The organism is Cryobacterium sp. CG_9.6 (assembly GCF_029893365.1).
Lineage (GTDB): Bacteria > Actinomycetota > Actinomycetes > Actinomycetales > Microbacteriaceae > Cryobacterium.
On record NZ_JARXUZ010000002.1, the window covers coordinates 1 to 56,355 of the forward strand.

At 60.8% G+C, this 56,355-nt stretch carries 55 protein-coding genes and 3 pseudogenes (1 of these 58 only partly in view); 22 read left to right on the plus strand and 36 right to left on the minus strand.

Annotated elements, in window-relative coordinates; all coding sequences use genetic code 11:
- A partial coding sequence (locus H4V99_RS15600) for a hypothetical protein (protein WP_280680184.1) occupies positions 1 to 624 on the minus strand: 624 nt, incomplete at its 3' end.
- Positions 625 to 836: 212 nt separating this feature from the next.
- Between H4V99_RS15600 and H4V99_RS15605 the strand changes: the two genes are divergently transcribed.
- Positions 837 to 1,448, plus strand: coding sequence for a CGNR zinc finger domain-containing protein (locus H4V99_RS15605; protein WP_280680185.1), 612 nt, complete (start codon positions 837 to 839; stop codon positions 1,446 to 1,448).
- Positions 1,449 to 1,675: 227 nt separating this feature from the next.
- On the opposite strand, the gene H4V99_RS15610 is transcribed toward H4V99_RS15605, so the two are convergent.
- Entirely contained in the window at positions 1,676 to 2,110 is a 435-nt protein-coding gene (locus H4V99_RS15610) for a hypothetical protein (RefSeq protein WP_280680186.1), read from the minus strand.
- A gap of 398 nt (positions 2,111 to 2,508) precedes the next feature.
- Between H4V99_RS15610 and H4V99_RS15615 the strand changes: the two genes are divergently transcribed.
- The 3 genes from H4V99_RS15615 (at position 2,509) to H4V99_RS15625 (ending at position 4,722) form a co-directional block, all read left to right on the plus strand.
- Complete coding sequence (locus H4V99_RS15615) at positions 2,509 to 3,114, plus strand: recombinase family protein (RefSeq protein ID WP_280680187.1); 606 nt, start codon at positions 2,509 to 2,511, stop codon at positions 3,112 to 3,114.
- A gap of 314 nt (positions 3,115 to 3,428) precedes the next feature.
- Entirely contained in the window at positions 3,429 to 4,040 is a 612-nt protein-coding gene (locus H4V99_RS15620) for a hypothetical protein (protein WP_280680188.1), read from the plus strand.
- Complete coding sequence (locus H4V99_RS15625) at positions 4,033 to 4,722, plus strand: hypothetical protein (RefSeq protein ID WP_280680189.1); 690 nt, start codon at positions 4,033 to 4,035, stop codon at positions 4,720 to 4,722. Before H4V99_RS15620 ends, H4V99_RS15625 begins: the two co-directional genes overlap by 8 nt.
- A gap of 133 nt (positions 4,723 to 4,855) precedes the next feature.
- Here the strand turns inward: H4V99_RS15625 and H4V99_RS15630 are convergent, their stop codons facing one another.
- Entirely contained in the window at positions 4,856 to 6,142 is a 1,287-nt protein-coding gene (locus H4V99_RS15630) for an IS110 family transposase (RefSeq protein WP_280676610.1), read from the minus strand.
- Between the two features lie 262 nt (positions 6,143 to 6,404).
- Positions 6,405 to 7,665, minus strand: a pseudogene (locus H4V99_RS15635) (IS256 family transposase).
- A gap of 328 nt (positions 7,666 to 7,993) precedes the next feature.
- Between H4V99_RS15635 and H4V99_RS15640 the strand changes: the two are divergent.
- Positions 7,994 to 9,280, plus strand: coding sequence for an IS110 family transposase (locus H4V99_RS15640; protein WP_280676610.1), 1,287 nt, complete (start codon positions 7,994 to 7,996; stop codon positions 9,278 to 9,280).
- Positions 9,281 to 9,468: 188 nt separating this feature from the next.
- On the plus strand, positions 9,469 to 9,771 hold the full coding sequence (locus tag H4V99_RS15645; RefSeq protein WP_280680190.1) for a DUF6457 domain-containing protein: 303 nt from the start codon (positions 9,469 to 9,471) through the stop codon (positions 9,769 to 9,771).
- Between the two features lie 25 nt (positions 9,772 to 9,796).
- Here the strand turns inward: H4V99_RS15645 and H4V99_RS15650 are convergent.
- Positions 9,797 to 10,384 (minus strand): annotated as a pseudogene (locus H4V99_RS15650) (molybdopterin dinucleotide binding domain-containing protein); the annotation flags it as partial.
- An 88-nt stretch (positions 10,385 to 10,472) separates the two neighbouring features.
- Entirely contained in the window at positions 10,473 to 10,799 is a 327-nt protein-coding gene (locus tag H4V99_RS15655) for a hypothetical protein (protein ID WP_280680191.1), read from the minus strand.
- Positions 10,800 to 10,972: 173 nt separating this feature from the next.
- On the opposite strand from H4V99_RS15655, the gene H4V99_RS15660 reads away from it, so the two are divergent.
- Together H4V99_RS15660 and H4V99_RS15665 are read left to right on the plus strand one after the other, a co-directional pair.
- Positions 10,973 to 11,971, plus strand: a complete 999-nt coding sequence (locus tag H4V99_RS15660; RefSeq protein ID WP_280680194.1) for a 2-oxoglutarate and iron-dependent oxygenase domain-containing protein — start codon at positions 10,973 to 10,975, stop codon at positions 11,969 to 11,971.
- A 286-nt stretch (positions 11,972 to 12,257) separates the two neighbouring features.
- Positions 12,258 to 12,560 (plus strand): DUF6457 domain-containing protein, encoded by a 303-nt coding sequence (locus H4V99_RS15665; protein ID WP_280680196.1) that lies wholly within the window; start codon positions 12,258 to 12,260, stop codon positions 12,558 to 12,560.
- A 25-nt stretch (positions 12,561 to 12,585) separates the two neighbouring features.
- Here H4V99_RS15665 and H4V99_RS15670 read toward each other — a convergent pair whose 3' ends face one another.
- On the minus strand, positions 12,586 to 14,952 hold the full coding sequence (locus H4V99_RS15670) for an FdhF/YdeP family oxidoreductase (protein ID WP_280680197.1): 2,367 nt from the start codon (positions 14,950 to 14,952) through the stop codon (positions 12,586 to 12,588).
- 758 nt (positions 14,953 to 15,710) lie between these two features.
- Between H4V99_RS15670 and H4V99_RS15675 the strand changes: the two genes are divergently transcribed.
- Entirely contained in the window at positions 15,711 to 17,777 is a 2,067-nt protein-coding gene (locus H4V99_RS15675; RefSeq protein ID WP_280680198.1) for a GGDEF domain-containing protein, read from the plus strand.
- A gap of 6 nt (positions 17,778 to 17,783) precedes the next feature.
- On the opposite strand, the gene H4V99_RS15680 is transcribed toward H4V99_RS15675, so the two are convergent.
- The gene (locus H4V99_RS15680; RefSeq protein ID WP_280680199.1) at positions 17,784 to 17,915 is read right to left on the minus strand and encodes a hypothetical protein; all 132 of its coding nucleotides are present in this window, start codon (positions 17,913 to 17,915) and stop codon (positions 17,784 to 17,786) included.
- Between the two features lie 232 nt (positions 17,916 to 18,147).
- Entirely contained in the window at positions 18,148 to 20,199 is a 2,052-nt protein-coding gene (locus H4V99_RS15685; RefSeq protein ID WP_280680200.1) for an EAL domain-containing protein, read from the minus strand.
- A 1,226-nt stretch (positions 20,200 to 21,425) separates the two neighbouring features.
- On the opposite strand from H4V99_RS15685, the gene H4V99_RS15690 reads away from it, so the two are divergent.
- From H4V99_RS15690 to H4V99_RS15710, 5 genes are all read left to right on the plus strand, one after another.
- Positions 21,426 to 21,935, plus strand: a complete 510-nt coding sequence (locus H4V99_RS15690) for a hypothetical protein (RefSeq protein ID WP_280680201.1) — start codon at positions 21,426 to 21,428, stop codon at positions 21,933 to 21,935.
- A 74-nt stretch (positions 21,936 to 22,009) separates the two neighbouring features.
- Positions 22,010 to 22,258, plus strand: a complete 249-nt coding sequence (locus H4V99_RS15695) for a hypothetical protein (RefSeq protein ID WP_280680202.1) — start codon at positions 22,010 to 22,012, stop codon at positions 22,256 to 22,258.
- Positions 22,259 to 22,589: 331 nt separating this feature from the next.
- The gene (locus H4V99_RS15700; RefSeq protein ID WP_280680203.1) at positions 22,590 to 23,021 is read left to right on the plus strand and encodes a hypothetical protein; all 432 of its coding nucleotides are present in this window, start codon (positions 22,590 to 22,592) and stop codon (positions 23,019 to 23,021) included.
- Complete coding sequence (locus H4V99_RS15705) at positions 23,021 to 24,823, plus strand: LamG domain-containing protein (protein WP_280680204.1); 1,803 nt, start codon at positions 23,021 to 23,023, stop codon at positions 24,821 to 24,823. The genes H4V99_RS15700 and H4V99_RS15705 overlap by 1 nt, the downstream gene beginning before the upstream one ends.
- 342 nt (positions 24,824 to 25,165) lie before the next feature.
- A complete protein-coding gene (locus tag H4V99_RS15710) occupies positions 25,166 to 25,756 on the plus strand; it encodes a hypothetical protein (protein WP_280680205.1) in 591 nt (196 codons plus the stop codon).
- A gap of 368 nt (positions 25,757 to 26,124) precedes the next feature.
- Here H4V99_RS15710 and H4V99_RS15715 read toward each other — a convergent pair whose 3' ends face one another.
- From H4V99_RS15715 to H4V99_RS15740, 6 genes are all read right to left on the minus strand, one after another.
- Positions 26,125 to 27,666, minus strand: a complete 1,542-nt coding sequence (locus H4V99_RS15715; protein ID WP_280680206.1) for a GMC family oxidoreductase — start codon at positions 27,664 to 27,666, stop codon at positions 26,125 to 26,127.
- Positions 27,663 to 29,111, minus strand: a complete 1,449-nt coding sequence (locus H4V99_RS15720) for an alpha/beta hydrolase (RefSeq protein ID WP_280680207.1) — start codon at positions 29,109 to 29,111, stop codon at positions 27,663 to 27,665. Before H4V99_RS15720 ends, H4V99_RS15715 begins: the two co-directional genes overlap by 4 nt.
- The gene (locus H4V99_RS15725) at positions 29,108 to 30,007 is read right to left on the minus strand and encodes an SDR family oxidoreductase (RefSeq protein ID WP_280680208.1); all 900 of its coding nucleotides are present in this window, start codon (positions 30,005 to 30,007) and stop codon (positions 29,108 to 29,110) included. Before H4V99_RS15725 ends, H4V99_RS15720 begins: the two co-directional genes overlap by 4 nt.
- Before the next feature lie 244 nt (positions 30,008 to 30,251).
- Positions 30,252 to 30,521 (minus strand): MGMT family protein, encoded by a 270-nt coding sequence (locus H4V99_RS15730; protein ID WP_280680209.1) that lies wholly within the window; start codon positions 30,519 to 30,521, stop codon positions 30,252 to 30,254.
- A gap of 2 nt (positions 30,522 to 30,523) precedes the next feature.
- Positions 30,524 to 31,072: a DUF488 domain-containing protein gene (locus tag H4V99_RS15735; protein WP_280680210.1), complete on the minus strand. Its 549-nt coding sequence runs from the start codon at positions 31,070 to 31,072 to the stop codon at positions 30,524 to 30,526.
- 10 nt (positions 31,073 to 31,082) lie between these two features.
- A complete protein-coding gene (locus H4V99_RS15740; RefSeq protein ID WP_280680212.1) occupies positions 31,083 to 31,292 on the minus strand; it encodes a DUF2945 domain-containing protein in 210 nt (69 codons plus the stop codon).
- Between the two features lie 186 nt (positions 31,293 to 31,478).
- Between H4V99_RS15740 and H4V99_RS15745 the strand changes: the two genes are divergently transcribed.
- Positions 31,479 to 33,272, plus strand: coding sequence for a glycoside hydrolase family 15 protein (locus tag H4V99_RS15745; protein WP_280680213.1), 1,794 nt, complete (start codon positions 31,479 to 31,481; stop codon positions 33,270 to 33,272).
- A gap of 518 nt (positions 33,273 to 33,790) precedes the next feature.
- On the opposite strand, the gene H4V99_RS15750 is transcribed toward H4V99_RS15745, so the two are convergent.
- The 6 genes from H4V99_RS15750 to H4V99_RS15775 all read right to left on the minus strand — a co-directional run bounded on the left by H4V99_RS15750 (position 33,791) and on the right by H4V99_RS15775 (position 37,983).
- Positions 33,791 to 34,510 carry an isochorismatase family protein gene (locus H4V99_RS15750; protein WP_280680214.1) on the minus strand — a complete coding sequence of 240 codons (720 nt, stop codon included), beginning with the start codon at positions 34,508 to 34,510 and terminating at the stop codon, positions 33,791 to 33,793.
- A gap of 176 nt (positions 34,511 to 34,686) precedes the next feature.
- On the minus strand, positions 34,687 to 35,100 hold the full coding sequence (locus H4V99_RS15755) for a DUF4383 domain-containing protein (protein ID WP_280680215.1): 414 nt from the start codon (positions 35,098 to 35,100) through the stop codon (positions 34,687 to 34,689).
- 275 nt (positions 35,101 to 35,375) lie between these two features.
- The gene (locus tag H4V99_RS15760; protein ID WP_280680216.1) at positions 35,376 to 36,206 is read right to left on the minus strand and encodes an alpha/beta hydrolase; all 831 of its coding nucleotides are present in this window, start codon (positions 36,204 to 36,206) and stop codon (positions 35,376 to 35,378) included.
- 267 nt (positions 36,207 to 36,473) lie between these two features.
- Positions 36,474 to 37,016, minus strand: coding sequence for a carboxymuconolactone decarboxylase family protein (locus tag H4V99_RS15765; protein WP_280680218.1), 543 nt, complete (start codon positions 37,014 to 37,016; stop codon positions 36,474 to 36,476).
- Between the two features lie 271 nt (positions 37,017 to 37,287).
- Positions 37,288 to 37,590: an antibiotic biosynthesis monooxygenase gene (locus tag H4V99_RS15770; protein WP_280680220.1), complete on the minus strand. Its 303-nt coding sequence runs from the start codon at positions 37,588 to 37,590 to the stop codon at positions 37,288 to 37,290.
- Positions 37,591 to 37,626: 36 nt separating this feature from the next.
- A complete protein-coding gene (locus H4V99_RS15775) occupies positions 37,627 to 37,983 on the minus strand; it encodes a sulfur reduction protein DsrE (RefSeq protein ID WP_280680222.1) in 357 nt (118 codons plus the stop codon).
- Between the two features lie 73 nt (positions 37,984 to 38,056).
- Between H4V99_RS15775 and H4V99_RS15780 the strand changes: the two genes are divergently transcribed.
- On the plus strand, positions 38,057 to 38,611 hold the full coding sequence (locus tag H4V99_RS15780) for a TetR/AcrR family transcriptional regulator (RefSeq protein ID WP_280680223.1): 555 nt from the start codon (positions 38,057 to 38,059) through the stop codon (positions 38,609 to 38,611).
- Between the two features lie 472 nt (positions 38,612 to 39,083).
- On the opposite strand, the gene H4V99_RS15785 is transcribed toward H4V99_RS15780, so the two are convergent.
- The 7 genes from H4V99_RS15785 to H4V99_RS15815 all read right to left on the minus strand — a co-directional run bounded on the left by H4V99_RS15785 (position 39,084) and on the right by H4V99_RS15815 (position 44,488).
- On the minus strand, positions 39,084 to 39,851 hold the full coding sequence (locus tag H4V99_RS15785) for a DUF427 domain-containing protein (RefSeq protein ID WP_280680224.1): 768 nt from the start codon (positions 39,849 to 39,851) through the stop codon (positions 39,084 to 39,086).
- A 42-nt stretch (positions 39,852 to 39,893) separates the two neighbouring features.
- Positions 39,894 to 40,835 (minus strand): ABC transporter substrate-binding protein, encoded by a 942-nt coding sequence (locus tag H4V99_RS15790; RefSeq protein WP_280680225.1) that lies wholly within the window; start codon positions 40,833 to 40,835, stop codon positions 39,894 to 39,896.
- Positions 40,832 to 41,593: an ABC transporter permease gene (locus H4V99_RS15795; protein WP_280680226.1), complete on the minus strand. Its 762-nt coding sequence runs from the start codon at positions 41,591 to 41,593 to the stop codon at positions 40,832 to 40,834. Before H4V99_RS15795 ends, H4V99_RS15790 begins: the two co-directional genes overlap by 4 nt.
- Positions 41,590 to 42,279 carry an ABC transporter permease gene (locus H4V99_RS15800; protein ID WP_280680227.1) on the minus strand — a complete coding sequence of 230 codons (690 nt, stop codon included), beginning with the start codon at positions 42,277 to 42,279 and terminating at the stop codon, positions 41,590 to 41,592. Before H4V99_RS15800 ends, H4V99_RS15795 begins: the two co-directional genes overlap by 4 nt.
- Positions 42,279 to 43,193 carry an ATP-binding cassette domain-containing protein gene (locus H4V99_RS15805; RefSeq protein ID WP_280680228.1) on the minus strand — a complete coding sequence of 305 codons (915 nt, stop codon included), beginning with the start codon at positions 43,191 to 43,193 and terminating at the stop codon, positions 42,279 to 42,281. Before H4V99_RS15805 ends, H4V99_RS15800 begins: the two co-directional genes overlap by 1 nt.
- Positions 43,194 to 43,524: 331 nt before the next feature.
- Complete coding sequence (locus tag H4V99_RS15810; RefSeq protein WP_280680229.1) at positions 43,525 to 43,677, minus strand: hypothetical protein; 153 nt, start codon at positions 43,675 to 43,677, stop codon at positions 43,525 to 43,527.
- Between the two features lie 94 nt (positions 43,678 to 43,771).
- Positions 43,772 to 44,488, minus strand: coding sequence for a GAF and ANTAR domain-containing protein (locus tag H4V99_RS15815; RefSeq protein WP_280680230.1), 717 nt, complete (start codon positions 44,486 to 44,488; stop codon positions 43,772 to 43,774).
- A 304-nt stretch (positions 44,489 to 44,792) separates the two neighbouring features.
- Here H4V99_RS15815 and H4V99_RS15820 point away from each other — a divergent pair, with 304 nt between their 5' ends.
- The gene (locus tag H4V99_RS15820) at positions 44,793 to 46,163 is read left to right on the plus strand and encodes an NAD-dependent succinate-semialdehyde dehydrogenase (protein WP_280680232.1); all 1,371 of its coding nucleotides are present in this window, start codon (positions 44,793 to 44,795) and stop codon (positions 46,161 to 46,163) included.
- A 211-nt stretch (positions 46,164 to 46,374) separates the two neighbouring features.
- Here H4V99_RS15820 and H4V99_RS15825 read toward each other — a convergent pair whose 3' ends face one another.
- From H4V99_RS15825 to H4V99_RS15835, 3 genes and pseudogenes are all read right to left on the minus strand, one after another.
- Positions 46,375 to 46,536, minus strand: a complete 162-nt coding sequence (locus H4V99_RS15825) for a hypothetical protein (RefSeq protein ID WP_280680234.1) — start codon at positions 46,534 to 46,536, stop codon at positions 46,375 to 46,377.
- A gap of 124 nt (positions 46,537 to 46,660) precedes the next feature.
- Entirely contained in the window at positions 46,661 to 47,707 is a 1,047-nt protein-coding gene (locus H4V99_RS15830) for an FUSC family protein (protein WP_280680235.1), read from the minus strand.
- A 165-nt stretch (positions 47,708 to 47,872) separates the two neighbouring features.
- A pseudogene (locus H4V99_RS15835) lies at positions 47,873 to 48,770 on the minus strand (IS5 family transposase).
- 383 nt (positions 48,771 to 49,153) lie between these two features.
- Between H4V99_RS15835 and H4V99_RS15840 the strand changes: the two are divergent.
- Both H4V99_RS15840 and H4V99_RS15845 read left to right on the plus strand, forming a co-directional pair.
- Positions 49,154 to 50,440: an IS110 family transposase gene (locus tag H4V99_RS15840; RefSeq protein ID WP_280676610.1), complete on the plus strand. Its 1,287-nt coding sequence runs from the start codon at positions 49,154 to 49,156 to the stop codon at positions 50,438 to 50,440.
- A 29-nt stretch (positions 50,441 to 50,469) separates the two neighbouring features.
- On the plus strand, positions 50,470 to 51,000 hold the full coding sequence (locus H4V99_RS15845; RefSeq protein ID WP_280680236.1) for a hypothetical protein: 531 nt from the start codon (positions 50,470 to 50,472) through the stop codon (positions 50,998 to 51,000).
- A 307-nt stretch (positions 51,001 to 51,307) separates the two neighbouring features.
- Here H4V99_RS15845 and H4V99_RS15850 read toward each other — a convergent pair.
- A protein-coding gene (locus tag H4V99_RS15850) for an IS3 family transposase (protein WP_280680237.1) occupies positions 51,308 to 52,707 on the minus strand; the annotation gives its coding sequence in 2 pieces (ribosomal slippage) (positions 51,308 to 52,386 and positions 52,386 to 52,707; 1,401 coding nt in all).
- Between the two features lie 231 nt (positions 52,708 to 52,938).
- Here H4V99_RS15850 and H4V99_RS15855 point away from each other — a divergent pair.
- Both H4V99_RS15855 and H4V99_RS15860 read left to right on the plus strand, forming a co-directional pair.
- Positions 52,939 to 53,394 (plus strand): hypothetical protein, encoded by a 456-nt coding sequence (locus H4V99_RS15855; protein ID WP_280680238.1) that lies wholly within the window; start codon positions 52,939 to 52,941, stop codon positions 53,392 to 53,394.
- Positions 53,395 to 53,585: 191 nt separating this feature from the next.
- Positions 53,586 to 54,401: a zeta toxin family protein gene (locus tag H4V99_RS15860; protein ID WP_280680363.1), complete on the plus strand. Its 816-nt coding sequence runs from the start codon at positions 53,586 to 53,588 to the stop codon at positions 54,399 to 54,401.
- Positions 54,402 to 54,544: 143 nt separating this feature from the next.
- Here H4V99_RS15860 and H4V99_RS15865 read toward each other — a convergent pair whose 3' ends face one another.
- From H4V99_RS15865 to H4V99_RS15880, 4 genes are all read right to left on the minus strand, one after another.
- Positions 54,545 to 54,745 (minus strand): hypothetical protein, encoded by a 201-nt coding sequence (locus H4V99_RS15865; protein ID WP_280680239.1) that lies wholly within the window; start codon positions 54,743 to 54,745, stop codon positions 54,545 to 54,547.
- The gene (locus H4V99_RS15870) at positions 54,742 to 54,939 is read right to left on the minus strand and encodes a hypothetical protein (protein WP_280680240.1); all 198 of its coding nucleotides are present in this window, start codon (positions 54,937 to 54,939) and stop codon (positions 54,742 to 54,744) included. The genes H4V99_RS15865 and H4V99_RS15870 overlap by 4 nt, the downstream gene beginning before the upstream one ends.
- Before the next feature lie 10 nt (positions 54,940 to 54,949).
- Positions 54,950 to 55,210 carry a glutaredoxin domain-containing protein gene (locus H4V99_RS15875; protein ID WP_280680241.1) on the minus strand — a complete coding sequence of 87 codons (261 nt, stop codon included), beginning with the start codon at positions 55,208 to 55,210 and terminating at the stop codon, positions 54,950 to 54,952.
- Between the two features lie 245 nt (positions 55,211 to 55,455).
- Positions 55,456 to 55,764 (minus strand): hypothetical protein, encoded by a 309-nt coding sequence (locus H4V99_RS15880; protein ID WP_280680242.1) that lies wholly within the window; start codon positions 55,762 to 55,764, stop codon positions 55,456 to 55,458.
- A 229-nt stretch (positions 55,765 to 55,993) separates the two neighbouring features.
- On the opposite strand from H4V99_RS15880, the gene mobC reads away from it, so the two are divergent.
- Positions 55,994 to 56,355, plus strand: partial view of a plasmid mobilization relaxosome protein MobC gene (gene mobC / locus H4V99_RS15885; protein ID WP_280680243.1) — the 5' portion only. Its footprint extends 34 nt past the window's final position; the window shows 362 of its 396 coding nt (coding positions 1-362); the start codon lies at positions 55,994 to 55,996; the stop codon falls past the right edge of the window.

Below are 56,355 nucleotides of genomic sequence, written 5' to 3' on the forward strand. Positions count from 1 at the left end.
GGTTGCGGATCGATGGTTGAGGGTCAGCGTGATTCGGTTCCCTGACGTCATGGGTTGTGTCCGGTGCAGGACCCGCATGAATTGCCCGAAGATACTTGAACCCACCTCGTGGGGGATGTGCGTGAGCATGTTTGCGGGGAGGTCTTCCCCGTTGTGTACCGCGGCCGAACCCTCTTCGAAATCTCCACGGTAGATTTCCAACGCACCGCCAGTGACATTGTCCACATCTAGAGCGATCAGCTCCGTATGCGGGACCCCGTCTCCGTGCCAGCCGACCGTTCCATCATCAGGGCCCATGAATGTGATTGCCGTGGTGATGACTGATATCGGGTAGATCTCCAGCTCAGTGCCGGCAATCTCGCTGAGGGCATTGAGGCGCCCGTCGAGATGAAACAGCTCGAGAATCTCCGGGATCAGCTTGTGGGCACCGCGAATATACCGAAGGTTCAGGTGTTTTGTTTCACTCGATTCCTCCTTGATTTCACGGGCTTGAGTACAAATTGTCGCCAGCAGATCATCCGGGTATTGATGCGACAACTGCGCGGCACCGAAGTCGGAGGCCTGCCAAAACGTTTCCTTGCCAAGAAGCTCGCGACGAGTGAACTGCTGCGTGATATCAAACATGTGGTGTCTCCTTGACTGGGTCGTGCCGAGAAAATATGCGCGTCACCCCGGTGGTTCGAGATACGCACCCGATGTCCGACGATCAACACCCTCCCAGCGGTCTTTGGTTCGCGTGAACTGACTCCCTGGGCGTGGACGCCGCCCCGTTCGGCTGTGAGGCGTATGATCGTCTTACACAACTTACAGTACGACGACATAAGTAAGGTCTGCAAGTGGTAAATACAAATTACTCGGTTCAAATTTTGGATTACCGCAACGGCGCTGCCAACGCCACGCTCCTCGCGAACACCGATGCGGGCAGAGTTGCGGAGGATCGACTCCAGTCGATCGAGGACCTTCAAACACTCCTCGACCAGGCGGGAATCGCCGCGACAACGGCGCGAACCATCACGACGTCAGACGTGACACGCGCACGGGCGCTCCGCACGCAGCTGCGTCAAGTGCTCAGCGCCACAGAGCTAACGACCGCGATTGCTCAACTCAACGCTCTTCTTGTGGCTGCTCATCCTGACGCGACACTCAACTGGGTGAGCGACACTCACGAATGGGGATGGCATCTGTCCGTACCTGCGGACACCGATGCGGTTCGTCAGTTACAGCTGGTGACGACCTCGAGCCTGCTTGCAATGACCCGCACATTCGGTCTGGCCCGATTCGGGGATTGCACGGCGACCGATTGCACTGGCATGTTCGCCGATACATCACGTGGCGGACGCCGTCGGTTCTGCGACCCGACGCGATGTGGAAACCGGGCCCACGTGGCCGCCTATCGTGCCCGTAACGGCCACACCCACACCGGCAGCAGTGAACCGAAAAACCATTGAACAATTCTCCTGGGTGTCCGACAACGACCCTGGTCACGATGACTGAGGAACCTATCTACATCAGCGACGATATTCTGTGGTCGCCTTGCTCGCGCCTCGACAACGTGCGCTGGCCAACGACACCAGTTCACGCCGCCTGACGCAACGGCATCGACGCCAAACCTCGCGGCCTGTTTGGCGATCCCTCAGTGAACGGTTGTTAGATCTTCGCCGTGTCGGTCGCCTGCTCACTCACCCTGGCGAAACTGCGGCAATACAACGGCGATGTCGTAAACCTCGATCTCGAGCAGACGTACCAACTCGTCGCCCGTCGTCAGCCAGAGGCCCTTGTTCTCCTGGGTATCCCAGCCGTCGACCGGGTCGAAGTGCTGCTGCCAGAAACGGGACCACTCGTTGAGTCGTTGACCTATCTGCAGTGAGATGCCGTAGTCATCTGGCTCCATCACGTACTTGTCAGTGAAGCTCTCCCGCAAGGGGTAGTTGTGCCCCAAGTCCGCGAAGAACCGAATGCGGTGCAGTTCGCCATTACGCTCTTTCCGAGCATGTTCGATCGCGCGCTCGTCTGTGATGCTGGGCGGCACAAGTAATTCCAGCTGTGTCATTGGGTCGACGACGCGGCGGTCCTCGCTGGCGACCTGGTTCGGAGACGGCCTCTCTGTCATCTCCTCAGGCTAAGTCGACCAAATGGACAAGAGCAAACCGTCCGCAGATGTCTCCGCCGCAAGTGGGCCATCGGATCGTCGTGGTTCCGCTATATCAAGGTGTCCGTTAGCCGGAGGCCTCGCGGACTCTCCCGTGCACCGGCTGGGTTGCGCCGTGCGCGTAAGCGTGTGCCGCCCGTAGGACCCGCCCGAGATTAAGCCCGCTCAGCGGGTGTCATGTGCAACAACGGTCGTGTGTCGAATTCGTTCGTATTCGCTACAACTATCACGACCGGAAGCGTCAGTTTCGGTGTCCTGTGTTTTCGGGTGTCGTGGAGATGGGTTTTGTAGCGTAACTCAGTGTCGGTTTCTATGCCTCAGTTCCTCACGGTGCTGATGACTTCCGCTACAGTCGGCGTATGGGTCATCTTTTAGGATATGCGCGGGTGTCGACGACGGATCAGGACGCGTCGTTGCAGGTTGATGCGTTGAACGCGGCGGGGTGTTACCGAGTGTTTGTGGACACCATCTCGGGCTCGATCGATCAGCGACCTGAGCTGGGTAAGTTGCTGGACCAATTGCGTCCGGGGGACACGCTTGTGGTGTGGAGGCTTGACCGGCTGGGGCGTTCTATCCGGCACCTCATCGATCAGCTGTCCCTTCTTTCCGAGCGCAAGATCGGGTTTCGCACGTTGCAGGAAACGATCGATACGACGTCGTCGGGTGGTCGTTTGGTGTTCCACGTGTTTGCGGCGTTGGCGGAATTCGAACGCGATCTGATCCGTGAGCGGACCAACGCGGGGTTGCAGGCGGCGCGGGCGCGGGGCCGCACGGGTGGCCGCCCGCCTCTTCTCACTGATGATCAAGTCACGACTGCCCAACGCATGTATCAGCAGAAGGACATGACTGTCGCTCAGATCGGTGACGTGCTCGGTGTGAGCCGGACGACTATCTATCGCACCCTGCACCGCCAGCCCGTGAAACCCCAGGGCCGGCGCCCGCGACGGGTAGCGCCCGCCACGTAGGTCCGCATGACCGCCAGCAGTGACAGCCCATCCCAGCCGGGGCCGACACGGGCACTCATCGGGCCCCTAATCGGTGGCCCCCGAGCGCGCTACTGGCCACACCGCCCGGTAGCCCCCAAAGTCAATATCGGTGGCCCCCAGAAGCGCGAATACTCAACCGGTGCTGGTCCTGTCAAAGGAACCTTTGTTGAGATGCAGCCTAATTTGTAAGTCAGGCGCTTACGGGCGGGTGGCATGTGGGTAGGTCCTTTCTATTTCTATATAGATACGAAAGTTGTGTTCCATGTTTTTATGAAATATGCGAAGATGGTGGTATGAAGAACGTGGAGATAGTTTGGCGCACGTTGGCCGATACCGCGCTGGGGGGACAGCGAGACTGGAACAGCATTGGTGATATTGCTAATGCTGCGTCGGTGGCGCCGTCCACTACCTATCAGGCGCTGGGACGGCTTCTTGATATCGGTGCCGTCCGCGCGAATGCCCGTCGTGGCTACACTGTCGTCGCGCCGGAGAAGCTCCTTGATGCCTTCGCCGCTCACCGAAACTTGCGGGCCGACACTGTGGTCTCAACAACGCTGCCCGCCGCTCAGGCGTTTCTCGACGACGGCGAAGTCGACTACGCCCTCAGCGGCAGTACTGCCGCCGTGCACTACCTGGGTGGCCGCAATACTGTCGCTGATCTCGGCCGACGAATCATCTACACCACACGCACTGTGTCGCAGGCAGACTTTCCGGTGGGTGATGAGGTCATCTTCCTCACTGAGGATCAGGGCGCGGCACGGAAATGGCGGTCCGGTTACGCCAGTCTCGCCCAGACCTACGCTGACCTTTGGGCAAGCCCAGGATGGCAAGCCGCCGAGTTCACCCGCGCATTGAAAACGACCCTGTTCCCGGCTGCGGATTGGGAGCAGCGAACCAGTGCCTAGCCTCTACGAGGACAGAGACGGAGTTATCCGTGCGCTGGTCGACCGGCTGGGCCATGATCTCGAACCCTCGATTCTCATTGGCGGCTGGGCAACATTCGTTCGTGTCGGAGGGGAAATCAGTCTCGACATCGACCTCATCACTTCGCAAGAGAGCCGACACAAGCTTGAGCAGCTGATGACCGACATCTCAACGAGCAACAACCACCAAGGCAAGAAGCTCCGTGCGACGATCGACAACGTCCATCTCGACATCTATCTCCCGTACGAATCTCAACTCGGAGGCAAACTACGACTGAAGGTCGAGATGCTCGCGGAATACCCCGACGAGGTGTCCTTCGAAAAATGGACACTCCTGCGACTCGAAGCGCACATTGCGACAAAGATGGCGGCACTGCTCGACCGACATTTCTCGGAGAAAGGCCAGAAGGATGCCCGCGAGATCCTTGCACTACTTAAACAAGATGGCGTCGATGCCACGGTTGCCGCCGAGATTCTCGACCGAGCCTCCACAGTCGCTATCGACGATCTGCCCGCCATGATCGGTCAGGCTTTCGATCTTATTACCCAGATCATTCCGCTGTCGAAGAGCGACAAGAAACGTCTGGCCACCATCAAGAAGTCATGGGTCGGGGAACTTGAGCGGCGAGGGTTGCGCCCTCAGGAACTGCGCCCACGGCTGTGAGGGGACGAATAGGAACGGTGCGGCCGTCGAGCGCCGTCAGCTGGGGTCGCTGCCTCAGAAACCAACGATTCCGCTACATGCAAGCAGGGACGATCCTTGGTCACGTCCCGCCGGGTGGATGCTCCTATTGATGTCAAGCGGCCTTTGGGGTGGGTTTCGCTTGTCGGGATTGGTCGTCGAGCCAGGCGCTGAAGGTGGTTTCCAGGTCGGTGTCAGCGCGTTGTCCTATTTCGAGTCGACGTAAGCGCTGGTAGGGGACGTTGAGCTGTTTGGCCGCGTCAGTGAGGACGATGCCGAGTGTTTGGCGGCGTTGCCGCAGCCGTGGTCCACCGGGCAGAGGGACAGCGTGGTTTTTGGTGAGCAATGCAAATATTTCGTTGGCGACGTGGCGTTTGAGGCAGCGGACGATGTCGCGGTCGGAAAGGCCTTCAGCGGTGCGTCGGGCGATGTAGGCCATAGTCCGAGGTTCCTTGTGGCGTTTGCGGAGCAGGACAATACGGTGCAGGGCAGCGTTGGCTTGCCGGTCGCCACCGCGCGAGAGACGGAAACGTTGCCGTTTTCCCGAAGATGCCGGAATAGGTGCGACGCCGCACAGAGCAGCAAACTGGGCCTTGGTGGAGATGCGGTCTGGGTTGTCGCCGGCAGTGGCGAGCAGGTGTGCGGCAACAAACGGGCCCACGCCGCTTGCGGCCATGAGAGCCGGATTCTGCCGGCTGGCGAGTTGGCCAAGTTGGCTGTCGATAAGAGCAATATCCGCTGTCAGGACCTGATGGCGTTGCGCGAGGCGTTTCGCTGATGCCCGTAGGATCAGCTCCGGAGTGGTGCCCGGTGTGGGTCGTGTGCGCGCGAGCGCAACCGTGAGTTTGTTGCCGTCGTATCGGCGAAAATCTTGCCGGATGGCCTCGGGTGCGCTCACCAACAGGGCATGGATCTGATTGATGCTGGCCGTGCGCGCCTTGGTGGCAGAGGAGCGTTCCGCAAGTAAGACCCGCATCGACTCGACGTCGCCATCGCGTTGTTTCGGGGTTGATAACCCTCGCCCAGCGAGAACCGACATCGCCGCTTGGTGGGCGTCGAGGGGATCGGATTTGCCGCGCAACCGACGCTCGGCACGGTTGGCGCGAGTGACCTCAACCACGCGCATTCCGGCATTCGCCAAAACGCGGGCAAGTTCCGCACCGTAGGAACCGGTTCCTTCGACGCCAACGGCTTCGACGATGCCGTAGGCGTGGAGGAACTCGATGATTTTGCGATAGCCGCTCCCGACTGCGAGGAATTCCCGGTCGGCGATCGGTTGTCCGTGGTCGTCAACGATAGCGACATAGTGCGTGTCTTTGTGGGTATCAACCCCGGCGAAGATGGTTCGTAGAGGCTGGACCGCGATGGTGAATTGTGGCGGTTCACTAGTTGCAACTGTCATGACTTCGGTACTCCCGTTTCTTCGTTGAAGGGAAATCACCGTTGGGTCGGGAGGGCAGACAGCACAGAGGTGAGACTGTTGGCCAGGCTCCTATCAAGTCATGTCGCCCCGATCAAGCGGCATTAGCGGCTCTGGTGCGGCGGACAGATCCACCCAAAGACAACCTCAAAAGGAGTCAGTGTAATTTTGAGTCACCCCGCACCAGAGTCACATCCAGTATCTCTGTGTAATTCATCGTCACCGTGCGGGTCAGCTGATTTGATTATGCAGCACTGAGCTCGGGAATGGGAATCACCCCCGTGAGGGCGCTGGCGTCGGGGCTGGTGAGGGCCGCGTTGAAGGCGGCCAGCTGGCGCATGGAGTCCTCGGAGAGGTAGCGGCGGGCTCCTGCTTCCCACTCGTCGTGTTGCTCGACGAGCACCGCTCCGGCGAGGCGGAGCAGGGCCGCCGGGTTGGGGAACACACCGACGACGTCCGTTCGCCGTTTGATCTCTTTGTTCAGGCGTTCGAGTGGGTTTGTCGACCACACCTGTCGCCAGTGTTTGGGCGGAAAGCCGCAGAACGCGAGGATGTCGGCGCGGGCGTCGTGCAACATTGTGGCGACTTTCGGGTGAGAGCGGTCGAGCATGCGGGTGACCTCGTCGAACTGGGCTTGGACGTGCGTCGCGTCGGGCTGGGCGAAGATGGTGCGGATCACGGCGGCAACCATGTCTTGGCTGGCGCGCGGGACGATGGAGAGCACGTTTCGCATGAAGTGGACCCGGAAGCGCCGCCAGGCCGCGCCTTGGAACACGGTGCTGATGGCTTTCTTCAGGCCGGTGTGGGCGTCGGAGATGACGAGCTTGACGCCGTCCAGGCCGCGAGCCTTCAGCGACCGGAGGAACTCGGTCCAGAAGGGCTCGTTTTCGCTGTCGCCGACGTCGAAGCCGAGGACTTCGCGGCGGCCGTCGGCGGCGACGCCGATGGCGACGACCATCGCTTGGGAGATGACGCGGTGGTTGACGCGGGCTTTGCAAGACGTGGCGTCGAGGAAGACGTAGGGGTAGCCGGTTACGCCGAGGTCACGGTCACGGAACGCAGGCGACTTCACCGTCCAGATCCGCGCAAATCCGGGATACTTCGGACTTGGAGATGCCGGTATCGGCGCCGAGAGCCTTGACTAAGTCGTCGACCTTCCGGGTCGAGACGCTGTGGAGGTAAGCCTCCATGACGACGGCGAACAGGGCCTGGTCAACGCGCCGGCGCCGCTCGAGGAGGGCAGGGAAGAACGACCCTTGGCGGAGCTTGGGGATCTTCAGATTTAAGTCGCCGGCCGTGGTCGTCAAGACCCTCGGTCGAGTCCCGTTGCGCTGGGCGGTGCGGTCATCGGAGCGTTCGAATCGGGCGGCGCCGATGTGGGCGGTGGCCTCGGCGTCGATGAGTTCTTGGTAGAGCGTTTCGGTCACTGTTCGGATTCGATCGGTGACGTTGGTGAGCTTGAGTTCCGAGAGGAGCGCGAGCAGGGCAGACTGGTCTAGAGCCATCGTGTGGTGTGTCTTTCTGTGAGGAACTTTGAACGGTTCTCACTGACCATCGCACGGTGGTTCGTTACGTTGTTAATCCAACGCTCGAACCCCGAGAATTACACAGAGATACTGGATGTGACTCTGGTGCGGGGTGACTCAAAATTACACTGACTCCTTTTGAGGTTGTCTTTGGGTGGATCTGTCCGCCGCACCAGAGCCGCTAATGCCGCTTGATCGGGGCGACATGACTTGATAGGAGCCTGGCCAACAGTCTCACCTCTGTGCTGTCTGCCCTCCCGACCCAACGGTGATTTCCCTTCAACGAAGAAACGGGAGTACCGAAGTCATGACAGTTGCAACTAGTGAACCGCCACAATTCACCATCGCGGTCCAGCCTCTACGAACCATCTTCGCCGGGGTTGATACCCACAAAGACACGCACTATGTCGCTATCGTTGACGACCACGGACAACCGATCGCCGACCGGGAATTCCTCGCAGTCGGGAGCGGCTATCGCAAAATCATCGAGTTCCTCCACGCCTACGGCATCGTCGAAGCCGTTGGCGTCGAAGGAACCGGTTCCTACGGTGCGGAACTTGCCCGCGTTTTGGCGAATGCCGGAATGCGCGTGGTTGAGGTCACTCGCGCCAACCGTGCCGAGCGTCGGTTGCGCGGCAAATCCGATCCCCTCGACGCCCACCAAGCGGCGATGTCGGTTCTCGCTGGGCGAGGGTTATCAACCCCGAAACAACGCGATGGCGACGTCGAGTCGATGCGGGTCTTACTTGCGGAACGCTCCTCTGCCACCAAGGCGCGCACGGCCAGCATCAATCAGATCCATGCCCTGTTGGTGAGCGCACCCGAGGCCATCCGGCAAGATTTTCGCCGATACGACGGCAACAAACTCACGGTTGCGCTCGCGCGCACACGACCCACACCGGGCACCACTCCGGAGCTGATCCTACGGGCATCAGCGAAACGCCTCGCGCAACGCCATCAGGTCCTGACAGCGGATATTGCTCTTATCGACAGCCAACTTGGCCAACTCGCCAGCCGGCAGAATCCGGCTCTCATGGCCGCAAGCGGCGTGGGCCCGTTTGTTGCCGCACACCTGCTCGCCACTGCCGGCGACAACCCAGACCGCATCTCCACCAAGGCCCAGTTTGCTGCTCTGTGCGGCGTCGCACCTATTCCGGCATCTTCGGGAAAACGGCAACGTTTCCGTCTCTCGCGCGGTGGCGACCGGCAAGCCAACGCTGCCCTGCACCGTATTGTCCTGCTCCGCAAACGCCACAAGGAACCTCGGACTATGGCCTACATCGCCCGACGCACCGCTGAAGGCCTTTCCGACCGCGACATCGTCCGCTGCCTCAAACGCCACGTCGCCAACGAAATATTTGCATTGCTCACCAAAAACCACGCTGTCCCTCTGCCCGGTGGACCACGGCTGCGGCAACGCCGCCAAACACTCGGCATCGTCCTCACTGACGCGGCCAAACAGCTCAACGTCCCCTACCAGCGCTTACGTCGACTCGAAATAGGACAACGCGCTGACACCGACCTGGAAACCACCTTCAGCGCCTGGCTCGACGACCAATCCCGACAAGCGAAACCCACCCCAAAGGCCGCTTGACATCAATAGGAGCATCCACTCAGGGGGACTTGACCTTGGTGGGCACGGCCAGACTCGTCAAAACATCCACGCATACACGCCTGCGCTTTCGGATTATGGGCCTGATGCGAGCACTCGGTCGCGAAGAAACGCGATCGGTGCTATCCCTGAAAGGGTACATACCCTTACGGCCGACTCAAGGAGCTCCCATGACGGACTACGACGCCCGCGAACCCGAACTGCGTGACTGGAGCCGTCAGCTCACCCAGGCCGTGCTGATTCTTGACCTTCAGGTTGATCGCAATCTGCTGCTAGACCTCGCGGCGGAATCGAACGCTATTAGCCCCTCAGCGGGCCCCCTCACCACCTTCGTTGTCGGCTACGCGGCTGGACTCGCAGCAGCGACGGGCGAGAAAAACTCGACAGCGGCGGTGGAAGCCGCCGCTGCGGTGGCCCGCCAAATCTGCGTCAAATCGAAGGCCCGCACCGGCTGGGTTGACACGGCGCAGTAACGCTGGCGGTCCGGGTGGCCGGCGGTCAGCCCGGCAGTGCCGCCTCCGACGAGTGAGGCGCCACGCCTGCCTTCGCGTCAGGCGCACTGTCAGCATCCGCTGCCACCGGATCGAGCCGGACGAGCACCGCCTTCGACACTGGGGTATTGCTGCCCTCGGCGAGGTGGGTGAGCGGAACCAGCACGTTCGCCTCCGGATAGTAAGCCGCCGCACAGCCACGAGCGGTGGGGTAGGAAACCAACCGGAATTTTCGTAAGACCCGCGGAATGTTGTCGCCGAACACCCCGTGCACATCCACGAACTGGCCATCGACAAGGCCCAGCTCGGCGAGGTCGTCGGGATTCACAAAGACCACGTGGCGGCCGTTTTTGATGCCGCGATACCGGTCGTTGTGCCCGTAGATGGTGGTGTTGAACTGGTCGTGTGAGCGCAGTGTCTGCAAAATGAGGGTACCGGGCGGGCGTTCGACGCGTTCGAGACGGTTGACAGTGAGTATCGCCTTGCCGACGGGCGTGGGAAAGGTGCGCGAATCCCGCGGGCCGTTAGGAAGCATGAATCCGCCGTCCTGACGGATCTTCTCGTTGTAGTTTTCGCACCCGTCGACCACATGAGAATCGCCCTCGCCATGCTCAGCCTCGGCGGGCATAAACCAGTGCTCCCCGGGCGGGTTTAACCCCGGTTACGTCAGGAGAGCCACAAAATTACGACGTTCTGACCGCGCCCCACTCTGTCGCCGTGATGATCCCCGCACAGAAGAGGAAGACAATCACGATCAGCAGGGTGAGCGTCGCGAGGATACCGAGCTTGAGTCGCCTACGGCTCACGGCAAAGCGAATGACTACCATCGCCGCGTACAGCACCAACACGATAACGATTCCCGTCGTCGCGACCCCGGATGGGCTGAGCCACTGCATAGCGAAGAGCAGCGAACCGCAGATGAGCGTGAGAGCGCCGCCCGCCACAAGCCAGATGGCGCCCGTCGAGGTCGTCAGCGATCGTTGCTCGAATACTCGCTGTGACTCTGACATTATCGACATCCTCTCGTCTCGTCTTGCGCGTTATCCACGTTGCCACTCGCGAGAAGAAAACACCAGAGCCGAGAACGCATCTGCTCTCTCTGTGCCCGTTCCACACCCCTTTCATCCGGCGCTTTGTGTCGTCACAATTCGTTTATCCCGCAGCCCGGTGGCAAACTTGGATCATGCCCTCACTTCCGATTCTGGATTTTTCCCAACTCGATGCCGGCGAAGCCGAAGCCGCGACATTCCGCGCCGAACTGCTGCGCGTCACACACGAGGTCGGCTTCTTCTATCTGACCGGACACGGCGTCGACCCCCAGCTCACGAAAAACCTCCTGGACATTTCCCGCGAGTTCTTCGACCTGCCCGCCGAGCAAAAACTCAAGCTGGAGAACATCCACAGCCCGCAGTTTCGTGGCTACACCCGCGTCGGCGGGGAGTTCACCGCCAACGCCGTCGACTGGCGCGAGCAGATTGACATCGGCGTCGACCGCGACCCGGTGCCCCGCGACGACGGCACTCCCGACTATTGGCGCCTCGAGGGCCCGAACCTCTGGCCCGAATCCCTGCCCGAACTCGAGGTCGTCGCCCTGCGCTGGAACGAGGAACTCAGCCGCATCGCCCTGCGCCTGTTGCGCGCCTGGGCCCTCGCCCTCGGCAGCCCTGAGGACGTCTTCGACGCCGCCTTCGCCGAGAACCCGTTCCTGCTCACCAAGATCGTGAGCTACCCCGGCCAGCCCGAGCGCAGCCAAGGCGTCGGCGAGCATCGCGACGGCGGCGTGCTCACTCTGCTGCTCATCGAGCCGGGCAAAGACGGCCTGCAGGTCGAGCATGATGGCGAGTGGATCGACGCTCCGCCACTTGACGGCACCTTCGTTGTGAACATCGGCGAAATGCTCGAACTGGCAACGGATGGCTACCTCAAAGCCACCCTGCACCGGGTTTTCTCCCCCGAAGACGGATCCGACCGCATCTCGGTCCCATTCTTCTTCAACCCCTCACTCGACACCATAATGCCCCGGCTGAAACTCGACGAGAAACTGTCCCAGAAAGCCCGCGGACTCTCCGCGGACCCGACCAACAGCCCCATCCTCGAGTCCACTTATGGTGACAACGCCCTCCGGTACCGGCTGCGTGCCCACCCCAACGTGGCGGCCGCCCACCACGCTGACCTCCTGTAAAGGCACGTTAACGACGGACTACCGCGCACGATGGCGACCGCAGAGCCCACTCTGGCCCTCACGATCAAGGCTGTTTCGGTTGCCAGTTCACGCGAAACGCTTCGTACCACGCGGTCCCACTCATAAATAGGCGCGATGTCAGGGCATCGACTAGTTAGTACGTCGCCGCGCACACGCCTGCGCTTTCGGATCATGGGCCCGATGCGAGCACTCGGTAGCGAAGCAACACGAACGGTGCTATGCCTTATAGACATATCTATCCTTACGGCCAACTCCCGGAGCTGCTATGACGAACTATGACGACCATGAACCCGAATTGCGTGACTGGAGCCGCCAGCTCACCCAAGCCTTGCAGATTCTCGACCTCCAGGTTGATCGCAATCTACTGCTTGACCTCGCGGCGGAATCGAGTGCTGTCAGCCCGTCAGCAGGCCCCATCAGCACCTTCGTTGTCGGCTACGCGGCCGGACTCGCGGCGGCAACGGGCGAGAAAAACGCGACAGCGGCCGTGGAAACCGCAGCCGCGGTGGCCCGCCAAATCTGCGCCACGTCAACGCCCCGCACCGGCTGGGTGGATACAGCGCAGTAACGCTCGCGGGCCGGGTGGCCAGCGGTCAGCCCGGCAGTGCCGCCCCCGACCGCTCAGGCACCGCGCTTGCCTTCGTGCCTGGATCGTTGTTGGTATCCGCGGCCACTGGATCGAGCCGTACGATCACCGACTTCGACACCGGGGTATTGCTGCCCTCGGCGAGGTGGGTGAGCGGAACCAGAACGTTCGCCTCCGGATAGTAGGCCGCCGCGCACCCGCGAGCGGTGGGGTAAGAGACCAACCTGAATTTGCGCAACACACGCGGGACATTGTCACTGAACACCCCGTGCACATCTACGAACTGGCCATCGACAAGGCCCAGCTCGGCGAGGTCGTCGGGATTCACAAAGACCACGTGGCGGCCGTTTTTGATGCCGCGATACCGGTCGTTGTGCCCGTAGATGGTGGTGTTGAACTGGTCGTGTGAGCGCAGTGTCTGCAAAATGAGAGTGCCCTGCGGGCGATCGACGCGCTCGAGAACGTTGACAGTGAGTATCGCCTTGCCGACGGGCGTGGGAAAAGTGCGCGAATCCCGCGGGCCGTTAGGAAGCATGAATCCGCCTTCCTGACGGATCTTCTGGTTGTAGTTCTCGCACCCGTCGACCACGTGAGAGATGTGGTCGCGAATGAGGTCATAGTTCTGCTCGAAACCGGCCCAATTAATCTTCACTGTGTCACCGAGAACAACTCGCGCCAGCCGAGAAACTATCGCCACCTCCGAAAGGAGGTCGGGTGCCACCGGATCGACCTTCCCCCACGACGGATGCACGGCACAGACCGTGTCCTCGACCGACACGAACTGCGGCCCCGACGCCTGCATATCGATCTCGGTGCGACCCATCGTAGGCAGGATGAGTGCCTCAGCACCGGTGACCACATGAGACCGGTTCAGTTTCGTAGATACCTGCACAGTCATCTCAGCGCCCCGCATGGCAGCTTCGGCCGCGTTCGTGTCACTGATTGCCGCGACCAGGTTCCCACCGAGCGCCATGAAAACCTTGATCTCACCGTCCCGCAGCCTGTTAATGGTCTCAACGGCATCCGCCCCGTGTTCTCGGGGGGGATCAAACCCGAACTCTTGCTCGAGGGCGTTCATGAATGCCGGAGGCATTTGTTCCCAAATGCCCATGGTGCGATCACCCTGCACATTACTGTGACCGCGAATCGGGCAGGCACCCGCACCGGGTTTGCCGATGTTCCCCCGCAACAAGAGCAAATTAATAATCTCTTTGATGGTCGAGACGGCCTTCTTCTGCTGGGTCAGACCCATGGCCCAGGTCACAATCACGCGATCGGCCTTAATGTAACGTGCGGCCAATTCATCAATCTCGTGCGCCTCAAGTCCTGTCGCCTCAAGCACGGCCTGCTCATCGAGCAGGTGCAGATGCTTGGTGAGGTCTTCTAGGCCCGAGCAGTGCGTCGCCAAAAACTCGTGGTCTAGCACTGTTCCGGGATGCTTCGCCTCGGCGGCCAGCACCCGTTTGGAGACCGCCTGGAGCAGAGCCATATCGCCGCCCAGCCGGATCTGGACGTGCTGGTTTGCGATGGGGGTGCCGCGCCCGATGATTCCCTTGACTCGCTGCGGGTTCTTGTAGCGGTGCAGCCCGGCCTCCGGCAGCGGATTGACGGCGACGATCTCCGCACCGGCATCCTTCGCCTCTTCCAAGGCTGTCAGCATCCGCGGATGGTTTGTTCCCGGATTCTGGCCCATGATGATGATGAGATCGGCTTGGGCGAAGTCGTCGTAGCTGATCGTGGCTTTGCCGATGCCCAACGTCTGCCCCATGGCCCATCCGGTTGACTCATGGCACATGTTGGAACAGTCAGGCAGGTTGTTCGTGCCGAAAGCACGCACAAAAAGCTGGTATGCGAAAGCGGCCTCATTCGAGGCGCGGCCACTCGTATAGAAAGCAGCCTCGTCCGGGGACGCGAGCGCATTCAGCTTCGTAGCCAGCACCGAAAACGCATCGTTCCAGCTGATCGGTCGGTAATGGTTCTCACCGGCGCGCTTATAGACCGGCTCGGTCAGACGACCCTGCATTCCCAGCCAATATTCCGACTTCTCCAGCAAATCATCGAGGGAATACTCGGCCCAGAAGTCCGAGTCGATGGTGACCGGTGTTGCCTCCCACGTGACGGCTTTCGCACCGTTCTCGCAGAATTCGAAGGTCTTCCGGTGAGTGGGGTCTGGCCACGCGCAACTCGGGCAGTCAAAGCCGTCTTTCTGATTGAGGGCGAGCATCGTCTTACCGGTCCGGATCACACCCATCTGCTCCAGCGCCGGCTTCATGGAGTGGTACACGCCGGGCACACCCGCGGCCCAGTCTTTCGGTTTTGTCACTTCAAGGTCGGTCTCGTCCGGTTCTACCGCCGAGGGATGCTCGCGAGTCATGGGCCTACCCTTTCCACACCCCAACTTGAGATGTCTCCTCCAGACCTAACAGGCTTAGCGAGTCGTTGCAAGGCCTAAACCCGTATTGGAAGAGAAGAATCCCCACGCCGCGTAGACGTAACGCCACAGGGTGCCCTCCGAGCTCAGATGAAACCGAAAGTCCGTGATGCCCTCCGTTTCATGTTTCTTGGGCTCGAAACTGGGAACTCCGCCGCTTCGCCTTGGCGAACCCTGAGTTGCCTATATGTCGTGTACTTAACCGGCCGTGCCTACCCGTTCCGTCGTACTCAGCACTGAGATGAGGCGAATTTATTGAACAGCGCACCGTGTTAAAACAAGGACTTCCTGAACAGTACGACCGGCATGAACGCACCACGCCGGAAAATCACCATCCATGACGGGCAGTTGAAGACCCCGCCGATGTTGAGACAGTCACCTTCAACTGGCTCGACTGATGCAATGATCGACGGTTGTACAGCTCTCTCCGTAACGTGCACCCGAAAAATACAAGTACAGCTATTACGGTGATGTAAACGGCCCGTGAAAATATGAAGGTCACGTCCCGCGTAATGGTGGGAAATTGGCGCCATTCATCGTCGCGATTGGCCGGTTGATCCGGTGCGATATTTCGCGTCAAAGGAACCATTATTGAGATTCTCTGCCGCGTCGAGCGTTACGTTTCGCGCTCGTTCTTTAGTAACCTGGTATTTCGTTACCTTGTGGTGGGGGAGGCGGATAGTCAGCGACAGGGGGATGCGATGCTTGCGGAAGCGCGTGAAACGTCCAGCGCGACAGTATCTCTGGTCTTGCGGGTCGTTCTTGAGCACGGTGGCGTCCGAGCGGTCGCTGACGTACTCGCGGCGGCAGGGATTACTCAGTCGGTTGAAGAGCTGGAGAAATCCTCCACGTGGATCAGCTATGACACCCGCATCCGGCTTTTTGAGGCTGTGACGGATGTGTTTGGGCCGGGGACAATGTTTAGAATTGGCCAATCGGCGGCTGCGGATAGGTTCCATCCGGCCATTGCGCAACTTCTGAGTGCTTTCGCGTCACCCCGCGCGGTGTATTACCAGCTTCCGAGGATGGTGCCGAAATTCAGTACGACGTCGTCCCTCGCGCTCGTCGCTCTCGGCCCCACGAATGCAACGCTTCGCTTTCATCTCCACGACGGGTACGCTCCGTCCCGGCTTGATTGCGAGTATGCACAAGGCCTGTTCTCTGCCGTACCACGTATTTTCGGGCTGGAATCAGCGCATGTCGTTCATGACGAGTGCCAGTCGGATGGAAATCGCGCCTGTGTGTACCGTCTGACGTGGTCCCGGCGATTGCCCGTGTGGTCGTGGCGCAGCAGTAGGCGCGCGGCCGATCGCGGATTCGCGGCGTTGCGTGAACAGGTCCAGCAGATACAGCTGGCTGAGGCGGACCTTGTCGGCAGCGACGACATCAGCGAGGTGCTCTCCCGGATCGTGGGCCGCGCTGCTGCAGCTGTCCTCGCTCCGTCTCACCTCTTTGTCGTCAAGCCGACTCACGGCGAGGCGCCGCTCATGCACTTTTTAGGTCTCGACGCTGATCGCGCCGCGGAACTCGCGACGCGGTTGATTGAGGGCGACAGTCTCGGTAGTTCCGCTGTTGTCGTTGACGTGGCCTCGACTCGCCAGGTTCACGGGTACCTCGCCGCCCTGTATCCGCGGGGTCAGCGTCCCATGGACGCGGACCGGGCGCTGCTCAAGGCCTACGCCAGCCACGCGGCAGCAGCCCTTGACCTCTTTACGGCGCTTGAAGACAGTCGCCGGGAAGAAAGCCGCTCCACAGCGCTGCTCGCGCTGGCTCATGAACTGGCCACTAGCTGCAGCACGACCGGCGTTACGGGCATCATTGCGGCTGCCTTTCCGACTATCGTCGAGTGCGATGCTGCGGCGGTCCTGCTCTGGAACGCTAGCCTCGCGAATCTCCAAGCAGTCGCCTGCGATGGATTTGAGCCAGATGAGTGTCAGATGCTGCTTGCCACGCCAATTTCGGCTGCGACGATTCTCGAACTGATCGAACTTCTGATTGACCACGAACCTGTCCTCATCAGGGCGGGCGAGGCCAGACCTGTCCTTGTACAGTCGTTCGGCGCCATTGAGGCCTCGAATGTTGTCGTGGTCCCGTTGCTTGATGGCGATGTCTTGATGGGGATCGTAGTTGCCCTCTGGCGGGGAGAGCTCACTCCAGAGGTGCATCGGGTGGCGTTGACGCGGATCGCCGGGGTGAGCAGCCAGGGCGCAACGGCTTTGCAAAACACCAGATTGCTCGCAACTGTGCGGCATCAGTCTCTGCACGACTCCCTGACAGGTTTACCCAACCGAGTTTTGTTCGCCGAGCGGTTAGATCAGGCGCTTGGCGAGAACTGGGCCAGTGCTGGCACGGGAACAGCGGTGATGTTCTGCGACCTCGACAACTTTAAGAAGGTCAACGACGACCTCGGGCACGGCGCTGGGGACGAACTGCTCCGCCAAGTCGCCGCGCGCCTTCGTTCTCTGGTTCGCTCAGGGGACACTATCGGCCGCCTTGGCGGCGACGAATTCGTTGTGCTTGCCACCGACGTGCCAGACCAGTCGACGGCGCTTGAAATGGCTGGGCGCATCGTCGACAGCCTCAATGTGCCTTTTCATCTCGCCGGCCAGGACCTGCGTATCTCCACGAGCGTGGGCGTGGCTATCTACACGGGTGAGGGCGGGCGCGGTGAACAACTTCTTGACGCGGCCGATACGGCGATGTACGAGGCGAAGCGGACAGGTCGCAACCAGATCGTCGTCTCCGGTGAGACGGCATCCGCTTTGTAAGAGGCGTCACGTGAGACGGAACTCTTGGTCGCCCTCGACCGGAACGAAATGTGCCTGCACTTCCAGCCGGTCGTCAATATTTCCGCTGCCGGCGGCATCAGGGTCGTAGGCGCGGAGGGGCTCATCCGCTGGAATCATCTGCGCTTGGGGTTGCTGGCGCCGGCTGCATTCCTTCCATTTGCGGAAGGGATGGGCATGATCACCCAACTGGACGTGTGGGCGGTGGGGAACGGGTGTGCGGCGCTGGCCGGTTGGGACCAACCCGATCCCAGAACATGTTCTCGCTCTCCTCCATGACTAGATTCGACGCTATCAACAGCACTGTGGCTCGGTCGATGGGCGGGCATGCTCGCTGCAGTGGGCAGCGCAGTTACTGTGTCGTGTTGGCGTCCGTGAGCCAGGTGAGCAGGAGGTTGCTGGCGCGATTGTTGTTTGTGAGCACTTCGTGCTGTCGCTCGTGCCACAGGCGGGGTTGGCTTCCGGGTGCGGTGCGGTCGATGATGAACTGTGTTACCGGGCAAGTGTCTAGGTCGAAGGGGTGAGGAGATTCCCAGCGGGTGAACTGCCAATGGTAGGCAAGCGCGCCCAGACTAGTGTGTAGCTGCCCGGCCCGCTCTGGAAGGTGGAATTGTTCTGGCAGGCGAAACGTGTGCGCCCACGTGGGTAGATCGGCGGCAGGCATTGGGCGGGCGAAGTAATAGCCCTGGCCGAGTGAGGCGCCGAGAACGGATGCTGCCTCGACGAGGCCGGCATCTTCTAGGCCCTCCACGACTACAGCGGCACGCATGTCGCGCCCCATTTGGGCCAGCGTAGCGATAAGGCTTAGCGTTTCGATCGGTTTTGTTGCAACGTCCGCGAGCAGTCCCCGATCAACTTTGATTGTGTCAAACGGCAGCTGGGCGATTCGTTGGAGACTGCTGTAGCCAGAGCCGAGGTCGTCGAGGGCGAGGCCAACGCCGAGCTCAATGAGCGCATCGAACGCTACGAGCGGCGCGGCTTCGTCGAGCTCCTGTGTCTCAAGAAGCTCCAGGCAGAGCCGGTTCGGGGCCACGCCGGAGTAGCTAAGGGCTTCCGTAACCCATCGGATGAAGTCTTGATGCTGCAGGGTCGACGGGGCGAGGTTGACCGAGACGTCAACGGCGAGCCCCTCCGCGTCCCACCGGGCAACCCATCTGAGCGCATCTTTTAGGCCGGTGCGGAAAAGCTCGTCCAGGTCTTTTTCGTTGAGTCCTGCCAGAAAGTGCTCCGGCGGGACGATCGTGCCGTCGGGCAGTACCAGCCGGGCCAGTGCTTCGACCCGGCGCACGGCGCCGTTACGCAGATCGATGATCGGTTGCATATACATCGACAGTTCGCCGGCGAACAACTTGTCTTGATTCGAGCGGGGTTGAGCACTGTGCTTCTCCGCTGGCACACGAGGGATGGTGGCTGTGGCGTCTTGTGGTGCATCGGCGGACTCGGGGCCGAGGTCAGACACGAGTCGCCACCACGATTGGGCGTTGTCGTTAGCAGCCGTCACTGATTGGAGTGCGCGGTCTGCCAGTTGACGGGTCGCCGCTTCCGATCCTGAAGCGGGCAGCCGGGCGATACCCATTGTGATCCAGAGAAAAACTGACTCACCATCAACGACGAAGGGTGTCTCGACGGCCTCGTGTATGTCGGCTATTCTTCCCGCGAACTCTGGTGATGTGTCGTCCGCCAAGTTTTCGAGCACCACGGCGAAGGTTTTACCGCCAAGGAAGGCGAGGTAGTCGCCATCCTCCACTAGGACAGAAAGGCGGCGGGAGAATTCCGCGAGCACTCTATCGGCTGCGGAATACCCAAATGTGCTCGCGACTCTCCGGAGGTCGTGGAGGTCAATAAGCCCGAGCCCGGCCTGCGGGGTGATCGCGTTGCTCGCGGCGGCGTTCGATCGGCGTCGTAGGTGGGTTTCGAACCCGAACCGGTTCGGGATTCCGGTCACGGTATCGTGGGTGGCTTGGTATCTGAGCTGCTCCTGCTGGCCCACTCTCGTACTCGCGTCTTGCTGCACGCTGACGTAGTGCGTAATTATCTCGTCAGGGCCCCGGAGGGGAACGATGGTCAGCCTGTTCCAAAACGGCGAGCCGTCCTTGCGATAGTTGAGGATGTCACCGTCGTAGGCCTCTCCTGCAGCGATGGCCCGCCGGATCGCAGCTTTGTCCTCGGGCTGGGACCCTGGCCCCTGCAGGAGCCGGCAGTTGGTGCCCAGGACTTCTGCTTCGGAGTACCCCGTGATCGCCGTGAAGGCGGCGCTCGCGTGCAAGATGTTCTGCTGGGCGTCGGTGATAAGCGAGACGCGGGAGGTCGCCGCGAAAGCACGGGCGAGTAAGGCCGCACTTGCGCCCTCGGCCGGTTGGCTCTCTACCCACCCCGAAAAGGTGGCCTCTACGATCCGATTCATCCCACCCCCAAAAAAGCGCTGCCCGACCGCGTCACAAAGTGGTTAGCAACCGCGACCGAAGCGAACAACGCGCAAGGCCCGCCGAGGAGAACTATCGACTACCCGTGTGAGTATGTTAGCGGCAATGACACCCTAGGTGGTCACTATTGCCCGACGCAACGATGGGCGTGTGTCGATTTCGTATGGTTTCGAGACTGTCGCCTAGCGAGGGCTAGTTGCGAAAACCGCATACGGGCGGGGCGACGGGGATTGTCCGGTCGACGGGCAGTTCAGAGTCCTCCTGTTGTTGTTCTCCGATGCTGCCGCGTATCCACGATCGGGGCCTAAAGCGGTAGACCCGGTTGTGCACGACCAGTTATCTCGACAGCTCGCCCGGGAATTTCTGAGACCAGTTTCTACTGGAACTTGTCTCTCTCCCGCGCACAACTCCCGGTGCTGCTCCTAGTAATGCAGTGTCAAAGGGATCGAAGAATGGTGTGCGCCGCGGAGCATGTTGGCGGATATCTGAATACTCGGCTTCCGAACACGTGAGGTGGACACGACTCGTGGCACCGACGGGTCACGTCCCGCGTGTTGCTGAACGCGGTTTTTCGTACAGAATCCAGTAGACATAACTCAAAGAGTCAACCGAATTCGGGAGAGTTCTTGACGCGTCAGGCTACTGCCAAGGTTTCACTTATGATACGTGGAATCGGTATCCCCGACCGGTTGTGGCTCCCGAGCGTCACAGCGTTCCCCAACTCCTAACCAGCTCAGGGGCTTTCCCTCACCCGTAGTCAAGACCCCTGTCGTCAATGCCGAGCATCCCCTGCGCAGATGGTTTCCACAATTTTGTCAGAGTCATTTGTCAGCAGTCTTGTTCGCGCGAATTGATAGTGTGCGCCTGCATGCCTTTATGGCGAGTTGCATACCCTGCCGCCCTGCCGCGCTGCCGCGCTGCCGCGCTGCCGCGCTGCCGAGCCGAAGACGCTACCGGAACGCCCAGTAATGGGCACCAGGTGCACCACCGACTCGTCGTGAGCGCTCCAGCATCGCGTAGCGGAACATGCGAACGTGTTGTCGGCTGGCTGCAGCGGGTTCACGCTAACTTCACAGGTGTTTGGTGCCGTAGTGGTAACTCTGGTGCTGGCGCTCCGCGTAGATTCAATATTGGCTCGAAAACCATACGGACGTATGGAACCGAGATGTTTTCGCCCAATTCGCTCAGACACTAAGGGAACCCGCTCATGCCTGATCTGACTATCTCAGAAAATATTAAAGCTCGTCGCAAGAAGCGTCGCATCGCGATTGCAGCCCTGGCCACCGTAATGCTGGCGGGCGGCGGGGCAGCGTTTGCTTACTGGACTGCTGGCGGGGCGGGAACAGGAGTGGGAACGGCCGGCTCGAACGTCGCCATTAGCGTGGTTCAGACCAGTACCGCCTCGAACCTACGTCCGGGCGGCGCTGCGCAGACCTTGACTGGTAACTTCACCAACCCGAACGACAGCCCTGTCTATGTCACTTCTGTCACCGCGAGCATCTCGGGTGTGACGAAGGCGACGGGTGCGCCTGCGGGGACCTGTGACGCGACCGATTACGTACTGACGGGCCCGACGATGACCGTGAATACTCAGGTCCCGGCCGGTACCGCTCAGGGCGCTTGGACTGGCGCGACCATCGCGTTCAACAACAAACCGGCGGCGAACCAGGACGCGTGCAAAGGCGCGACAGTCAACTTCAGTTATACCTCGAACTGATTCGGTTGATGGAGGGGGCGGGTCTGCCTCCTCCATCATGTTGCTGCGATCGATCCAAGCCCTCGGGGGTTGATATGACCAAGCCGCGCAGACGGTATTTCCTTGCCGTCATCGCCTTGATTTTGGCGTCTGTAGGAGCCCTCGTCGCGGAGGCGAAAGCAAATGGTCACCAAACCAACACCGCGGTCTTGGGCGGTGACAGCGAAATCGGTGTCGGATCTGCGGCAGGCGCCTATGTCGTTAAAAAACTGTTTGGTGTGCCGTCATCTCTCAGAAAGTCCGCTTCGCTCGACCTTTCCTTTGCAACTTGTTCGGTGGCCTGATGATGGTTCACGCCACTGCGACGACAGCGACTGTAGTGAAAGCCCCGGACGCTACTGAACAGTTTCTGTGTACTGCTGCGAATTTCCCAGTCACACAGTGGGCGCACGAGCGCGGTTCGCGCGGATTCACCGTCGGGGCGGACACGACGATCACTCTGTCAGGTTTCGGGGTGCCTGAGACTTGGCAGCCCCGCGTGCGAATGCTTGAGATAACGGTGGACCAGGACGGGTGCACGGGCGCCGAGTTGCCTCTGTTCTATCGTGGCATCGTGGGGGGCACCCGATGAGGCGCGTGAATGGGGTCAGGGGCGTTCTGATCATGGGAGTTACCTTGGCGCTTGTCGTTACAGGCGGCGCGGCTTTCGCGTTCTGGCGGGTTGCCGGGACCGGAGTTGGAAATGGGTCGACGGGTGTGATGGTGGCCGTGACGCTCACTCCCGGTGCGGTCACAGCCGATCTGTACCCGGGTGCGAGCGCGGCGGTGACGGCCACCGCATTCAACCCCAATGCCGCCCCGGTTCGCCTCACGGCGCTGGCCCTCGATACCTCTCAGGGTACGAACGGTTTCTCCGTGGACGGGGCTCATCTATCGTGCCCGACATCGTCGTTCACTTTCAGTACCCAGACCAACTCTGGCAACGGGTGGGATCTGCCTGCGAGCGGGTCGCTGGAAATCTCGCTCCCCGGAGCTCTCAGCTTGGCAACGAGCGCCTCGAACGCGTGCCAAGGCGTCATCGTCACCGTCTTCGTGCAGGCCACGTGATGACCCGTACCCAGCGGATCCGCTGCCGGATGGCGGTAATCGCCGGCACGATGATCTTGGTGCTCATTAGTGCGGTTGTGTCTGTGCCGGCCTACGCATTCTGGAGTGTTTCCACAGTCTCGCCGAGTTCGGGTGCGGCCAGCGCTGCCTCGGTGAACCCGGGATCTGCGCCGACCCTGACCGTGACAAAGAACAACATCCGTGTGTCGTGGGCTGCGACGACGCTATCGAATGGTGTCGGCGTTAGCGGATACATTGTCACCAGATATAGCGCAGAAAATATAGCGCAAGTCTCCCTCACGGGGTGCTCCGGTGTCATCGCTTCGATCAGTTGCCTCGAATCGAACGTCCCGGATGGTCTGTGGACCTACACAGTCACCCCCAAGTTCGCCACTAACTGGATCGGGGCCCCGAGCGCGGGGAGTGCCTCAGTGCGCTCCGATGCCACGGCGCCGATTAATTCGGTTTCTCTCACCGATAAATCCGGTGGCGGCTCGTTCTTGACCGGGTCGACGCTGTATTTTCGCGGGGCCATCGCCGGGGCGTTTCGGTTGACAAACACCCTGACAGACGTGGGTGGCTCGGGACCTGCCTCGAGCTCGACTGCAAGTCTCGGCAGTGCAGCAGACTGGACTCATGCTCCGTCGGCGGTGTCGACACCGGCCGGGGGACCGTTCGTGTCGAACAGCTTCAGCTGGATTGCCGGCGCCGTCACCGAGCCCACCATCGCCATCAACGGGCTCGACAACGCCGGCAATTCGGCAGCGGCACCGGTCATCCAGCTCCGGCTTGATAACACGGGGCCGACCGGCGGGGCGATCAGCTACGCCGGCAGTTACACCACCGCGAGCAGTGTCTTCGCCACCGTGCAGGCCGTCGCCGATGCCGGAGCGGGCACCACTCCGGGGGGCACACGCACCCTGCAAAGAGCCACCGCACTCTTATCAGGCAACGCGTGTGGATCCTTCTCGGCGTTCGCGGACCACGTGACAAATCCTGCTGTGGCACCGGCGACGCAGGCGCTGACCGTTGTCCCCGGCACCTGCTACAAGTATCAGTATGTTGTTACCGACAATGTCGGTAATCAGACCACCACCACAAGCCCAAACGTCGTTAGGGCCCGCAACTATCAGACCATTGTCGGCGCCACCCCCGGCATCCAGAGTCACTGGCGCCTTGCCGACACTGGTACGGTCGCCGATGACATCGGTCCGGCCAATAACGACGGCACCTACTTCGGCGCCCCCACCCTGAGCCAGTCAGGCGCTATCGTAGGGGATCTGAACACCGCTGTCGTCTTCGACGGCATCAACGATTACGCCAGCGTACCCAGACAGATCTCCACCGACTTCTCGATCGAGTTCTGGTTCAAGGCGAACCCGCAGAGCAACGGTAGAAACACTCCAAAATTCTGGTACGACGGCGCCGGCCTCGTCGACGCCGATGTCTCGGGAGTCGCAGGAGACTTTGGGGTGTCACTCACGAAGCAGGGTAATGTGGCCGCCGGCACAGGAAACCCAGACGTCACCGTGCTCTCAAATAAAGTCGTCGATGATAATGCTTGGCACCACGTCGTGATGACTCGTACTCAGTCCACAGGAATCGTTCAACTCTTCGTCGACGGCACCTTCGAAGGCAGCGTCACCGGTGGGACACAGGCCTTGACTGGGCCGGTGAGTATCGACTTTGGCCGGACTCAGGCGACACGGAATTACTTCGCTGGGTCATTGGATGAAATCGCGATCTACACGAGCGTGTTATCTGCTGCCACAGTGAGAGACCACAACTTCTCGGGGCGCTGACGCACACACCGGCCTTCACCTCGTTTGGTGCGCCGATCTAAAAAGAGACAGCTCAATTGAGCGGACCCCTGCAAGTACCCGACTGACCCGTGTGACAGCGCAGCCGCATGCTCGGGTTTCGCAGCGATCCTGCGTAGCCTTCTCACCGACTCACAACCCAAGCCCTCCGAGGCCGGAACTCTGAATATTCGCTTTTGCGGCGTCCTTGGGCGCTGAGGACGGCGGTCCTGGAGTCTCTGCTAGGAGGTGGCTTGGTCTGGAAAGATGTTTGGCATGTCAGGCCTGCGTCAGAAGAGTCCTGAGTCGCTGCCTGGGCCGCCCCAGATTCGAATGAACCATGGAATGGCAGACGACCTGGTGCGGGAGCTTGCTCCCGTGCTGCCAGAGGCCAGCGTTGACATCAATGACCTCACCGATAGTGATGCTCTCAACCAGGCGCTTCACAAGGCGGTCGAACGGCGCAACATAGAATTATTTACCCTGGTTGGTACCCGGCGCGACCAAGCGATCGCCCTGCTGATGTTGGTCCTGACCGCTATCGCAAGCGGTGGCACCAAGCGTGTAGGGATTTTCCTCGACACGGCACAGCCAGAAGTGCCAGACGATTCATCTCCGGAGGTCTCCAGCTGTATCGGGCTCGCATGGGGTCTACTTGATAGTTGGCTTACCGGTCACGACTCGAAAGCTCCGGTGACGCTGGCCCGGGTCACCCACCTGCCCGCCGAGCATTGGTTCGGGCAGCGCGCTGCGGTCAACGTGCTCGCCCTTGCCCGCAAGGCTCGCGCGTTTCAGTCTCTGGGGTTTCTGATCACCAGGCAGGGACGACCTCAGTTTCTTGCCGGCGTGTCCCTTGTGTTGGCTGCTGCCGGCCTGGCGTGGTCTCGTACCGAAGGCACAGAAGCAAGCAAACTACTTCTCACCGTTATCCGCTAACTCACCGAAGATTCCGCTGCCGGGTACGCTGGCGGCTTTGCATTGTCAGCGCGGTTGCCGCCACTCGTCCATCTGCAGACAAATGAGCACCACCGTCTTTCGGTGGAAGTCACAAGCAGTCAACACGGTGGTGGAGGGGAGATCGTTCCTGTCAAAGGAACCTTTGTTGAGATGCAGGTTGTGACCCTGTGCGGTGGCCTCGCTGGGCGGAGCAGCAGCGTCAGGTTGCTCAGCCCACTACCCATCTAAGGGGCTACGGTGGGAGGTCACTCTAGGGTTCACGGCGTTCACCTTTGAGGCGGGACTGGCAGCTAGTGCGGTGTTGAGGTGCGGTCATCCCGGGCCTGCTCGCTGACAGGCGTGGTGGGTCAGGGCATCATCCGGTCTGCGGTTCGCAGCGAGAGCGCCATCTGAGCAAGGCACGGGTTCGCGCTGAGCGAACTGGGGAACGTGGAATTGTCGCAGATCCAAAGGTTGGGGATGTCGTGGCTGCGACCGTCGGCGTCGACGACACCGTTACTTGGGTCGGCGCTCATCCGGCAGGTGCCGAGGGTGTGGGCGGTGCGGGCGAGTATCCTCGTGTTGAGTGCACCCGCCGCTTCCAGAATTCGGGTCATCGTTGTAGTCGCGTGCTGGTTGATCGCCTGCTCGTTCGGGCCGTGGGTGTAGGTGACGACCGCGCGGGGGATGCCCCATTCGTCCACCTCGTCGGCCAGTATGAGTTTGTTGTTCTCGGCGGGGAGGCATTCGCTATTTATGCCGATGCCGGCCATGTAGCGCGACGCGTCGAGCGCGTCGATGACGTCGGTGCCCCAGAGCCCGGCACCGCGCACGAGGGAGGTTGCGTAGGCAAGCGGCATCACGCCGAGGCTTTGCAGGAGGTATCCGCCCGCGAAGTCGACCCCGTCGGGGCGTACGAAGTCTTCGCTGATGAGTGCCGAGGGGTATCCGCGGTAGCCACGAATCTGCTCGTCAAAGCGGCCCCACACCTGCACTGCGCCGTGGGTGAGGAAGTTGCGCCCAACCAGACCGCTTGAATTGGCGAGGCCGGTGTTCAAAAGTAGGCGCGGGGTCTCAATGCCCCCGCCGGCGAGCACGAGGGTCGCGCATCGCTGCCGACGTTCCTGACCGTTATGGCGGTACACGACGGCCGAGATTCGGCCGAGCGCGTCGCGATCGATACCGTGCACCATGGAGTCGGGCCGGATCTCCGCCCCGGCGGCAACGGCGGAGGGGAGATAGGTGTTCGCGGTGGTTGCTTTAGTGCCGTAGCGTTCGCCCTGGTGGATGGTGCCGAGGTTTTGGCTGGCGAGGCGGCGACCGTGGTGTGGCTGGTCGCGATCGCGGCTGAGGATGGCGGCTGGTGCGTCAGTGGCTTGGATGTCGAGGCGCGCGCAGCCGATCGCCATGATGTCGGCCGAGGCGTTTCGATCGACGGGCGGTTCGAGGTACTGCCGTTCCGGGTCCCACAGGTACGGAGTCGGGCCCGAGACGCCGATGGTGCGCTCGACGTCGACGATGTAGCGAATGAGCTCGGCATGGTCGACGGGCCAGTCTGCCCCGACCCCGAACTCGGTACGAAGGTGCAGGTCTCGGATGCCGGGGCGGGGTGTGAAGGCACCCCAGTGCAGCGTGCCACCGCCGAGTCCCCAGCCACTGTTGTTGGGGCCGAAGGCGGGCGGTGCGTCTCCGCCGCTGAGCCGCTCGGACATCCAGTTGATTCGGGGGGCTTCGACTTCGTCGTTGCTGAAGTCGTCAGGGTCAAGGTTTGGTCCAGCCTCGAGGGCGACGACCCGGAGGCCGCGTTCTGCCAGTCGCGCAAGGAGGGGGGCGCCGCCCGCGCCGGTTCCGACCACGACGACGTCGACAACGTCGTCCTGTGAGTACGTGCGCATGTCGTTGAGGTTCACGATGCGTTCTCCTTGCCAGCTTGGCCAGTGTTGTTAGTCGTGGCCGAATCGTCGTTATTCTCGTTGGGCTGTTTGGCTTGATCGGATATAAGGGTGCCGAGGTCCTCTGGCTCCCATGGGTCGCGCACGCCGGCGCCCAGGCTCACATACCCGGCGGGCGTAGCCCCCGGACCACTGGTTGCGAAACCGTCGTATCCGATGCGGGCGAGCGATGCGGGGTGGGCCAACCAGGTGCGCGTCAGATCATTGCGCACGTCGTCAAACCATTGGCGAAACACATCGCCGTTCCACGGGCCGGTGATGAAATCGCCGGCGATAATCTTTCGAATGAGTGCGTCCTGCAGCGCCACATTGTCGGCCCAGACGGATGCGATGGCGTCGAGGCCCAGCCGGTAGGCGGATGCGTCGCCTGGAAGCTCTGCGGGTCGCCAACCATCGCCACGGCCGGATGCGAGGTCGGCGTCGATGCGCGTAGCGAGGTCGATCTGGCGAGCCCCGGACTGCGGCACCAGCCGATCAGACAGCGCGCGAAGGGTCGCGAGCTGTCCCGGTGAGAGCACCCGCGGCGTGTAGTTCACGTCGTCCGCGATTGCGCGCCGCGCCAGCAGGGCGCGCGCCTCGGCGGCGGTGCGGTCGGAGGCTATAAGGCGACCCCACTCAGGCGCCACTGGTGGGGATGCTGAAACTATCAATTCCCAGAACCGAGCGATCTCGGCCGCGACCTCGTGGGCTTGCTCGTAGGGGAGCAGGTGCCCCGTCGCGGGGAGAGATACGAAGCGCGCCCGCGGATATACTGCGCCGAGGAGCCGCGGCTGCACCGATGCTCCCAAATCATCGTCATCTTCGCCTGCAATTACGACGACGGGTAGGTCTATCACGCCAACTGCGGCCGAAATGTTCTCACGACTGCCCTCGCTGAGCCACCGCTGCCAGGCGAGCGGTGACATCTGCCGAACTTGGGTGATAGCGTCCTGCTCCAAATCGGTGGGCAGCGATGTCGCCACGTTCTGCGCAACGAATTCGTGCGCGTCGACTTCCGAGAGCGGACCGTTGTCTGCCCACGAGAGCATGAGGGCACGCTTGTCGTCGTCCATGGGCTCGGGGGTTGGCGGGGATGGCGCGAGGAGTGCAGCGCCCGCCAAGCCGAAGACGGTCTCGTGTCCGCTCAGCACGCGTGCAGCCACGAGTGCTGCGACCTTGCCGCCCATGCTGTGGGCCGCGAGCAGCCATGGTCCGCCATCGGCTTCGACCTTGATTGTCGTGAGCGCAGCATCGGCTAGAGCGTGGACGGAGCCGTTCACAGCATTCGGGGCGTCCCCCTGCCCTGGCAGGTCGATGCCGACGACGCGGAATCGGTCGCTGAGAGCTTCTGCGAGTGGTGCGGCTGCTGCAGAGCCAAAGCCCAGACCGGGAAGAAAAAAAATGGTGCAGTCATGGTGGGTCACGGGGTGACCATGCCACCGTTGACGTTCAAGGTCTCGCCGGAGACGTAGCTCGATTCTGCGGAAGCGAGGAACACGTAGGCGGGGGCCAGCTCGGCTGGCTGCCCGGAACGTTGGTAAGGGCTTTCGTCGTCGAATGCTTTCATTTGCTCGTCTGAAACACCGTCCGACACCTGCAGGGCGGTCCAAACGGGGCCGGGTGCGACGACGTTGACTCGGATACCGCGAGGAACTAACTGCAGTGCAAGACCCTTCGAGAAGTTGTTGATCGCTGCTTTCGTCGCCGCGTAGTCCAAGCGATCCGGTGCGGGCTTGTAAGCCTCCAGCGACGCCGTGTTGATGATGCTGGCACCTGCTGGCAAATGGGCCAGAGCGGCCTTCGTGATCCAGAAGTTCGCGAACACGTTTGTGCGGAACGTCAGCTCGAACTGCTCGTCAGACAGGTCTTCGATGCGGTCAACGGCGACTTGTTTGCCGGCGTTATTGACCAGGATGTCGAGCCCACCGAGTACGCGCACGGTTTCGTCAACGATCTCGCGGCACCGGGCCGAGTCCGTGATGTCCGCGGCAATCGCGTGGCCTCTCGTACCTGCCTCCTCTATGAGGCCCAGGATGTGGTCAGCATCCTCCTGCTCGGCGGGCAGGTGCACGATGGCGACATCGGCCCCCTCACGCGCGAACGCGATCGCCACGGCGCCGCCGATACCGGAGTCACCGCCTGTGATGAGCGCCTTGCGTCCGGTGAGGCGCCCGCTGCCGCGGTAGGTTCTTTCGCCGAGGTCGGGGACCGGAGTCATCCGCGCTTGCACTCCGGGTTCAGGCTGATGCTGAACAGGCGGGTCAACGCGGCCGTACCGCTCAACAGGGTTTCCAAAACTGTACTGATCGCGAAACGTCATGCCCCCCATGATAGGCCGAAGGCTTCACCATCGACGTGACCGCGCGTCCCTCGTTGGCCCGGGTGCATATCGTCGCGGGGCGGCGCGGTGTCCCGGGGCGAGCAGTATTGTGCCGCGGGACCAGTTCATGGACGTCAGGGTTGGCCTCGTTGGTCAGCTCGAGAACCGGGCCGCATCTTTGCCCAAACTTCTCACGCACACCGACACGGACACGGACAGAAACGCGTCGAGACGGCGACCACCATCACCGAATCGTGAGCATGTCCACGCGGCCGCCGCGGAACACAACGCCTTCCGCTTCGAGCAGCGCTCGGGCTTCTCCGTCATGACAGGTTGCCGGCGTGCCGTCGGCGTAAACCACACGCCACCACGGCACATCCTCGTCAAGCAGTGCAACAGCCCGGCCCGCCTCCCGGGGGCTGATCCCCAGCTCCCGCCCAATCTCCCCATACGCCGCGACGTGACCCTTGGGAATCGCCACCACAATTGTTCGAACTTTCGCTACCAGATCCATGCTCATCCTTCTTCTGATTGGGGATAGGTGATTTGTCCGTCTCGCACGAGCGCGAACGCGGTGAGTTCCGCGCGTCGGGTCGACGAGACCGACATGATGTCGAACACCTCTACCCCGGCGACAATGAGTGCGTCTGTGATGAGCCGCCGGTGGCAACGCCACGGCACGGCCTCACTGCACATGATCGCCTGCACCGAATCATTGGCGACCCGCAGCAACTCAGCGAGTCCTGAGTGAAACTCATCGGTCATCATGTAGTCGGCGTAATCGCGGAATGCCTTGACCCGCCACGCACCGTTGGGAGTCGACACACCGGCAGGGGTATGCCGGCGACCGCCGAGATTCTTGACCCACCGGTAGGTGATATCCGCCGGTAACGCATCCGCAATCGCGTCATGGTTCCATTGCGGGAACTTCCGCGACGACGGAAACGACCGCACGTCAACTAGATCAGTCACCTCGTTCGCCTGCAGCATGGCAACCACCTCATCAAACTCGCGAGTGGAGTGGCCGATCGTGAACACCCGCTTCGGTGTAGGGCTCGTCGTCATCGCACCCGGATCATTTGATCTTCGTCAACGCATCCGCTTTATGCATTGCCACATGATCGGTTTTATCACTCTTGATTTCGTATTGCGGGTCATCTTCACTGCAATGACGCGTGTGTCCCTTAAACTGCAGATCTTTCGTGTGCTTCTGGGTGATTACGCCCTGAACGTGCCCGGCTTCGAAGTTCCATGTGACGTGGTCTCCGACTGAGAAACTCTTCATGATTGCGGCTCCATTCACCCTGCTGCTGCAGCTTCTCATCCTTTGGACTCTTGCCAGCTTATGCAGCTCCGCCGACTCGGACGGGTAAATATTTCTGAGCGGAGAATGGCCAGACCCCAGGACCGCAGCAATATAAGAGCGCTACGCTTTATTATGGCTGGTTTAAAGTGATGCGAGGTGGAGCCAATGTCGGGTGATGTTGCGGTTGATCCGATACGCCGCGAAGGTTATGTAGACCTTCGATCGTACGCTGCACTCGGTGACGGTCGCACCGTTGCCCTCGTCGGATTAGATGGTTCGATCGACTGGCTGCCCATCCCGAATCTTGACTCCACACCCGTGTTTGCACGCCTGTTGGATGACGCCAAAGGCGGTTCGATCGAGCTCGCGCCGGTGGCGGCGTTCGCGGTCACGCGCCGTTACCTGCCGCAGACCAACGTCTTGGAAACGACATACACGACTGCTTCCGGCATTGCACGTGTGACGGACGCCCTCGTCACGGGTCTCGCAGGACAATTGCCTTGGGTGGAACTCGCCCGTCGAATTGATGGCATTGAGGGCACCGTAGATTTCTGTTGGCGCATTACTGCGGGCACCTGCTTTGCGACGATTACCCCACGGGTGGAAATGACCACACATGGCAGGATCATCCGGGCCGGCGATCTCATGCTCGCCGTGGAAGGCAGCAACCACGGACCAGACAGAGGTGGCAGCATCCTCGCCGGCCATTTCACTGCAACAGTGAAATCGCATCATATGCTCGTCGTCGCCGGCACCAAGAATGAACCATTGCATCTGCCCATTCCGGATCTGACCGCGATCGGCCTCGCACGCACCGTTGACAATTGGAAGCACTGGTCTGACGACTTCAATTACGAGGGCCCCTGGGCAGACGCGGTGCAGCGCAGCGCTCTTGCGCTCAAACTACTGATCCACAGCCCGAGCGGCGCGATCGCCGCTGCCGCAACAACATCGTTGCCGGAAAACGTCAAGGGGGGGAAGAACTGGGATTACCGGTTCGCGTGGGTACGCGATGTGACGTATACGGTTCGTGCTCTGGTGCGCTTCGGCCTTCGCGAGGAAACCCACGAGGCCGTCGCCTGGCTCATCCAAGCCATCAGGATGAGTGACTCAAAACTCCACATCTTCTACCGCCTTGATGGTTCAGCGCCAGGCGCAGCAAAGACACAAGATCTGCCGGGCTGGCGTGGTACCGGACCCGTCATCGTCGGTAATGACGCGAGGACGCAACTTCAACTGGGGATCTTCGGTGACCTGGTCACTGCAATGGCGGATTACGTCGAAGCCGGCAACGTGCTCGATGCCCACACCCGCGTCATGCTTGCAGCAGTTGCCGACCATGTGTGTGAGGTATGGCACCAGCACGACTCTGGCACGTGGGAGCTGTTTGATCAACGCGACTATACGGCATCAAAAATGGGATGCTGGCAGGCACTTGACAGCGCCCTACGCCTCTGCAAACTCGGTCAGATCGCCGGCGATCCGGATCGTTGGCGAGTTGTTCGTGGCCAGATCACGGAGTGGGTGGCCGAGCATTGTTGGTCCGAAGCGAGGCAAAGCTATGTCACCTTCCCCGGAAGTGAGCAGCTCGACGCATCTGTTCTCCTGCACGCGACAAGTGGTTTTGACCGAGGCCCGCGCATGTCTGCAACCATTGACGCTATCCGGTCAGAGCTGGGCAGTGGCGCGTTGCTCTACCGTTACACCGGGATGGAAGCGGAGGAAGGAGCGTTCGTCGCATGCTCCTTCTGGATGGCATCCGCCCTCGCCTGTGTCGGCAGGCATGACGAGGCGGTCAAATTGATGGACGAACTCGTCGGTTTGGCGAACGACGTCGGGCTGTACTCCGAGATGATCGATCCGGCAGATCTCTCTTTTCTCGGCAACTTTCCGCAAGGGCTGAGCCATCTCGGGCTCATCAACGCGGCAATCACGATCGACGAGCTCGCGCCGCGGTGAACCTTCACCCGTCACAACCGAAGACATTTGGCGGCCACCCATTCATGTCCGTGTCCGTCTCCGATTAAAAGACAGAACCAGGAGGCGGATGCGCTTCACGCTGCTCTTCAGTGAGGTTTTCGCGGGCACTGGTGATGTACAGCGTCGATCGGTCGGCACCGCCGAACGCGGCAGATGTCACATTCGGGGTGGGCAAGTCGATGCTGAATATCTCGACGCCGGTGGAGCCGTAATGGATGACGCGCCCGGCACCGTAGATCGCACTCTAAAAATTACCGTCCCGCAAACACCAACTCAGTACCTACGACCCAGAACGAGGGGTATCACCTACCGGATGTGTAATCGCCGCGCTACCGCTACCAACAAGCGCTACTCGCCAGTGATTCGGCCATCGGCGGCACCGTAAAGCGACAACTGTTCGACGGAGACTTCTCTTCGTGCCTTGGGAAAGCTGAGACAACCAGGGTGAGATCAGCACCGTTGTTGTCTCAGCTTTCTATCGGCTCGCGTTTGGGTGCTCACTGTTCTCCCGCGGACTCCGCGGACTCGAGCATCTGCACGGCCTGATCGGTTGAGAGGACCATCCCTGCGATGTAGTTGAAGTTCGTCACAGCGGCCGCGTACCCGTCGCCGAGTTCAGGATGCTGTGCAGCGGCGGTGGCATCGGCCACGACGGCCACGTCAAATCCCTGTTCCAAAAGTTCACGCAAGTGACTTTCCACACACAAGTTGGCCGACATGCCAGCGAGGATGACTTTACTAATTCCGCGTTTGCGGAGCTGGAGCACAAGGTCATTCTGCTCTGGCCCGTATACCTTGTGCGGGCTGCACACGACTGTCTTTCCGTCTTCCAGGAAAGGCTTGAAGCGTTCCAGCCAGTCAGCGCCCGATCCCACAAACCCCGCAAGGTCCAGAGGACCTGGGCGATCGAACATACCAATTTCGTGCATCATCTTTTCCAAGGTTCCGCCGAATTCCCACAAGTGATCGTGCGGGAAGTAGTAGTGCGGAGAAACGAAGACCCCATATCCGGACGCTTTAGCGGCGACGAGCAATTGCTCGATGTGCTCAACGGTCTTGTTCTTCTCGACGCTCTGACCGACCAGAGCCCAGGTAACGCCGTCGGGGCTCAGGAAATCGTTCTGAGGATCGGTCAGCACGAGCGCGGTAGTGGATTTATCGAAAAGCATGGGTCTCTTCTTTCTTGTTTGACGAAAAACCTGGGGCGCTTCACTCACCGTTCGGCTGGGGACCCTTAAGTTGGTGTTTTTTCCGTTTCGCGCACCGACCCCAACTCAGCAACGGAGGAGCGTATAGCTCTGCGCCGCGCGGACAAATTTCGACCGCAGGCACCGCGAACTAAACGCGGCTCTACTGCACATAGGTGCTAGGGCGTGTCGGATCTCGTCTTGTTTTAGGAAGTCATCGACGTGCTGCTTCCGGAGCGATCCGCAACGAGCCCGACTCCGAGCAGAAGCACAGCGCTAGCCAAGTGCAGGAAGTGATCCCCGGTGTTCAGAGCCAAAATGTTGAGGGACGAGTCCGCAATGAAGAACCCGACGATCCCGAGAATCAGGTAGGCCGTGCCAACGGTACTGTTCACGGCTTTCGCCCCTGACACGCTTGAAAGTCCACCGATCAGCAGGGCCGCCCCGATGAGTAGATGAACGATGTTGTGCAGTGGGTTGACCTCGAAGATTCCGAGGAGATAACCACCCTCAGTCGCGATGAACCCGACGCCAGCAGTGACGACAAAGCCGAGCAGGCCGACCAGGAGATACACGGCCCCGAATATTGTTGCGACCAACCTGTTGGGAGATCTAGTCATTGTGGTGTCCCCTTATCGATTCTACGATTCACACATGCTTCGATGGCTGCTCGAAGTTCCCGATCTCTCGGATCGATTTTGAATAAAAGCACGTTTCTGTGCGAACTCCAAACAGCCCAACCGTAACAGCACCGAGGTTTTTTCGAAAGGCGCCACGTTGACTCATAAGAAACCTCTGGGACCTTCTGCGTTCGTCAAGTTCTTGAGTCAGTCTGGTGTGTTTTCTTATACCGCAGCCAGTTGGCGGCGGTCTTGGTGAGCGGCGAGAGCGGTGGTCATGCGTTCAATTCTTCCTTGGCCGCGGCGAGGAGCGAGTTGATGGCGTCGGCAATGTCCTGTGGATGGTCTTCGGGCGTGAAATGCTTGCCGCCGGGTATCCGGAGCAGGGTCGCTCCGAGGTCAGCTGCGAGCCGCTCTCCGTAAGCGATTCTTTGGAACGAATCGGCTTCACCCCACACCACCCGTGCGGGCAGGTTCAAGTCCACCAATCGGTCCGCGATGTCTAGGGTGTCCTGGACATCAAGTGCTTCGACCTGTCGCATCATGCTCCGCGCCGCGCCCTGGGACACATACGGTCCCCAGTGTTCGGCGAGGGATTCCAAGGCAACATTTCGGTTGTCGTGGCCGCGGTAGATTAGCTGGACGAATATCGGATACATCACAACCTGAGGCGTAAACGTCAATCCCGGCGCCACGCGCTGCATCGCTTTTACACTGGGGATGGGCCACGAATCGTAGGACACCGAATTGGTGAGGACGAGCCCCGAAAATCGCTCAGTTGCACGCACCGCAGCGATTTGCGCTATTCCTCCTCCAAGATCATGCCCGACGAGGATCGGTGGTTCAGCCAGGTCAAGGGAATCAATCCAATCCAGGAGATATCCGGCCTGGGCTGAGAGGCTGAGATCAGTGTCTTTTCCGTCAGGGATGCTGGATCCGTAGCCCGGCATTTCCCACGCCAGTGTCCTGCCCTGAACCAGTGGCATGACGTGTCGCCAGAGCTTTGGCGAGGTGGGTATCCCGTGCACGAGAATAACGGGGCTGCCCGTGCCGTGCTCCAACCAGCGCGCAGCCATACCGTTTACGGTCGTCGATCGTGTTTCCAAGGGTTTCTCCGTTCACCCCGCCGAGCGTGGGTTGTCAAGGACGGCGCCAGAACCTGCCCATGAGCCTACTCGGGTTCACAGGCGCTAAGACGAGCAGGTCCCAGCGCACGCCGGCCCCCAGGGCCTCATCTGGGTGTTCTAACTGCATGCGCTGAAGGCCGCAGCCATTGAAACGTGACGGGAGCACAGGCATGTGGTGTGGGGGCGGCGCCGCGAACAGCATGCACCTCACTCTTAGAAAATCGAACCAGTTCGTGAACGGAGCTTTTAGAGTCCTGGGGCTGCCGGTAGGTCGAGGTCGGTCTCGACGAGGTGGTTGAAGTAGTTGGTGAAAAGGTTGAGTGCGATATGGGCCGAGAGCTCGGTGAGTTCAGCATCGGTCCATCCGGCGTCGAGGGCGGTCTGCCACGCGTCGTCTTTCACTGCGCCCTTGTTGGCGGTGCTTTGGCGCGCCAAGTCCAGCAGGGCGGCGAGCTTGGCCTCGAAGTCGACGGTGCCCTCGCGGATGGCAATGGTTTGATCTTCACTCAGTCCCGCGGCTTTCGCGCTTATGGTGTGGGCGGACTGGCAGTAGGTGCACTCGTCGACGTTGCCGACGACGAGGGCGATTGCTTCTCGGGTGCGGCTGTCGAATGTCCCGTAATCGCCAATGACTTGTTGGAAGGCGATGTACGTGTGCAGGACAACGGGGGAGTGGGCCATTGCCCCGTGGATGTTGAGGACTTTCCCGAATTGTTGGGCGAGTGCACCGAGTTCTGGGCGGACGGCCTCGGGTGCGGTGTCGGTGGTGTGCACGGTGATGCGGGTCATGGTTTTCCTTCTCTGTTGGGGTTGGGGGTCGGGGTCCGCGCAGCAAATCATAGTGAGTTCGAGAAGTCCAACGCGTCTGGCTGAGGGTGTCAAATTGTTTGTGTAAGTGGCATCCCGCTTCCTCGGTACGTGGACTGCTCCGTCCGAGTTGTGTGCGGGAAAGAACCGCGGTTGCATCTACAACAATGCCGTGTAGGACGGGGTGCCGTCACCTGGCACGCACGAAGACGCAAAACCGAAGTGTGTGATCGGTTCTGCGCCGCGGGGTTGATCAGATGTCGCTGGCGGTCTGAAACTGTGAGATTTTCGGAGCGTCGTCAAGGAGTGACCCTAACTCGGTCAGCTCAGCCGAACCTGCCCCGGCGCGCCATTCACGGTAGGCCGCATCTACTTCAGCTGACGCCCAACGTTCCAGGAGGATCACGTGTGCAGCATCGTCAGTATCGATGAGCACGTCAACGCCCAGGCAGCCCTCGAATACCCGGGTCTGGTCGAGGATCTTTCTCAGCATTGCCGGTGCGGCCGCAACTGCTTCTGGCTTGAGTTGAAGGTCGAGAATTACAGTGAGGGTCATGGGGGCTCCGAACTAGGTGAGTGGCGACAGGGGCGTTTAGAAGCTGAGAATCTGGTAGCCCTCGATCACGAGGTTTCGGACGCTCGCTTCGCCCTTGTACTCAGTGAGTAGGTTCCAGCCGCCCGCAGCGATTTCGTCGGAGACCCCGTGGGAGGTGACGCAGAACCCGCACGCACCGCGGATGTTGTCCTTGAGCGCTACGGCGAGGGGATTCATCTTGTGGCTGGGCGCGGTGATCGCGGCCAACGTTTCAACGCCGGAGCCGTCGAAGACGACGATGACATCATCGCCTGCTTGCTTGAATTCGAGGGCAGTCTTGAGGCCGCGGTAGACGCGTGAGGCGTCGGAGGTGATCGGCTCATAGATAACGACGGCAATTTTCAAATCTGGCATGGTGTGCCTCTCTTTCTAGGTAGACCTATCTGGTCACTACCGACTATACCGATCTGTCTGGTAAAATCCAATTATGAACTCCACGTTTGCACCGCCGGCGCCGAGCGCGCGGGTGCGCCTGCTCGCATCTGCTAGTCGTCTTTTCCACAAACATGGCATCAACGCCACGGGAATTGATCTCGTCGTTCGTGACGCGGGGGTGGCGAAGGCGAGCCTGTACAACAACTTCGCCGGCAAGGAGGCGCTCGTGGTGGCGTACCTGGAGGAAGAACTCAACGGATGGGTCGATCACGCCCGAACGCTGGACGATCCCCGGTGGTCGCCGCGGGAAAGGGTTGCTGCCCTCTTCGAAGCGCTCGCGCTCTCTGTCGAATCGCACACCTTCTACGGCTGTCCCTTCACCAACGCGGTGATCGAACTTCCGGAATGTGTATCGGTGCGGCAGGTCGCCGACCGTTACCGCGACGCGGTTCGCACGCATCTTTCCGAACTCGTTCAGGAGGACACCGGCACGAGCGCCGTTTCCCGCCTCGTTCTTCTCTATGACGGCGCCATCACTGCCGCGAAGGTCGCCCATGACGCTGGACTGGTTCGCGAAGCCAGCGCCATGGCGCAGGAACTCGTTTAGACCGTTCACCGATAGCAGACGAACTGATGAAGTTCACAGACGCGTTGCGGGCGTTCGAGCTGACGACGCGGCCGATTTACCCGGACTCGCGGGCCGCGCTGGACAAACGCTGGGACGAACTATCCCCGCACGCCAAGACCGACAACCAGCTTCTCGGCCGGTCCGCGATCGGCTGTGAGGGCACGCATGGGGTGTTCCCGAAGTGTGACTTGACGTGTTCGCCGTGTTAACACGCCGCCGATGCCAACAAGGTGCGTATCGACGGCACTCACGCCGTCGACGGCGTGACCGAGCAGATGGAGTATATCTGCGCCGTATTCGAGGGCCACGCGCTCACGCGCAGCTCATCGGCGGGGGAAGTCGCCTTCTATTTTCGTACTAGAGGACGACTGCACGGAATATCAATAGTCACGTGCATTGACCATGAGGATGCCCAGTGGGGCAACTCGACGACTTCACTCCCATCGGGAAATCAAGCCGGGCGCTGCTCTTTCTTGCTGAACGGGCTTGCTGGTCGCTTCTGGGCAATGCCGTCGACGGTGATGTCGACGAGTTCATTGTAGAAGGCGAGTCGGTTCCTGATCTCTCCGACGGCCGCAAACGGGCTTGAATAACTCCAGACCGCCCCGGTGAGGTCCACTTGTCCGGCCACGTCCCAATATCGATCCGCGGTTCCCTTGTACGGACACACACTTGTGATCGCTGCGGGCACGAGAACGTCAGTATTGACGTCGCCCGCCGGGAAGTAATACCGGGTCGGAAGGTCAGTCTCGAAGAGCACGACCGGGTTGCGGGTGTCGGCGAGCACGACGCCGTTGGCGGAGGCGGTCACGTGCCGACTGCTCGGGAGCGCATCAACGCGATGGAACGGATCTCGGGGGTGTCCAAATACTTGGACGTCCTCCTCAAGCCACCGGTCGATGGTTCCGGGCTGCCAGCTCAGAGCGACGCGATCTTCGAGACCGGTCAGCACCCACGCCGCGTGCGGGATGAGCCGCTCTCCGACCACGATGTCGAACCACCTCGACACCTCACTCTTCGGGCCGAAGAAGTCGAAGCAGTGGCGCTCTTGTGGTGGCAGAGTTTCAGACAGAAACTCCATGCGCACACTCTCAGGCGAAAATGCGTAACCCGGGATCGGAGAACCAGCCTCCCAAAACAGCAGCGGGTCCCGGCTGTCCGCGATTATCGTATCGCCAACGACCGCGCGCACCCAACGGTGGCTTTGATATGTTCGCATTGCACTCTCCCTGATTCGTTATCGATGTTGGAGTAAGTCGGCTTATAACAGCTTGGCTGTGGCCAGCCAGTCTTTGGCAGCCTCTGCTGGGTCGGTCTTTGAGTCACCGGAGACTCGAGTGTTCAGTTCAAGTAGATCCTGAGTGGTCAGGGTAGCCGAAACCGTGTTCAGGACCTCGGTAAGCTTGCTGCTGTTCTTGCTTGCGGACACCAGGGGGATGACCTGCTGGGCCGCAATGAGATCTTTAGGGTCCTCGAGCGTGACTAGCTTGTTCGCCAGGATCGACGGTGTCGTGGTGTAAATGTCCGCCACTTGGATCGTGTTATCGAGCAGTGCCTTCAAGGTTGCTGGGCCACCATTATCGGAGATCGCCGTGAATTTGATGTCGGTGATCCCATAAACTTTCTCGAATCCGGCCAGGCCTTGGGGACGGGTCAGGAACTCCGGACTGGAGCCCAGAGCAAAGGTACCCACGTTTTTCAGGTCAGCGATGGATTTGAGTTGATTCTTGGCCGCGTATTCGGCCGTGACGACGAACGAGTCCTTATCTTCCGCCATCGAGGGGTCAAGCACCTCAAGACCAGTCGGCAGGGCCGCCTGTAGCGCGGTGAGCACATCGCTTGCCGTGTTTGCGGTGGCATCCCTCTCGAAGTGGGTTAGCAGGTTGCCGCTGTAGTCGGGGATGAGATCGATCTCCCCGGCCTGGAGCGCGGGAACGTACGCTTCGCGGGCACCGATGTTGAGTTTGTACTCAACAGTGAAGCCATTTGCTTCCAGTGCCTGTCCGTAAATGTTCGCGAGGATCACGTTCTCCGAAAATGCGGCAGAACCGACGGTGACCGTCGTCTCGTCGGCGGACGTGGAGGCGGCGCCGTTGCTCAGCGGGTCGCCTGACGAGCACGCGCTCAGAGCAAGTGCGGCGCCGACGATGAGTACTTGGGCAGCGACCTTGGCAGCAACCCGGCCCTTCTTGGGTGCGATCATTGATAGCTTCCTTCCTGGATGGGTTTCCCCAACTGCGCGATCGGACGAGGTGGCCGAACGTGGGACTTTCTCTTACTGTGAACCGTTCCACCAGATACCCCTGGTAGGACGGAAAACCTTTGGATCAGCGCGAACAGGGCGTCGACGATGAGCGCCAGCGCTGTTACGAGGATCGAGCCGGCGACCATCTGGATGTAGTCGTGCGAGGCGAGGCCATCGATGAGGTAGCGACCGAGACCACCGCCAGAGAAATAGGCAGCGACCGTGGCTGTGGAAATGACCTGGAGTGCGCTTGCTCGGATGCCACCGAGGATGAGCGGCAACGCCAGCGGCAGCTCGACCATGAGCAGGACCTGCCACTCGGTCATCCCGACTGCTCTGGCCGCGTACACCGTTTCCCGATCGACGGACTCCAAGCCCGAATAAGCGCCAGCGAGCAAAGGCGGGATCGCAAGGATGGCGAGCACAACCACCGTCGGCAGGTCACCAATTCCGAGCAAGAGAATGAACAACGAGAGCAATCCGAGGGTAGGCAGAGCCCGCGTGGCATTGGCCATGGCGATGCCAACCGATCTCCCCCGACCGGTATGCCCAATCGCAAGACCTATTGGTAGCGCGATGATCGCAGCAAGAAGAAGCGCCTCCGCGCCGTATGCGAGGTGCTCGGCGAGCCGGACGGCAATGGAGGGACTGCCAGGAACGCTCGTCCACTTCGCGGGATCAAATATCCAGGCAAAGCCTTGCAGGAGGAGATTCAACGGGGCACCGCCTGGGGCTGGCTGGCTGCGAGCCGACGAGTACGAGAGGGGGTAAGCCGGCGGTTCCAGGGCATCGTGAGGCGGCCGAGAAGCACCAGCACTGCATCGAAAACGATCGCCAGCAGCAGCACGGTCACAATGCCCGTGATGATCTCCGCGAGAAAGAACCGTTGAAACCCATCGAGAAAGAGGTTGCCGAGGGTGGACACCCCGATCACCGAGCCGACAGTTACGATGCTCACCGTGCTGACGGAGACCACCCTTATTCCCGCGAGCAGCACGGGACCCGCGAGCGGCAGATCGACGGCGAGAAAGCGCTGGAGAGGCGAAAATCCCACCGCTGTTGCTGAGTCCTGCACCTCGGCGGGCACGGAAGCGAATGCGTCTGCGGCGGAACGGACCATGAGCGCCACGGCGTAGATCGATAGGGCGACGACCACATTAGTCGGGTCGAGGATCCCGGTGCCCAGGACCCCCGGGAGGATGATGAACAGAGCGAGCGAGGGGATCGTGTAGAGGACGCCACTGACCAACAACAGAATCGACCGAGTGAGCTGGTAGTGGCTTGCGAGCCAGCCGAGCGGAACCGAGAGTATGACGCCCACCACTACCGGGATGACGCTCAGCACAACGTGGCTGAGAGTGAGAGCCCAGATCTGGTCAAAGTTGCCCCATACCCAGGCCATCAGGCGTCGCCGGCCTGATCCGTCTTGTTGGAAATGCTGCGAGACTTCGGACCTTGCCCCGCTGGCTGTATGCCACCTTGCGGTGGCAAGGTGTCCGTCGACAAGATGCCCGCGGGGTGCCCGTTGCCGTCGACGAGCAAAAATTCACCTTCCTGCGCGGGAGTGCCAGAAATCGTCAGGCGGCGCTTGCCGCGCTCTGTCCCGATGAACTTGGCGACGAATTCGCTCGCCGGGTTGGCCAGAATCTCGGCCGGGCTTCCCTGTTGGGCAACGATGCCGCCCGTGCGGAAGATCACCACGTGATCGCCGAGCAGAAAGGCCTCGTCGATATCGTGCGTTACGAAGACGATCGTCTTGTCGAGTTCGTGTTGCAGACGAAGAAGCTCCGTTTGTAATTCTGCGCGAACGAGCGGGTCGACAGCTCCGAACGGCTCGTCCATCAGGAGAATGTTGGGATCCACAGCGAGGGCGCGCGCAACGCCCACCCGCTGCTGCTGCCCGCCGGAGAGCTGGGACGGGTAGCGGGAGGCCAACGAGTCATCAAGACCGACTGTGCGCAACAACTCGAGCGCGTCGGCTCTCGCCCTCTTTTTGGGAACTCCCCGCAGATAGGGAACCGTGGCGACATTGTCGATGACCTTGCGGTGCGGCAGCAAGCCCGACTGCTGCATGACGTAACCGATGCTGCGACGAAGCTTCACGGCATCTCCGGTTGCGACATCGTCGCCATCGATGAGCACCTGCCCCGAACTCGGCTCGACCATCCGATTGATCATGCGCAACATGGTCGTCTTCCCACAGCCCGACGATCCAACGAAAACCGTGAACTGGCGAGAAGGAATAACGAGGCTGAAACTGTCAACCGCAAGGGTCCCGCCGGGGAACTGCTTCGAAACTGCGCGGAACTCGATCATAAATTCGGCTCATTCCTCGTCTTCAACACGAATCGACACTCGCCACCCTCGCCAAAGTCGAACACTATTCACAGCACCATTTATTTCCAGATTGGTGCCTTTTCAGACTTATCCGGGTTACGTGCTGCTCACGACTGAGGCCCGCCTGTGCTGGTGGGTGCAGACTCACCTTATACGTGGGCGTTGGTTGACCGGGTTGCAGAACCCGAAAGCGTTACGTCCCTGACGTTTGGCCAGCCGACTGTATTCCTCGGATTGGGTGTTGGAGTACCCGGTGTGATGGCTGCCGCGATTGCGGGCACCACTTTCTGTGCGTGACGGAAGGTGGTGGTCAGGAGAATTGGGTGTGCAGGAGCGTGCACCGCATGCCGAATTCGATTGTCATTTCCGGAGGCCAGGTATTCGCGTCCCAGTTCAGGCTGAATTCTTCGATGAAGGCCTCGAACAGTGCCGTCTGCGCGATCAGGTATGCTTCCCGATTCATAGCGTCCTCATCTCGTACCAACTGGAATCACGCATGATCTGTTCTTTGCACCGTAGCGTCTGAGATCGCGCCGATGCAATCGGCGGGTGTGCTGCTATAACTGCACGGTGTTGTTGATCACCTTTTCGGCGCTGTCATGTATGGATTCGTTGTGGGCGCGTGCGTAGGTGCGCAGACGGTTGAAGGCATCGTTTATGGTGAGTTGGTTGCGCTGGGCGATGACGCCTTTAGCCTGCTCAATGAGAACCCGACTATTGAGCGCCCGTTGCAACTGCTCGTTCACGGCCGTGTTGTCGCGCACGCTGCGCTTGTGCAGGATGCTGATGGTTGCGACATCTGCGAGGGCTTGACCGATTGCCGCGTCCTCCAGTGTGAGAGTGCCGGTGGTGGTGCGGAAGAGGTTGAGTGCACCGATGGTGTTGGGGCGTAAGCGCATGGGAATAGCGTGCACGGATCGGAAACCTTGCGAGAGAGCGGCGGTCTGAAAATCCGGATACTGAGCGCTTTCAGCAGAGGCAATATCGTCGATCGTTACCACCGTGCCGGTGCGGTAGGCGTCAACACACGGGCCCACCCCGGCTTGGCTCTGCAGTATCTCCACGAGTTGGCTTTCTTCGTTTGTGGAAGCGAGAACCTGCAGGACGCCGTTTTGGTCGGCCAGGAGCAGTCCGGCAGCGTCGACGTCGAGCAGCAGAACGGACTGCTCCACCAGGATGTGCAAAACATCTACAACGTCATACTCGCCTACCAGGGCGGCAGCCAGTTTGACGAAGGCGTCAGTGACTAGCGCTGTGCGACTTATCGCGTTCATCCCCGAATCGTAGAACCAAACACATGTCCGAGTAATACTCATTCGCTGTGAAAACCAGAACTGGGGTAACTGGATCTTCGACGCCCTCAGCGAGGTCCCGAACGTAACAATGAGAGGCATCTCGTAGGTGACGGACATTGGATGAAGTCGCGCTCAGTTCCTGACACCTCGCGAGATGGGTGCACGCAAAAAGTTTCCCCAAAACACTGACTGATGCAGACTGTAAGGACAGGAGTTGGGTCCGGCTTTGGTCGTAGTGGGCTCATTCTCGAACGGCGTCAGCGATGAAATGTGTGGAGAGATCATGAGTAAATATGCAGTCACGAACCTCGCCACCGGGGCTAGCGGACCGAGCTTTGCTTTGGCAACGGATGCTGAGGTGACCGAGGCCATCGGGGCGGCAGATCGCGCTCATAGTGAGTTTTCTCGCCGCACGTCGGTGGCCGAACGCGCCGCTCTTATGCAGCGTGTTGCGGACCTGCACTCTGAGCGCCGGGAGCACCTGGCCGACCTGATCGTGGGTGAGATGGGTAAGCCCCGTGAGGTGGCCCTCGGCGAGGTTGACTTCTCTGCGGACATCTACGGGTATTACGCCACCCACGGCGGGGCTTTTCTTGCTGACGAGCCGATCGAGCTGCTCGGCGGTGAGGGCTCGGCGTTCATGCGCAACGCCTCGTTGGGTGTGCTCCTGGGCATCATGCCGTGGAACTTTCCGTACTACCAGGTTGCCCGCTTCGCCGGTCCGAACCTGGTGCTCGGCAATACGATTCTGCTCAAGCACGCCTCGCAGTGCCCCGAATCGTCCGCCGCTATTGAGCAGATTTTTGCGGATGCCGGCTTCCCCGCGGGCGCCTACGGCAACCTTTATGCGTCGAGCGATCAGATCGCGGACATCATCGCGGATCCCCGGGTGTGTGGTGTGTCGTTGACCGGTTCGGAGGGTGCGGGGGCGGCGGTCGCCGAGATCGCCGGCCGCAACCTCAAGAAGGTCGTGCTTGAACTGGGCGGATCAGACCCGTTCATTGTGCTCAGTACCGATAACCTCGAAGAAGCCGTCGATGCGGCCGTCGCCGCTCGCGTTATCAACTCCGGCCAGGCCTGCAACGCAGCCAAGCGCTTCATCGTGATCGATGCCCTGTTCGACGCGTTCGTGGAACTGTTCACAGCGAAGATCGGCGGCATCGTGCCGGCAGACCCGACGTCGTCGGAGACGACAATGGGCCCGCTCTCGTCGCTCGATGCTGCTGAGAAACTTGAGGAGCAGCTCCAGCGCGCCGAGGCCCAGGGGGCGACCGTTGTTCTGCGCGGGCGCCGCGACGGCGCCTTCTTCTCCCCGTCGGTGCTCACCGAGGTCTCCCCGCAGAGTGACGCCTACCGGGAAGAGTTCTTCGGTCCTGTGGCGGCCATCTACCGCGTAGAGAGTGAGGCCGAGGCGGTTCAGGTGGCCAACGACACTCCGTATGGCCTGAGTTCTTACCTTTTCACGACGGATGCGGAGCAGGCACTGCGCGTGGCTGATTTGATTGAGGCTGGGATGGTCTTCATCAACGGTTCGCTCCCGGATAGCGCGGAGCTTCCCTTTGGCGGCGTGAAAAGGTCCGGCTTCGGCCGCGAGCTGGGTCGGTTCGGCATCGCGGAGTTCGCCAACAAGAAACTCATCCGCATCCTGAAGTAACGCGGGTGCGCCCACCGGCTACGTCAGAATGCGGCCTCCGTCACTGGGAACGCGGAGTCTGCGGTTCTGGTACACCTGCTGCTGCTGTCTGTCGGCTCAGGTTCTCGCACGCGAGAGTCGCTCGAGCAGCCCGGCGACACAGGGCCCGTTCCTGGCGCCATGAAATCCACTGGAGTGTCTGCCGCCTCGTCCTCCGGGTCGGCCTGGTCGGTCACACGGATTTGCGGCCGGACATGGTGCGTACGAGCCACCCAATGATCGCGATGGCTAAGAGGATGGCGCCAATCCAGAGGAGGAATTGGAAAGCCTGAACAAAACCACCGACAAGAAGAAGGACAACGGCGATGATGGCGACGATGACGAAAAGATTCATGTGATGCTCCCTTGGTATGGCGAGAAACAGTGGCGTTACCGGGTTGTTGGGCAACAAGTGCTTCGCCTCTGAGTCAGCCAGAGAACTGTGCCGATGTCAAACTCCTGGGGTGCACTCTCCGCGACTAGGCATCAGTGGCAGGCGTTGGGGGCTGTTCGAGTCGGGAGTGCAGGGCTGCGAGGATGCGGGCGATATCCATGGCGATGGCGGTCGCGGCGCCCATTGACGTCGCTGGCGCCGGGTCTCGCCGTTGATCCAGTTCGGTCATGAGGGACGTAAGCGCGTCCGCCGCGGCGGAATACGCCGTCAGGTCCGTCTTTCCCGAATCCCAGTCGCGGAGCACTGCAGCCACCGCGTCAAGGGCCAGGCTCAGCGACGGGCGCAGCTCCGGTTTCAGCTCGACGTTGACCGGGGTGCCCCACACCGCCCCGGTCAGGACATAGGTGAGATCCCGCACGTGGAAGGTGACGGTTTCGAGGGCAGCTAGGTCGTCGTAGTCGGCGCTCACGTCTCGGTGGTGGATTCGAGCGCGCGGATTGGCTTTGCGGCTTTCGTCGGCATAGTGCAGCGCCGCCCGCACGTCGCGGGAGACACTGACGACGGTGTCATTGCGGGACGCCCAATCGTCGCGCTCCGGCGGCCAGCTCTCGGCCAGGGCTTCGGAGACTTCGGACAGATGATTTGCCAAAACCGAGCGATAGTTTGAGAGCTGCCGGCCGACGGCGTCGAGGCTGAGCGCGGGAAAGATCAACATGTTGACCAGGAGCCCGATCACAATCCCGAAGCTGACTTGCGAGAGGTATCCGATCGAGTACGAGTCGGCGTTCGGGCCGCCCACGATGAGCACGAACAAGACCGTGACCGGGATGTATTCGCGGTTGGCGCCGAACCACCCGGTGGCAGCGATTAGCGCACCGACGCCGACGGCGAGCGAAATGGTCACGACGTTCGGCGCGCTGGCGATGAGCACTGCCGCGGCGAGTAGAATCCCGACGGCAAGGCCGCCGAGGGTTTGCAGGGCATTCCTCATCGAACCCATGAGTGTGGGGTACATGCTCACGAGGGCGCCGAGCGGCGCGTAGTAGGGGTAATCGTCGGCGACCCCGGGCAAATACGGCGCGGCAGTCCAAGCAATACCCACGGCGACGGCCGCTTTGACTGCCTGCAGCATGCGCGACCTGGTTATCTGCGATTTCACTCGCCATGCTGTTCTTTTTACTGGTGCCAGCGTGATGCGTGTCATTGTGTTCCCATTCGATCACAGTGCCAACGGGGCGAGAGTTGCCTCGACATCGTATCGGCCGGACCGTGGAATTTCCCGGTAATTGTCGGCGCACTAGGGCGTGTCTCCCAACGCCTTGGCCCAGATGATTATGGCTCTAAGGACAACCCCGCCGCGGTAGGTGAGGGCGAGCTTGTCGTAGCGGGTGGCGATGCCACGCCACTGCTTGAGTGCCTCGAAACACCGCTCGATGACGTTGCGGCGTTTGTAGGACACCTTGTCAAAAGTGGGAGGGCGGCCGCCGGCTTGGCCACGTCGTTTCCGGTTGGCGACCTGGTTCGATCGTTCCGGGATCACGGCTTGAATGCCGCGGTCCCGGAGCATCTTCCGATTGGCTTTGGACGAATACGCTTTGTCACCCATCGCTCGATCCGGCGTCGTGCGGGGCCGACCCCCGGCGAGCCGAGGCACTCGCAGGCTCCCTAAGACTTCGGGGAACATCGGTGAGTCACCGCCCTGCCCCGGTCCCAGCAGAATTACCAACGGTCGAAGATTCGCGTCGCACAACGCGTGAATCTTCGTCGTCAATCCGCCGCGTGACCGGCCAATTGCGTGGTCAGCAGGCTCGGTGAGCAGATTCGTGTAGTTCTGAAGTTCCCCCTGTGGTGCGCGGGAGATTGGTGCCGTGCTGGTGGGCGCGGTTGACCGTGGAGTCCACGGACACCTCCCAATCAATCAGTCCAGCAGCGTCAGCCTGCGAGAGTAGCCGGGTCATAATGGCGTCCCACGTACCGTCGCCACTGAAACGTCGGTGGCGTTTCCAGACGGTCTGCCACGGACCGAACGATTCCGGCAGATCTCGCCAGGGAATTCCCGCCCGATACCGATAGATGATGCCTTCCAGAATGCGGCGGTGGTCTTGGAATGGACGACCCGGGCAATTCTTCGACGACGGCATCAACGGCTCGAGGCGAGCCCACTCACTGTCAGACAACACGGCAGCACGAGACATGGATTAAGTCTGTCAGACAGGCCCGGCAGCATTAAGAGACACGCCCTAGAGCCATCGTGTGGTGTGTCTTTCTGTGAGGAACTTTGAACGGTTCTCACTGACCATCGCACGGTGGTTCGTTACGTTGTTAATCCAACGCTCGAACCCCGAGAATTACACAGAGATACTGGATGTGACTCTGGTGCGGGGTGACTCAAAATTACACTGACTCCTTTTGAGGTTGTCTTTGGGTGGATCTGTCCGCCGCACCAGAGCCGCTAATGCCGCTTGATCGGGGCGACATGACTTGATAGGAGCCTGGCCAACAGTCTCACCTCTGTGCTGTCTGCCCTCCCGACCCAACGGTGATTTCCCTTCAACGAAGAAACGGGAGTACCGAAGTCATGACAGTTGCAACTAGTGAACCGCCACAATTCACCATCGCGGTCCAGCCTCTACGAACCATCTTCGCCGGGGTTGATACCCACAAAGACACGCACTATGTCGCTATCGTTGACGACCACGGACAACCGATCGCCGACCGGGAATTCCTCGCAGTCGGGAGCGGCTATCGCAAAATCATCGAGTTCCTCCACGCCTACGGCATCGTCGAAGCCGTTGGCGTCGAAGGAACCGGTTCCTACGGTGCGGAACTTGCCCGCGTTTTGGCGAATGCCGGAATGCGCGTGGTTGAGGTCACTCGCGCCAACCGTGCCGAGCGTCGGTTGCGCGGCAAATCCGATCCCCTCGACGCCCACCAAGCGGCGATGTCGGTTCTCGCTGGGCGAGGGTTATCAACCCCGAAACAACGCGATGGCGACGTCGAGTCGATGCGGGTCTTACTTGCGGAACGCTCCTCTGCCACCAAGGCGCGCACGGCCAGCATCAATCAGATCCATGCCCTGTTGGTGAGCGCACCCGAGGCCATCCGGCAAGATTTTCGCCGATACGACGGCAACAAACTCACGGTTGCGCTCGCGCGCACACGACCCACACCGGGCACCACTCCGGAGCTGATCCTACGGGCATCAGCGAAACGCCTCGCGCAACGCCATCAGGTCCTGACAGCGGATATTGCTCTTATCGACAGCCAACTTGGCCAACTCGCCAGCCGGCAGAATCCGGCTCTCATGGCCGCAAGCGGCGTGGGCCCGTTTGTTGCCGCACACCTGCTCGCCACTGCCGGCGACAACCCAGACCGCATCTCCACCAAGGCCCAGTTTGCTGCTCTGTGCGGCGTCGCACCTATTCCGGCATCTTCGGGAAAACGGCAACGTTTCCGTCTCTCGCGCGGTGGCGACCGGCAAGCCAACGCTGCCCTGCACCGTATTGTCCTGCTCCGCAAACGCCACAAGGAACCTCGGACTATGGCCTACATCGCCCGACGCACCGCTGAAGGCCTTTCCGACCGCGACATCGTCCGCTGCCTCAAACGCCACGTCGCCAACGAAATATTTGCATTGCTCACCAAAAACCACGCTGTCCCTCTGCCCGGTGGACCACGGCTGCGGCAACGCCGCCAAACACTCGGCATCGTCCTCACTGACGCGGCCAAACAGCTCAACGTCCCCTACCAGCGCTTACGTCGACTCGAAATAGGACAACGCGCTGACACCGACCTGGAAACCACCTTCAGCGCCTGGCTCGACGACCAATCCCGACAAGCGAAACCCACCCCAAAGGCCGCTTGACATCAATAGGAGCATCCACTCAGGGGGACGTGACCCACTGGATCTTCTTGGGTGGCAAGGAGAGCCGACTCATTGGACTCCACCCGGGCATGGAGGTTTACCAAAATAAGGCGGCCGTGACCTCACCTGCGGGCGAAGCTGCCGTCCTCATGCTAACAAGGGACGCGGCACTTGTTCCTGTCGAAGTCAAACGGACCTCGACAGGCTTCACCGATGAGGAAGTCGGCAAGCTCGATACGCTGACCACACTCTTGGAGGCGCCCTGGTCGGTAGTCGAAGCCTGTCAATACGCCCACGACATGACTGCAAATTTTATAGGGCTTCAAAGCCATCAACCGGACTCCGGCTATGCCAGAGTCGCCCTAAGCTACGACGCTATTCTCGATCCGACCCCGAGGTGGCCGCTCGGCGGGGATCCATTCGAGTGGAAGCCTCTCACGAGTGAAGAAATTCAGTCGCGCGAAGATGCGTTCGTAAGGCGCCTAGCTGACCAAGCAGACCTAGGCCCCTATGACTGGCTGGCCGACCATATGCTCCGTACACCAACAGTCCGCGATTGAATCGCTCACTAGCAGACCAGTTTCTCCGAGATGCACGGCGCGGTAAAACTCTGCGGTGGGCCCTTGGACTTCTCGCTGGCCAAGCGCCGTCAAAGGACTTGGACCGCGGTAGGACCTGCCGGCCAGGCGGCTTCCCGACCTGGTATCGGGCAGTGCCGCCCCGAGCATCTTATGAAGCCAATGAAGAGAAAATTCCGACGGCGCACCTGCGCGCGAGTGACACGACCCCCAAGGGGATCGCGCGCACGGTATGACCAGTATCATCGACGGTTCGGAATTTGTCAAGGTGAATGAGGCCAGTGGGAGTTTAGGCGGCTAGTTCGAGCCCTTCATTCTCGATGGGCTTAGCGGCTGGTTTGTTGATCCATGCCGTCTCGGGAACGGACAGAATCTGTGGTGCCTGGGTCGTGCGGAATCGCTCAGGGAAGCGTGCGCGTGCCGCGTCCAGTGTCGCCGCCCGTGCCACGGCCTTCGCTTCTGCGAGGCCGTAATGAACGTCGGCTGGCGTGTTCAGGCCGATCCCCGAATGGCGATGCTCGTGGTTGTAGCCGTCGACGAACGAGGCCATGAACGTCTTCGCGTCGGCGAGGGAGCCGAAGCGTTCGGGGAACGTCGGAGCGAATTTCAGGGTCTTGAACCACGCCTCGCTGTAGGGATTATCGTTACTCACCCGAGGCCTCGAATGCGACTTGGTGACCTCCAGATCAGACAGCAACGCCGCGACGGTCTTGGATGTCATCGACGTGCCGCGGTCGGCGTGAACGACCTGAGGGACGCCGTGAATACCGAAGATTTCCTTCATCATCTCCACCGCCAGCGCTCCCGATTCCGAGGCGTGAACATACGCGCCGACGATGTAGCGCGAGTAGATATCGATCATTACGTAAGCATCGAAGTACTTCCCCTTGACAGGGCCGGCAAGTTTCGTAATATCCCAGCTGAGCACCTGGCCCGGTCCCGTGGCCGTCAGTTCCGGGATCGCCCGGGCCGGGTGGCGAGCCAGACGGCGGCGGTCCTTAACCTGCTGATTCTCGTTCAACACCCGATACATCGTTGATATTGAGCACAAATACGCGTCCGCGTCGAGCAGCTGGGCGTAGATCTGGATCGGCGGCAGGTCCACGAACAGCTTCGAGTTGACGACGTCCAGGATCTCGCGGCGGCCTTCGTCGCCGATCTTGTTCGCCGGAATCATCGCCGGCCGGGGAACTGGACGGCGTCGTTTCCGGGTGGCTGTCGCTCGAGGTATCCCGACCAGGTCGGCCGCGACGCGAGTCGAGATCCCTCGGCTGGCCAGTTCGCGGTAGGCGGTCATTACGGCTTCGTGTGCGGTGTTTCGTCCCGCGAGCTCTTCGAAAGACTTTCGAGTAGCTCGTGCATTTTTGACATAATCTCCAACGCCACCCCCGTCGTTTCCAACCGCTGCTCGGTCTTACTCAACTGGCGACGCAACCGGGCAATTTCAGTTTGCTCCGGCGTTAACCGGCCAATCTTCTCGCCGGGCTTCTTCCCCGCGAGGACACCCGCGTCACGAAGCTTTCGCCACTCCGTGATCTGCGAGGAGTAGAGCCCTTCGGTGCGCAGATATGCGCCGCCCTCGTTGTTCTTAATGGCCGTGTCATACGCGGCGAGGTACGCAAGCTTCTGCGCTGGGGTGAACGACCTTCTCGAGGTCGGACCACCAGCTCGGGGTCCAGGACTACTCATATGACTATCGTCGCGCACTGCGCTCAAAGACGGACTGGACATGGTGATGATTCCTGATTCTCGCCCTACGTCAAACGGCGGACTTGCTCTGAGGTACTGGCCTCACTCAACCCTGACACGTAGGGGTTCGCCCGCACGCGGTTCCCCTTACGGGCGTCTTCTGAGATTATCTATCTATCTATAGATAGTTCTATACGCGTGTTATAGAATGGTCTATAGGAGGTGGTTTGTATGACCACGATTAGTTACCGTCCTGAGGTTCAGAGGGCGCGGACGTTGCGCCAGCGGCTTGATCTTGACCGTCTCGATTACCTTCGGGAGTTGCGACGTTTGGCTGCGATCATGAGTCAGACGGAGCTTGCGTTGCAGTTGGGGGTGAAGCAGCCGACGATTCATTCTGCGTTGCGGACGGCGGCAAAGGTGGTGGAGCCGGTACCGGGGTTTTCTGGTGCGTCTCCGTATGAGATTGCGCAGCGGTATGCCACGGGGGAGTTGACCCGGGCGCAGCTCGTTGATGAGTTGGGCCGGTGGGCCTACCCGTCGGAGGCGCCGACGGATGGTTTTGATTCGCTCTTGGTGTCTGCTTCTGGGTCATTTGACGAGGTGGGGCGCGCACTGAGTGAGGGGCTCATTGACGGTGCGATTTACGATGCGATCTTGGATCGTGCTGCGGATTCCTCTCAGTAGTGGCTGTTGATAGGGGCGCGATTGACGCCCATCGCGCGACTGTGCGCGCGCTGGCCAGGCCGGGTCAGGCGCTCGCGCAGGATGGCCCTCATGCCACGGTGCGCAATCCTGAGTGGTTTCGTTATGTTGGCGGTCGCGCCATTGTGAGGAGTGGTCGGGCGGAGCTTCATGATCGACTCATTCGAGACGTTGTGGAGAGTCGTCCTGGGGTTCGGTTCGAGAATCGTGCAATCGTTCTTGCTGGGCCGCCTGGTGCCGGCAAGAGCACGGTATTGCGTGACGAGATCCTGGGGGACACAGCTAACGGGTGGCTGACCATTGATGCAGATGATTTCAAGCATGCGTTGCTTCAGGTGGCGATCGATGATGGCAGTTATGAAGCGTTTCTGAAGCCTGCCCTCGTTAAGGATCACGAGGCGGCTGGGGAGAGGTTCTTCCCGCTGGAGTTGGCGTCGCTCGTTCACGAAGAATCGTCCGAGCTCGCGAAGCGGCTCCGAGGAGAAGCGATACGCGCCGGGGCGAACATCGTTATCGACACGGTTCTGTCGTCCGAGGTCTCGGCTTTGGGGCTGGGAAAGCAACTCGAGGCGGCAGGTTACGGCGTGGACGTGGTGGATGTGGAAGTGCCGTATGAGCTTTCTGAGGCCCGCATTGCGAAGCGGTGGCAACAGTCATACGAAGTTGCTCTTGAGAGTGGTGAGGGTCTCGGGGGCAGGTGGGTCCCGAGCGAATATGCGCGGGCTGTTTTTGATGGCCCAGTTGGTCGTTCGCTCCCCGAGTTTGTTGCCGAGCGTTTGGCGGCGGAGTGCGGTGCGGTCGATCACTACCGGCGGTTCCGGACGGCAGTGGAGGGTGCCGACCGTGTGTTGGAGGTGGATATGGTCAGGATCACGCCGCGTAGCAAACTTGTAGACGCGGCCTCTGCTGCGGTTCGCGTGCGTGCGACCGATGGTCTTGCGTCACCGTGGCGTTCCGCGCCGAAACCGCGGGACGGTCGCGGACTTTAGTAGCGTCGTCAGCATGGCCTGGCGATCGGCTTGACGCTGTCTCAGTCGTTGCCGCGTTCGCGCAGCTCGGCGGCGGCTCGGTGACGTTTCGAAGCGCGTTGGATTAGGTCGCGATCGATGCCACGGAGCCGCGCCGGACGCGCCTATGCTGCATCCCGTGATGTTCGCCAGCGCATGACGTCTGCTGTGTTGTAGCGGATGAGGCCCAAGCCGATGCCGTGGTAGTTCGGTCCGGCGGTGCCAAGTCTCATTTTCTGGAGCTCCGTCAGGGAGATACCCAGCGCATCGCTGGCTTGGTCCGGTGTCATCAGGGGTGACGCCGGTGTGCAGGTTGCTGTGGTCATTTGGCTTGGTCCTTTGTGAGCGTGTCGATGATGGTCACGTAGTTGGTTCCGGTGATGGTGAGCGTGTTTGCGAGGGTGTAGCCGCGGCGGCCGTAGGCGCGAAGGTCGTCGAGGCGTTCGGCAACTTTTCGTGCGCGCGCCGCGTGTTCCAGGTCGTTGCTGGGCAGGGTCGTCTGCAGGGTGCTGAATTCCATTGCAGGGCGCCTACTCGCGGGTGAGGGAGGGGTTGTCGCGCAGGGCGGCTATCTTCGTGATCCGGTCGGGTCGGAAGCCTGACCAGGACACCAGGCGGGCGATGACGACGGGTGCCGTGGTGTAGCCGAACTGTTGGATCAGGTCGGTGGCATGCGCATCGGTTGTGAGGTCGATGACGGTGTACGGCAGGTCGGCGGCGTCGAGTGCTCGTGTGGTCATCGTGCATTGCATGCAGTTCGGCAGCGTGTACACGGTGAGCGGTTCATTCATGGTGTGGTCCTCTCTATAACCCCATTGCCTTTTGGCGCACGCCGATTTACAGCGTCAGGGGTGAATTGGCCAGGGTCCGTGGAATACCGCAAGGGAGCGCAGCGAGTGAGGATATGCCGCGAAAGCCCTTGCCAAGAGAGGAATGATGCGTACGATAAACAGCCGAAAAGGCAACGGAGTTGCACGAAGAAGCCCCGTCGAGCTGTGCTCGGCGGGGCTTGTTCGTTACAGGTAAGAGCCGGAGGCTACGCCTCAGTGTGTGGGGTGGTGACCGGGGCAGTGGTGCGTCGTTTGCGTGCCTTCGGCGCGGACTGGCCGGGTGCTTTGACGCCGGTGGCGCGGAGGTCTTTTTCGCTCCATCCGGAGGCCAGGGCGGCAGTCCACGCGTGTTCGTGAGCGAGGGTCGCCAACTTGAATTGCTGGTCTGCGATGTCGTACTCGTTGCCGGCATCCGCGAGCACTCGTACCGCTTCCACGCGTGCGTCCACATTCGCTTCGATGATTGCCCGCGCGCGGGCGGCTGCATCCTCTGGTTTCACATTCGCATCGCTCATGATCATCAGGCTACAGGCAACGCACACCTCTCAGCCGAGTGCGTGTCAGCCTTCTTTCACCGAAGCACCGAGAGCGGAAACGCTCCATACCGGCGGTGCCGATTTGGAGCAAGCTATACATTTACCAAGGGTAAATGGCTTTCAAATTTGGGCTTGGGGCGCCCGATTTGGCATACTGGCGTATGGTCCCCGGGTTTTCGGGGTCGCTGCGCTGGGCGGGGAGGGGCGGATGATGGCAGAACCTAGTGAGCGTCGGTTGTTTGGTCGTGCGCGGCGGGCTAATTCTGTGGTGGCGCGGAAGAAGTTTTACAGTGTGTATGTGAGTCCGGATGAGGATGCGAAGTTGCAGGCTCGTGCGGTGGTGCGGAAGGTTACCGTGCCCCGGTTTCTGTTTGAGTCGGCGATGAATGCGCATATTGAGACGAGTACGGAGCGTCAGGAAGCAATCGCTGAATTGTTTCGGGTGACGCGGTTGATGGCGAACGTGTCGAACAACGTCAATCAGTTGGCGAAGTACGCCAATAGTGAGGGGCAGTTCCCCGCTGAGGCGGCGGGGGTTGTGGCGGAGTATCGGGTGTTGGCTGGTCAGGT

Bases quoted from the DNA above. Each gene is read 5' to 3' on its own strand.
- H4V99_RS15695 (WP_280680202.1), top strand. From the start codon at position 22,010: ATGACCAAGCCGCGCAGACGGTATTTCCTTGCCGTCATCGCCTTGATT.
- H4V99_RS15740 (WP_280680212.1), bottom strand. From the start codon at position 31,292: ATGAAGAGTTTCTCAGTCGGAGACCACGTCACATGGAACTTCGAAGCC.
- H4V99_RS15870 (WP_280680240.1), bottom strand. From the start codon at position 54,939: ATGGAATTCAGCACCCTGCAGACGACCCTGCCCAGCAACGACCTGGAA.
- H4V99_RS15865 (WP_280680239.1), bottom strand. From the start codon at position 54,745: ATGACCACAGCAACCTGCACACCGGCGTCACCCCTGATGACACCGGAC.
- H4V99_RS15615 (WP_280680187.1), top strand. From the start codon at position 2,509: ATGGGTCATCTTTTAGGATATGCGCGGGTGTCGACGACGGATCAGGAC.
- H4V99_RS15620 (WP_280680188.1), top strand. From the start codon at position 3,429: ATGAAGAACGTGGAGATAGTTTGGCGCACGTTGGCCGATACCGCGCTG.
- H4V99_RS15800 (WP_280680227.1), bottom strand. From the start codon at position 42,279: ATGGCCTGGGTATGGGGCAACTTTGACCAGATCTGGGCTCTCACTCTC.
- H4V99_RS15820 (WP_280680232.1), top strand. From the start codon at position 44,793: ATGAGTAAATATGCAGTCACGAACCTCGCCACCGGGGCTAGCGGACCG.
- H4V99_RS15825 (WP_280680234.1), bottom strand. From the start codon at position 46,536: ATGAATCTTTTCGTCATCGTCGCCATCATCGCCGTTGTCCTTCTTCTT.
- H4V99_RS15765 (WP_280680218.1), bottom strand. From the start codon at position 37,016: ATGACCCGCATCACCGTGCACACCACCGACACCGCACCCGAGGCCGTC.
- H4V99_RS15630 (WP_280676610.1), bottom strand. From the start codon at position 6,142: ATGACAGTTGCAACTAGTGAACCGCCACAATTCACCATCGCGGTCCAG.
- H4V99_RS15830 (WP_280680235.1), bottom strand. From the start codon at position 47,707: ATGCTGCAGGCAGTCAAAGCGGCCGTCGCCGTGGGTATTGCTTGGACT.
- H4V99_RS15670 (WP_280680197.1), bottom strand. From the start codon at position 14,952: ATGACTCGCGAGCATCCCTCGGCGGTAGAACCGGACGAGACCGACCTT.
- H4V99_RS15810 (WP_280680229.1), bottom strand. From the start codon at position 43,677: ATGAATCGGGAAGCATACCTGATCGCGCAGACGGCACTGTTCGAGGCC.
- H4V99_RS15745 (WP_280680213.1), top strand. From the start codon at position 31,479: ATGTCGGGTGATGTTGCGGTTGATCCGATACGCCGCGAAGGTTATGTA.
- H4V99_RS15875 (WP_280680241.1), bottom strand. From the start codon at position 55,210: ATGAATGAACCGCTCACCGTGTACACGCTGCCGAACTGCATGCAATGC.
- H4V99_RS15855 (WP_280680238.1), top strand. From the start codon at position 52,939: ATGACCACGATTAGTTACCGTCCTGAGGTTCAGAGGGCGCGGACGTTG.
- H4V99_RS15770 (WP_280680220.1), bottom strand. From the start codon at position 37,590: ATGACCCTCACTGTAATTCTCGACCTTCAACTCAAGCCAGAAGCAGTT.
- H4V99_RS15805 (WP_280680228.1), bottom strand. From the start codon at position 43,193: ATGATCGAGTTCCGCGCAGTTTCGAAGCAGTTCCCCGGCGGGACCCTT.
- H4V99_RS15685 (WP_280680200.1), bottom strand. From the start codon at position 20,199: ATGAATCGGATCGTAGAGGCCACCTTTTCGGGGTGGGTAGAGAGCCAA.
- H4V99_RS15775 (WP_280680222.1), bottom strand. From the start codon at position 37,983: ATGCCAGATTTGAAAATTGCCGTCGTTATCTATGAGCCGATCACCTCC.
- H4V99_RS15705 (WP_280680204.1), top strand. From the start codon at position 23,021: ATGACCCGTACCCAGCGGATCCGCTGCCGGATGGCGGTAATCGCCGGC.
- H4V99_RS15655 (WP_280680191.1), bottom strand. From the start codon at position 10,799: ATGTCAGAGTCACAGCGAGTATTCGAGCAACGATCGCTGACGACCTCG.
- H4V99_RS15690 (WP_280680201.1), top strand. From the start codon at position 21,426: ATGCCTGATCTGACTATCTCAGAAAATATTAAAGCTCGTCGCAAGAAG.
- H4V99_RS15780 (WP_280680223.1), top strand. From the start codon at position 38,057: ATGAACTCCACGTTTGCACCGCCGGCGCCGAGCGCGCGGGTGCGCCTG.
- H4V99_RS15665 (WP_280680196.1), top strand. From the start codon at position 12,258: ATGACGAACTATGACGACCATGAACCCGAATTGCGTGACTGGAGCCGC.
- H4V99_RS15790 (WP_280680225.1), bottom strand. From the start codon at position 40,835: ATGATCGCACCCAAGAAGGGCCGGGTTGCTGCCAAGGTCGCTGCCCAA.
- H4V99_RS15840 (WP_280676610.1), top strand. From the start codon at position 49,154: ATGACAGTTGCAACTAGTGAACCGCCACAATTCACCATCGCGGTCCAG.
- H4V99_RS15645 (WP_280680190.1), top strand. From the start codon at position 9,469: ATGACGGACTACGACGCCCGCGAACCCGAACTGCGTGACTGGAGCCGT.
- H4V99_RS15680 (WP_280680199.1), bottom strand. From the start codon at position 17,915: ATGATTCCAGCGGATGAGCCCCTCCGCGCCTACGACCCTGATGCCGCC.
- H4V99_RS15735 (WP_280680210.1), bottom strand. From the start codon at position 31,072: ATGACGACGAGCCCTACACCGAAGCGGGTGTTCACGATCGGCCACTCC.
- H4V99_RS15880 (WP_280680242.1), bottom strand. From the start codon at position 55,764: ATGAGCGATGCGAATGTGAAACCAGAGGATGCAGCCGCCCGCGCGCGG.
- H4V99_RS15730 (WP_280680209.1), bottom strand. From the start codon at position 30,521: ATGGATCTGGTAGCGAAAGTTCGAACAATTGTGGTGGCGATTCCCAAG.
- H4V99_RS15610 (WP_280680186.1), bottom strand. From the start codon at position 2,110: ATGACAGAGAGGCCGTCTCCGAACCAGGTCGCCAGCGAGGACCGCCGC.
- H4V99_RS15755 (WP_280680215.1), bottom strand. From the start codon at position 35,100: ATGACTAGATCTCCCAACAGGTTGGTCGCAACAATATTCGGGGCCGTG.
- H4V99_RS15675 (WP_280680198.1), top strand. From the start codon at position 15,711: ATGCTTGCGGAAGCGCGTGAAACGTCCAGCGCGACAGTATCTCTGGTC.
- H4V99_RS15640 (WP_280676610.1), top strand. From the start codon at position 7,994: ATGACAGTTGCAACTAGTGAACCGCCACAATTCACCATCGCGGTCCAG.
- H4V99_RS15815 (WP_280680230.1), bottom strand. From the start codon at position 44,488: ATGAACGCGATAAGTCGCACAGCGCTAGTCACTGACGCCTTCGTCAAA.
- H4V99_RS15710 (WP_280680205.1), top strand. From the start codon at position 25,166: ATGGCAGACGACCTGGTGCGGGAGCTTGCTCCCGTGCTGCCAGAGGCC.
- H4V99_RS15725 (WP_280680208.1), bottom strand. From the start codon at position 30,007: ATGACGTTTCGCGATCAGTACAGTTTTGGAAACCCTGTTGAGCGGTAC.
- H4V99_RS15660 (WP_280680194.1), top strand. From the start codon at position 10,973: ATGCCCTCACTTCCGATTCTGGATTTTTCCCAACTCGATGCCGGCGAA.
- H4V99_RS15785 (WP_280680224.1), bottom strand. From the start codon at position 39,851: ATGCGAACATATCAAAGCCACCGTTGGGTGCGCGCGGTCGTTGGCGAT.